This is a genomic window from Planococcus circulans, from assembly GCF_020023385.1.
Taxonomy (GTDB): Bacteria; Bacillota; Bacilli; order Bacillales_A; family Planococcaceae; genus Planococcus.
Genome location: NZ_JAIQCL010000002.1, coordinates 403,700 through 461,370, shown reverse-complemented (window position 1 = coordinate 461,370; position 57,671 = coordinate 403,700). Strand labels below are relative to the sequence as shown.

Sequence of the window (57,671 nt, the reverse complement as noted above, 5' to 3'; positions counted from 1 at the left end):
GCTCGGCAGTTTTTGTGTGACATATCCAAAATCTTCTCCACCCATGCCAAAAGGCTTTTTGGTGATCCGCAACTTTGGATAGAGTTCGTACATCGCTTTCAGGATCCTGTCATTAACGGCTGGGTCATTGACCAGTGCCGGCTCGCCTCTATGAATTTCCAAAAAATATTCGCCGTCCAGGTTTTCTACAATCGAGAACGCTTTGTTCAATTCGGTTGATAATAGCTCACGGATTTCAGTGGAATAGCTGCGGATCGTCCCCTCAATTTCCACTTCCGTCGGTATGATATTGCTTGCTGTTCCAGCATGAATTTGGCCGATGCTGATCACAGCTCCTTCTAATGCAGGCACTTTGCGTGAAACAATACCGTGCAATGCCTGTAAAACAGGGCCGAGCATCCAGGTTGGATCGGTTCCTAGTTCCGGATAAGCACCATGTCCGCCAGTGCCCATGATTTTCGCCTGAAAAACATCGACATTTGCCATGCTGTATCCATCACTGATCTGGACTTCTCCAGCAGGCAGCCATGGACACATATGAAGCGCAATCGCCACCTCTACTCCGTCGTATGCCCCTGCCTGCACCAGATAAGGAGATCCTGACAATCCTGCTTCGTCTATGCATTCTTCCGCTGGTTGAAAGATGAATTTAACAGTTCCTTTGATGTCATTTTTTTTGAACTGTTCAGCTAAAATTACAGCAGCTCCCAACAGGATTGCTGCATGCGCATCATGGCCGCAAGCATGCATCATCCCCGGATTTTGTGAACGATAATCGATTTCGTTTTCTTCTTCGATGGGAAGCGCATCAATATCCGCTCTAACGGCGATTGTCGGCCCTTCTCCGGAAGTCAAGGTGCCGATGACACTCGTTTCTAACCCGATTCCAGTTTCCACCTCGATGCCGTCAATTTCCTCTAAAGCTTGTGCAATATACTGAGAGGTTTTGAACTCCTGAAAACTGAGTTCGGGATATTGATGGAATGTGCGCCGCCATGCAATCAGTTTGTCTGCTAGGGAGTCGGCTTGATCGACAATATGATGTCCAGGCATCCACTCTGCACCTCGAATCCTGAAATTTAAACTTTAAGTGCGTTTTCCACGTGTTTGAATGCTTGTTCAAAATCAGCAATAATGTCTTCGATATTCTCGATGCCGCAAGACACTCGGATCAGCCCTTCAGGAATTCCCATTGCTGCACGTTCTTCGGGCGTACACTCTACATGGCTTGTTGTCCGTGCTGGGCCAACCGTCGTTTCCACTGCCCCCAGATTGGCTGCACGATGGGCATATTGCAATTTTGGAAGAAGGTCCCGTACCGTATCGACGCCGCCTTTCACTGCAAAACTGAGCATGCCGCCGAAATCCTTCATTTGTTTTTTCGCAATATCATGGTTTGGATGCGTTTCGAGTCCAGGGTAGAAGACATCTTCAACCAACTCTTTTGTTTGAAGGTATTTGGCAAGCTCCATTGCATTTTTGCATTGCTCACGTACGCGGAGGTGAAGTGTTTTCATGCCGCGCAAAGTCAAGTATGCCGCCATCGGATCCATTGTAGCGCCGTTGATTTCGCGGTAATGGTAAACTTGTTCAACAAGTTCATGGGAACCGACTAATACCCCACCCAAAGCATCTGCATGGCCGCCGAGAAATTTTGTTGCGCTGTGTATGACCAAATCCACACCAAGCTCAAGAGGGTTTTGGTTGATCGGCGTTCCGAATGTATTATCGATGATCACGAGAGCCCCAACTTCATGTCCCGCTTTTGCCATTCGTTCAATATCGGTGATTTTAACTGTTGGGTTTGTCGGCGTTTCCAAATAAAGGATTTTACACCCTTTTGAAACTTCCGCTTCAATTGATTCATGATTGCCGGTTTCGGCCAAAGCGACTTCAATATTTTGTCGTGGTAGAAATTCCGTGAAGATTTTATTGGTGCCGCCGTATGTGTCTTTAACCGAAACAATACGATCGCCCGGCAACAGGAATGTCGCTAACGTATTGCTGATTGCCGCCATTCCGGTGGAAAAGCTGGTTGCCGCTTCGGCTCCTTCCAGAATCTTCACTTTATCTTCAAACGCCTGTACTGTCGGATTTGTGTTGCGCCCATAGATATGGCCTTTTTTCTTGCCGATCGCGACGTCATACCATTCATCCATATCGTCATACGTATAAGCTACGCTCAATACTACGGGTACTTGAGTTGCCCCGTGAACCAAATATTCTTTTTCTCCTGCCCATACTGCTTTTGTCCCTGCATGAATATCTTTTTGTGTCATATGACCACTCCTCTTAGTTTTTTTGGAACTCATGATGATTGTCGATTTCCACCCCTGTTTGGTGCTTTTGCAATTCTTGATAAGCAAACAGGGCAATGGCCGTATCCTGTACGCCGGTACCGGTTAAATCGCAAACTGTAATCTGGTTATCATTGTCACGGCCCTTCAACTCTTTGGAAGTCAATTGGCCAAGTTCGATAACCTGGGATACATCCTTTAGTTCGCCGCTGTCCAAAGCATGGTGCAATTCCCCGAGCTTAGCGCATTGCGCTTTGGCATCACAGACAACTTTATCCGCCGCTGCCAGGACCCGCGTCTCGAGTTCCTGCTTTTGTTCAGCGTCTGAGCCCATTGCTGTAATGTGAAGACCGGCATGCAGCCATTCTGCTTTTACGAGCGGCTCAGTGGCCGGAGTCGTTGTCACGACCAGACCGCTGCTGCGGACCACTTGTTCGGCACTTTCTGCTGCTTTGACTTCTTTGCCGAGAATTCCACTCATTTCTTCTGCGTATTGCCTGGCCCGTTCGTCAGATCTTGCATATACAAGAACCCTTTTGAAATCCCTGACCAATGCCAATGCTTTCAGCTGGAATCTCGCCTGGCTTCCTGCTCCGATCACTCCGACAGTGTGGATGTCTTTTCGCGCCAGGTAATCGGCGGCAATCGCTCCAGCCGCTGCAGTTCGGATTTCGGTCAAATAGCCATTATCCAGGAAAAGTGCCTGCGGAATACCGGTTTGTGCACTCAGCAACATCATGAATCCATTGCCGCTCGGCAAGCCGATTTGGGGATTATCAAAAAAACCGGAAGACACTTTGATGGCAAACATCTCTTTGCCTTTCACATAAGCTGTCTTGACGTCCACTTCACCGTTATGGTCATGGATGTCTATCCGCATGATGGGCGGCATCTCCACATGGCCCTGCACCAATTTGTTGAACCCGTCTTCGATCACCATCTTCGCTTCCAGATTCAAGGTGATATATTGCTTCACTTCCTGCTCGGTGTAGATCAACAAGTTTTAGCACCTCCTTAAATGGAGTTCTCTATTTAATTAAGATTTCGCCCTTGATGTGCAGTCCTCTAGGCAGATTCGCTAAAGTTTCACAGCCATTCTCTGTCACGCGAAAAGCTTCACTTACTTCAAAACCGGATTTGTCGTACCACATTCCCGGAATTAGATGAAATGTCATATTCGGCTCAAGGATGGTTCGGTCGCCTTTGCGAATGCTTGCAGTGTGTTCACCCCAATCCGGCGGATAATTCAACCCCACCGGGTAACCGAGGCGGGACTCTTTTTCGAAACCATATCTAGCAATCGATCTGGTCCAGACTTCGCAGATCTCCTCCAAGGCAATTCCAGGTCTGATCATTGCAAGGCATTCTTCAAGCCCTTCCAACGTCACCTGAACTAGTAACTTCATTTCATTGCTTGGCGTTCCGATATGGACAGTCCGTGCCAACGGCGAATGGTATCGTTTATAGCAACCGGCCAATTCTAAAATCACTGATTCATTTTTCTTATAGCGGGCGTCCGTCCATGTCAGATGAGGGGTCGATGTTTTTTCACCTGATGGCAACAGCGGCATAATGGCCGGATAGTCCCCGCCGAATTCCTCTGTGCCTGTCACTTGCGCACGCAGGATTTGGGCGGCCACATCACATTCACGGATTCCTTCATTTATCATCTCAATTCCCACAGTCATTGCTTTTCCGGCGAATAAAGCAGCCCGTTTCATGTAAGTGATTTCCTGATCGGATTTTATAAGCCGTATCCAATTCACCAATGAAGTCGCATCTTGGAAACGGGCATTCGGCAAGCCTTTTTTCAATTGTTCGTAGCATTTTGCAGTAAAATAATAATTCTCCATTTCAACGCCTATACTGCGATTCTGCTGTCCGATTTGCTTTAGAATATCAGCTACAAAATCCATTGGATGCTTTACATCTGATTGAACATACGTGTCCGGATAAGGAATGATGTTGTCATGGTACAGCCATGTTGTAATTTTTGCTCCATTTGCATCCATTGTCCGCCCTACCCAGATCGGCTGGTCTTCGTCGTCAATGACGATCAGCATCTGATGTACATAAAACGACCAAGCATCGTAACCAGAGAGGTAGTTCATATTTGCCGGATCGGTGATCAGCAAGACTTCTATCCCCCTCGCCGACATCCGCTCTTTTGTCTTTCGTATTCTTTCTTGGTACTCCGCTGTTCCAAATGACATGGAAAATCCCTCCCCAATGTATAAGGTTTTCGAATTTTCGGAATAAGGTTTCCGTGGGTTCAGTATAGAACATTCTCCACCAAACTATCATCTGCAATATTGTATGAAGATTTACATTTATCGTAGTCATATTTTCTTGTTGGTCCACGCCTCAAGAGAAAAAAACGCCATCCGAACTCTGAGTTGCAAGTTCGGATGGCGGTTTATCCATTTGTATGTTCTGCGACGCCAATTTCCCAAGTCTTCAGGCTTAAGTCCAATAAGAACAAATCATCGGGGTCAATAAGAGATAATCCCGTCAATGATTCGATTTTTCTTAGGCGGTACAATAAAGACTGGCGATGCAAACTCAAGGCCCTCGCCGACTGACTGACGTTTCCATGATTCTGGTTATAGGATTTCAGCGTTCCGATTAAGTCCATATTCCGCAGTTTATCATATTCAACAAGTGGTTTAATGGTGCTCATAACCACTTCCTTCATTTCTTCATTTTGGGCAAGAGTCAACAGCACCCGATCTATACGTGTATCACTATAGGGCATTCGTTGCCCTTTTCCTTTTTTCCGCCGGCCGATATCCAAGGCCAAGGTGGCGTGGCGATAACTTTCAGACAAGCCTTGAAAGCCTTCACTGTAATCTCCAATTCCCCAGGAAATGACGACTTCCGGCAACAGATGCTTTAAACGGCGGTTCGCCAAGTCCAAAAAATCAACGACGTGATCATCATTTGTTCCCGCAGGCTTTTCCAGATAAATCACCAGTTGGTATCCATGATAGGTCATCATAATTTCCCTTTTCAACGACTGGGCTGCAAAATAGATTTCTTCTTCTATATAGCGAATCATGCTTTCTGTCCATTGAATGTATGAATTATAATCTTTTTTGCGTTTTTCAAATAGCTCTTTGAAGTTTTCAGGAAACCCGACGATGCATATATACGGCAATTCCAGGTTATATCCCAGAAGCTTTGCTCTCGAAAATGCTTGATTTGCAGACGTGTATTCTCCTGTGGCAATTTCCTGGACGAAATCGCTGCGCAGGCTTATTTTCGTTTCTTCAATGGCATTTTTCCTTGAAAGCCATAACGATATGGTCGTCGCGGCATGTTCAAGCACCGCTATCCTGTAATGCGTCAAATAAGAAACTACTGGTGTTTCCTTCGGCAATACGACAAAAATGTAGCCTTGGGGATCTTCAGAAACTTGGAGAACCGGAATCTGCAAGATCACTTTACCGTCCAGAAGCGCCGTCCGGAATTTTCGCAGCAGAGGGTCGTTATTCACCAGATCCGCTTCTCTCCTTATCGGAAAATCACCCTGCATTACAGCATTTTTCCATTTCTCAATAAAACTTTGTGGATAGTCGCTTTTAGCCTGGATAAACCCGTTCCGGTCAGTTATCAGAAGTTGGCAATCCAGCTGTCGTTGAATGTACTTCGAGATAAGATCCAAGTCCGTATCGCCCAAAATAAGATTCAACAATTCCCGCTGTACTTTTTCTGAGCGTTCACGGTCTTTGTAGTGGGTATCATTGATGTTTTTCATCACTTCTTCGATAATAGTGGAAAACCTTACTTCCCAAGGAAGTTCAATAATCGCGAAGTTCTGTCGTTCAGCCAATTCTTTAACTTCTGCCGGAATTTCAAAAACATGGCGGCCAATTGCAATCATCAATGCCGAAGCATTTGAATCGATGATATCTTGCACAAACTTTTTAAAACTTTCCAGATCGCCATGGCATCCTATGGCAGTCGTTAGGACAAGTTCGTTTTGACGGACAAAATTTTCGACTGGCATCTCCATTACAGATACCCACTGGACAGTGCGCTCAGCCACAAAATCTTTTGCCGTTAAAATGCGGGCATTTTCTAAAATTCCATAGTTCAATACACTCTCTACCGTCAATTGCATGGTATCCCCCCATTGCGCTCCAACAGATTTCTATTTGCCCCAGGCAAATAAAGCTTGATGCAACTCTTTAACTCCAATTATAGCATTACAGAAAATGCGGGGGGCACATTAATCTGAATCAACAGTTTTCTTCCTCCCGTAGATGAATCCTTACCGGCTAGCTGTTCATCCATGAGAAGCATATGTTTTGAGCAACTTGAGCAAAATCGTAAGATCCACGTTCCTGCCGGTGATAATGACAACAAGTGACCCATTTTGATGCGGGATTTGATTGCCTAATACGGCTGCTATTCCAGTAGCCGCTGCGCCTTCCACGATCATCCTTTCCTGATCCATCATATAGGCCATCGCATAGCCAATCTCTTCTTCAGGAATCAAAACCAGCTGATCCATATATTCTTCAACCATATCAAAAGTATAGTGATTATCGAGGCCGATCCCTCCAAGCAAACTGTCCGCAAGCGTTTCACTTTCTTCCATTTCAAGCGGTTTACCTGCTTTTAAGCTTTCGTACATGACAGCGGACCGTTCCATTGAGACGCCGGTTATGCGGACATCTGGACTGTTGGTCTTTAAAGCCAAGCCGATTCCTGAAAGCAGTCCTCCTCCCGATAAAGGAACCAGCACGTCTGATAAAGTGGGAAGGTCTTCTAAAAGTTCCAAACCTATTGTTCCTTGTCCAGCAATAACATAGGGATCGTCGAATGGCTCGATTACGGTGTAGCCTCTTTCCTTCTCCAATTCAAAGCAGCGTACACCAGCCGCATCCTGGCTTTCCCCCCCTATTTCTAACCGGGCACCAAGTCTTTTCAAGGAATCCACCTTCATTTTCGGAACACGGCTTGAAATACAGACCCTTGCCTCAATTCCTATCTTTTGCGCTACAAATGCGACCGCCATCCCATGATTTCCAGTTGAATAGGTGGTGACTCCCCGTCTCTTTTCTTCGTCACTTAAGCTTAGGATTTTATTGGCAGCGCCTCTGATTTTAAATGCGCCGATTTCATGCGTATTTTCCAGTTTCAAGTAAACCGGCCGTCCTACTCTTTCAGATAATGCCAAAGACTTTATCAGAGGCGTCTTCTTTACAAGGGAAGAAATTCGTTTTCGTGCTTCCCACACTTCCTGTATTCTCATTTGTCTGTTCAAGCCGAAAGCCCCTTTCTCTGAACAAATTCTTTAGCTAAATCTTAGCCTGTTGCATCGAATATATCTATTGCTCAACATGGCTGATTTATCAGCCGAAGTTCCATACAGTTTAGCAAGGAGCTCAGCCGGTTTTCTTGTCCACGGCAAACGAGCCGCAAAAATCTTGCGGCTCAGCTATTGGTTTTCCAGCTATTACTGGTGGAAAGGATTTTTCCATTCCATCAACAATGCGTAATTTCTAGACTCTTGGTCTTCCACATAATTGGCTACTACGGAAACCGGTGTTCTTCCACAGCGCAGCAAAAAGGAAATGACCGGGTCTTTTATCTTCCCTGCTATTACTTGTTGTGCATACAGTTCTGCTGAGAGCGTATTTGAGAATTTATGATAGCCAGGCATCCTTCCCCCGCCCAGCAGACGTTCCAATCCATCGTGCACCACACGCTCATACATCGATTGCATCAGAAGCTGGCCAAGTTTCAAAGACCGGAATTTCGGCAGGATGCAAATATCAACGACATACAATGTTGCGCCGTCGGAGTTGTGATTTCGGATATAGCCATCATCTGTTATCTCCTGCCATGTATGCACGGGATGAGCAGGATCAAAGTCCGTCAGCAATGCCGTCATCGATCCAGCCATTTCTCCTTCCACTTCTATACACAACGCCCCTTGCGGATACAAGTCCACATGATTCGCCAATTGTTCATCATTCCACCAAAGTTCTGATGGAAACGGAGGTGGAAAACTTTCCTTCTGAATGGCAATCAGTTCCGGAAAATCAGCTTTAGTGTAATTGCGGATCTCCACTGCTACAGGCGTATCGCCGTCAAACACATACTGGGTCTTCCTGTACATGTGCTTTCCCTCCTTTCTCCTTATCATACTTCACTCCGGACTATGAAAAAAGCTGCTCAATTTTGAGCAGCTTGGCCATCGGATAATTAGATTGGTGGCAATACATTTGGTCCACTGAGGGCAACGACTGCCAATAATGCGGCATATGCAACAGACTGGATGAACAATCTCTTTTTCATCATTTCAACTCACCTCCATTTTCTTCATCGTAAGTTTGATAGAAATACGCTTTTTCCCACTGCTGCTGGTTTCGGTAATGGGCGGCGAGTTCAGCAGCAACAATTTTTGTTTCCTTTATATAACCATTCTTTCTGAAAAATGGAAACATTGTTTCTTCACAATAGGCCATAAGGTCTGGTTGGGAAAAATTTCTTTTCTCGAAATAATTGGCATAAATATGAAAATATTTGTCTTTAGGTGAGTTGCTTATCGCTTTCAACTCTTCAATCTGTATAGCTGAGTTTTGGCCGCCTTCAACCATGGACTCCAAAAGACTGGTCAAAACCGCTTTATAGAAATACGTGTCGGGTTCGACTTTTTCCTTTAGCGCCTGGAGAATCTCCAGAGCTTCACCGTGCGCATTTTTCAGCCTCAGCAACTCTGTGTAATTATAGAGCGTTTGATTGTGCAATACTGACTGTTTCGTCAGATGAGTATTGCGGATCAACACTTCGTAAAGGCTTTCTGCCTGAACCAGCAGATTTCTGCGGGTATAATTGATTGCCAAAAGTATCTGCGCATGAAGCAGCCGGATATAATTATGGTGCAGTTGAAAAGAGCGGACGGCCAGTTCGGCAAAATGCGCCGATAGTTCATGGCGATCAGCCAAAACCAGCATCCGGGCCTTTTGATAATAGAACTCTCCTTCGAATTTTTGGGGAATGCTTTGGATGCCCAGATCCAAACTGTTAAGAAATTCAAGAGACTTCGTGTTGTCCCCCATCATAGACCAGTACAAGGATTGAAAAAATTGATGAACCCAATGCTCCGGAGCCAAAAAAGACGCTTTCATACGTTCCAGCATTTTTTTCTGTTCTTCTGCTTTCATGAGCTCCGTATCGTAAATATAAAAGCGGAATTTATAGAGTTCGTATTGATTGACCAACTCTGTGGATTGGATATAATCATTTTCTGTTTCCAACTGATTGTATATCTCACGCATCGTTTCAAGATCATAATGGAGGGAACAATCAATGAATTTTCCAATGATTTTCTCCAAACGCTTATGCTTTTCAACTTCTTTGTTCAATAGAACGCCCATTTTCAATAACAAGGCTTTAATGGTCGATTCATGAGGACTGTAAGCATTGGACTCGATCTTGCTTAAATGTGAAATCGAGCAGATGCCTTCAGCCAGTTGTAACTGGGTCAGTTTGTTTTTCGTCCGGTAATACTTGATGATTGAACCAGCATTCATATTTTCACCCTTTTTTTACAGAATAAATAAAATATACCATAAAAAGAAACTTCAATCAGCGGTGGACTATCTTCCATTGATCAAAGCTCAATAGGAGCACATTAAAGCGGGATAAAAAACCCCGGCATGACTGCCAGGGTTGCCTTTTTTGCTAGTTGCTTATTTCATTATTGGACTCGCGAAAAACCGAATCCTGATGCGTAATCATCACCATAGCCAGCACCTGAACCCGACAGGATGTCATATGCTTTTGCACGATTTTGAAGGTTAGCTCTCACTTGGACATTGGTTGCACTTGGGTTCGTTGCCCATACTTTTGCTGCAAGTCCTGCTGCATGCGGTGAAGCCATCGAAGTTCCACTGATTGTTGCATAACCGCCCGTATACCAAGCTGAGTAAATTGCTGCACCTGGTGCGGATAGTTCAACATCGTATTTACCGATCGAATAATCACCATCTGTAGAGCTATAACCGCGTGAAGAGAAATCCGCTACACGGTATGTGCCATTTTGGATGACGTTTTCAAGTGCTGCCACTGCCACTGCATTCTGCAATGCTCCCGGGAAACCGATCGATCCTTGATAAGGACCTGAGTTTCCAGCTGCTGCAATGATCAATACGCCTTTGTTGTAAGCATAGTTGACTGCGTTCGTGATCAAGCTGCTTTCAGCGGAAGATCCCAAAGACATATTGATGACCACTTTCGTTTTTAATGCAGTGGCTTGATCCGCAACGTGGCGGATGGCGGCTGCGATGTCATCAGAAGAACCGGAACCATTGTCCCCTAAAACTTTATATGCCCATAAATCGGATTGAGGAGCCACCCCGTATAAGCCCCCGTTCCCGTTCGCCAGCGCAGATCCTGCGACGTGCGTTCCATGCCCCTGCCGATCTGTACATGTACCATTGGTAATGCTTGCACCAAGGGTGAAGTCTTTACATTGTTCTACGTTATTCGCTAAATCCGCGTGGTTTACGTTGACGCCAGTGTCGAGTACGGCGATGTTAATGCCGGCTCCTCCTGAAGACTGAGCAAGGTTGGCGTTATTGTAGATGGCCTTGATCCCCCATGGCGTTGACTGGGAAGCCGCCATTGTCGAGTATTTTGCCAGCGGTTCAGAAGACGTTTCTTCAATGCTGTATTCAGGAACTTTTTCAACGACTATATTTTTGTTTTTCTGAAGAGCTTCGAATTGTTTCTCATTCATATTGGTGGTGAATCCTTCATTATCAAAATCCCAGTGCACGCCGTATTGGTTTTTAGCGTTTTTCAGCTCTTTTTGGTTTGCCGTATCAATCAATACACGGAACTTCTCATTGCCGTTTGCTTTTTCAGCGGAATTCCCATTTGCGCTGACTCCCATTGCCGGTACGAGCAACGCAGCTGCCAGCATTGCTGTCGTGATGAATTTTGCCGATTTCTTCATCATTCAATCCCCTTTTCCAATATGGTTTATGGCGGCCAGGATCCAGCGACGGCGTCCCGCACTTTCACACATTCCCAACTTGATGGCCCTGCCACACCTTTAAAGTTAGCAGAAGTTTCAGTTTTCCGTAATTGGGAAATTTTTTCGTTAAACTATGTAATTATTCTTGAACAGGTCTAATTGNCCTGCCACACCTTTAAAGTTAGCAGAAGTTTCAGTTTTCCGTAATTGGGAAATTTTTTCGTTAAACTATGTAATTATTCTTGAACAGGTCTAATTGCTCAATCAAATATACCTACAATAGATTTTTCCAAAAAAAAAAGCCGTAAAGCCAAACCCTCATGGCGCTACAGCATTTACACTCAATGACCGTCAGTAAATTTCTTTTTTCATGAAATATATACAAGCTTCATATGGCTGCAGGACACCTTTAACACGCTCATCATAATTGGTCAGAAGAAGCTCCGCATCGTAAGGCGTATTCCATGTGCAGGTGCTGTCAGTTAAATTCGAAGCAATAAGCATTTTTGTATAGCGGTCTTCCCGGACGTACGCGTATACATCCGGACATCCGGAATCAGTCAGATTAGTGGTTCCATACACCAGCACGTCCCAATTTTGGCGAAGATGGATCATTTTCTTATAATAGGTCCAAATAGATTTCGGATCATCTTTTTGAGCCTCGACATTCAACCATTTATAATTCGGATTTACTGCAAGCCAAGGTTCGGTCTTGGAGAACCCCGCATAGTCCTCGCTGTTCCATTGCATCGGCGTACGGGCATGGTCACGACTGATTTTTTTAATAATTTTCATCAGTTCCTCATGGGATGCACCTTCCCTGCGATTATACCGATACATATTTTTAGTTTCGATATCATTATACATTTCAATATCGTCAAACGGCGCATTGGTCATGCCGATTTCCTGTCCCTGGTAAATGAAGGGGGTACCCTGCATGAAAAAATACATGCAAGCCAATGCCGTCGCACTTTCAAACCAATAATCCTGATCATTTCCCCAAATCGAAACCGTTCTTGGGCGATCATGGTTTTCCAAGTACAGCGAATTCCAGGCGATGCCATGCGCCGCTTTTTGCCATCGGTCCAGAACTTCTCTTAGATCCTCCACATCCAATCCGGCATCAAAGCTGCTGCTTGCCGCTTCATGGGCTTCCAGGTGAAAAATCATATTGAATTTTCCTTCATGCTCACTGATCCATTGTTCCAAATCCTGCGATTTGGTACTGTTCGCTTCACCTACTGTCACAATGTCGTACCCTGAAAAAGCTTTATCCCGTAGTTCTGCCAGCATCTCCTGTAGTCCCTCCACATCGGTGAATTTTTCCCACGCTGGAAGATAGGGCAGGTTTTTAGGATTGGGCATATCACTGTAATCTTTTTTTATGTGGTTGATGGCATCTACACGAAACCCATCAATTCCTTTATCCAGCCACCAGCGGATCATTTCATATACGGCCTCACGCATGTCTTGGTTTTCCCAGTTCAGATCCACTTGGTTTTTCGTGAAGATATGCAAATAATATTGATTGGTCTTCGGATCGAATGTCCAGGCGGGACCTCCGAAAATACATTCCCAATTGGTTTGTTGGTCACGCCATACATACCAGTCACGCTTCGGATTTTCTTTGGAGGACCGAGACTCCAAAAACCATGGATGCTGATCGCTTGTGTGGTTGATGACCAGGTCGATGATAAGCCTCATTCCTCTTTTATGCACTTCTTCAAGGAGACGGTCAAAATCCTCCATGGTGCCCATTTCTTCCATGATGGCTTTATAATCGCTGACATCATAACCATTGTCTACATTCGGAGATTTATACATCGGACAAATCCAGATAATATTGATGCCCAAATCGTCCAGGTAATCCAGTTTTTCTGTCACACCATTCAAATCACCGATGCCGTCTCCGTTCGAGTCCTTAAAACTGCGCGGATAAATTTGATAGACTACTGCCTCTTTCCACCATGTTTTCTTCAAAGCACTCTCCCTCTTCCTGAAATTGGAAATAAGTAGTGTTGAATCATGTTGCTGTTTGGCTCCACTCCTTATCGATCAAATAGCTGAAACCTGCTCTTTAAGGCTGTCCGTCCATTTCCAGTCGCTGATGTCAGCAGCCTGCGACACGTGGTGCGGCTTGCTAGCGCCTACAATCGCTGAAGTGACGGCCGGCTGGTTGAGGGTCCAGGCCAGTGCAAATTGCGACAGATTATAATCTTTATCGTCCAGCAATTCCTTATAGGCTGCAACTTTTTCAAAGTTGGCATCTGTGAAATAATGCCGGATGAGTTCTTCTCCTTTTGCCGCTCGGCTGTCTTTGGGCATATCGCCTTTTTCTTTGTACTTTCCAGACAGCACGCCTCGAGCCATCGGACTGTATATCAGTAATCCCATTTTCTCAGCTGCGCAATAGGGCGTTATTTCGCTTTCCAATTCGCGGGACAATAAATTATATTGTGACTGACTCGATACAAAATGCTCGAATCCATGCAACTCACTGATTCCCCGCGCTTTTGCCATTTGCCAGGCAGCATAATTCGAACAGCCGATATAACGGACCTTCCCTTGCCTCACCAAATCAGTCAGTGCGGATAGCGTTTCTTCCAATGGTGTGCTGTTGTCGAAACGGTGCACCTGATAAAGGTCGATCCAGTCCGTCTGCAGCCTCCTCAAAGATTCTTCTGCCTGCTGCATGATATGGTGTTTGGATAGACCCTGCTGGTTGGGCCCTTTGCCCATTGGCAAGCCCACTTTTGTGGCCACTACCGCATTGTTCCTTTTTCCTTTTAGGTAACGGCCAACAATTTCTTCGCATTCCCCAGTTCCGTACTTAAAAGATTCATCCTGTCCTTTGCCATAAAAATTGGCTGTATCGATCACATTAATGCCTCTTTCCAGCGCAATATCCATTATGTCAAATGAAGCCTGCTCGTCGATCCACCGGCCGAAAGCCATCGTACCTAAACTCAAGTTTGAAATCCTTAACCCTGTTCCTCCTAAGTTCTTATATTCCATCCAATCCCCCCTATTGACCACTGCCCGAATCTCCAGCGATTCCTTACTCTTTTTATTCCATATTCCTATGGAAATTCCTGCAATTAAGCTCAAAATTTTATTAGAAACTTCATTATAAAAAGCCATCTGTAAAATTTCTCTACAGATGGCTCCTTCCATTTCCTATTCCGTTTTATGGGCTTCAAATACTTTTGCTGCAAATCCGGCAACATAATCACTGCCGCCATTGTCTTCAATTGATTCGATCATCATGGCTAAGATGAAATCCGGACTTTCAGAATCGTAGGCGACAAAAAAGCCATTTTCCTGCCCTTCTTCTCCGATGGCACCTTTCAATTCAGCCGTACCGGTTTTTCCGGCAATTTTCACAGTTGAGCTATTGGCAGACTGTGCGTAGCCATCCACTACGACATTTCGCATACCGGCGCGGAGCGTTTCAGCATTGTCTGCGCTCAATAAGCCATCTTTCCAAACCTGTCCTTTTTCCTCGTCCATGAACAGCAGAGGCTTATACATGATGCCATCTGTCAGGAACGGCTCATACATCGAGGCCAAATGAAGGATGTTCGTCAACATTTGCCCCTGCCCAAATGAAGTATCCGCCAGCTGACCTTCAGATCCGAGCGTTCCTTCATTGGAAATCTGTGAGGTCTGCAGCTCCAAAGCAAATGGAACCTCTTCTCCGAAGCCGAAGCTCTGCAAACCGGAGATAAATGCTTCATTGCCCATTTCGAGCGCTTGACGGGCAAAGTAGATATTGTCCGAGTACACCAGCGCTTTGTTCAAATCAATTGGATTGGGTGCTTCCGGATGCAGACGCGAAACCCGGTAATCTCCCCATGAATCATCTTTTTGCCACGTCGCACCGTCAATCTGAATGCCTGCGGCTGGATCAAGCGTTCCCGCTTCCATGCCGATGGCCGCCGTGACAGGCTTGATCGTTGAACCCGGTGCATAAGCTGCCCCAAATCGATTGAATAAAGGATTCAAGGGATCTTCAGTCAATTCTTTGTAGCGGCTTTCACTGATGCCCAGCATGTATTCGTTCGGATCATAGGCCGGCGAACTGGCCAATACCAAAGTTTCACCCGTGTTCGGGTCAACTGCAGCACTGGTTCCTGCTTCGCCTTCCATCGCATCAAAGGTCGATTTCTGCAATTCTGCATCAATTGTCAGGATGACGGTTTCCCCGTTTTCCGCCGGTGTTTCCGCCACCGTCAGCTCTTCTCCTTGTTTATCAATCAGGATTTTTACGCCGTTGGCACCGTGAAGCCGTTCTTCAAGTGTCTGTTCAAGCCCTCTTCTGCCGATTGAATCCGTCGACGTATAGCCCTGGTCTTTCAGCTCTTCTAGCTTTTCTGCAGTAATGGGGCCGATATAGCCGCTTAAATGTCCAAGGGCTTCTCCATACGGATATTCACGCATAGCAGTTTCCTGATAGGTCACTCCTGGAATTGCTGCCGCTTTTTCCAATAGTTCCGTGTTGGTTTTGGCTGCTTTGGCAATCGGCACAAACTGCTCTTCCTGTACCCAGCTCTGTCCCATTTTTTCATCGATGGATGCTGCTGAAATCCCGAGAATTTCCGCCAACTCTTCTTTGGCAGCGGCATCTGTGAAGCTCTTAGGCACAACCCCGATGTTAAAGCCGGTTCCATTGATGGCTATCGGCTGTTCATTGCGGTCCAGGATTTCACCGCGCTCCGCTTTTGTTGTGGACACACGTACTTCGTCCCCTTTTTCCAGCTGCTCAAAAATGAACGATGGATCCCATTCAACAAACCACGCTTCTGTTTCTTCCTGTGCTTCAAACAATAAAGTCATTGTCTTTTCAAACTCGACCGGTCCGGCCAATGTATCCATCTTCACCTGCACCGGGAAATCAGCCGGGTTTTCAGTATCCCATTCTGCATCTTCCGGCGGCTCAGTATAGCTCACTTCGACATTTTCAATTGCCAGCTCTTCATAAAGCATTTGCTGCCGCTCGATAAAATCCTCCGAAGCGTAAGCTTCTTTTGTGCCGGTATTTAAATAAGCACTATACATTTCCGAGAACTCTCCAGTGTTCCAGTGTTCTATGTATTCCTTCAACCTGTCTTCAGGCGTTGCCTGCTGCTGGCAGCCAGCCAGAAATAGCAGGATAGCCAAAGCCAGAATAACTGTTAATTTCTTGCCCATACCATAACCCCCAGTTGTTTTCTTTATTTTACCAATAAATACCCAAAAGGTGAAAGGATAAAAGCTCCGCTGGAAGATGAATCGCTGAATATCATTTCTTTTCATTCCATTAGCCAGCATGCAAGCTGTTCGGAAAAAAAACTGTCATTTTTTCGGAGTAGCCTAAGTCGTAGGAAGAAAACACTTTAGTTGCAGATGAAAACATCCGCAAATAAAGTGTTTTTATATGGTAAACTATTTAACAAAAGATAGGAGGATGAATATGGTTGAAATTACATTTTCAGAATCAATTGGTTCTGTCCTAACACTTGAAAAGAGAACGCGCTTAAAGCAAATTCACGAAGACCTTTACAACAAAAAAGGTAAAGGCTCTGATTTTCTCGGCTGGCTGGATTGGCCAAGTACGCTTGATGAGGAGTTCATGGGGAAAGTCGAAAAAACGGCTGCCCAAATCCGTGATAACGCGGACGTCTTGGTAGTCATCGGCATAGGTGGTTCATACTTGGGTGCCAAGGCCGTGTTATCGGCATTGGATCCTTATTTCAGTAAAGAATCCGGACTGGAAGTGGTCTTCGCAGGGCATCAAGTCAGCGGCGAATACTTGAAGCAATTGCTTGCCCATCTTGAAGGCAAACGCGTCATGGTCAATGTCATTTCCAAATCCGGAAAAACGACGGAGCCCGCCATCGCTTTCCGTTTCCTGAAAGATTATATGGAAAAACGCTATGGCCAGGAAGCGGCAGAACGGATTATCGTGACAACTGATGCCGAAAAAGGGGCATTGCTGACACTTGCAGAAGAAAACGGCTATGAACGCTTTGTCGTACCTGCAGATGTGGGCGGACGCTATTCCGTTTTCACTGCTGTCGGCCTGGTGCCAATTGCGGCTGCCGGCTATTCCATCCGCGACTTGATTGCGGGAGCAGTAAGTGCTGAAGAGCTTTACAACAACACGGATGCTGATGAAAATCCAGCGCTGCAATACGCGGCAGTCCGCCACCAGTTGTATGTGGAAGGCTATACGACAGAAGTGATGGCGACATTCGAACCGAAGCTTTCATTCGTCCAGGAATGGTGGAAGCAATTATTCGGCGAAAGTGAAGGGAAAGAAGGCAAAGGGATTTTCCCGGCGTCCGTTTCCTTTACTACTGACCTGCATTCGATGGGACAGTACATCCAGGACGGCAAGCGCAATTTGTTTGAAACCTTCCTGCTGGTTCAGGAAGCAAACGAAGATTTGTCGATTTTTGAAGCTGAAAACGATGACGATGAATTGAACTATATGGCGGGGCTCTCCCTGCAGGAATTCAATCATGTGGCATATAAAGGAACATCAAGCGCCCATTTGGACGGCGGTGTGCCGCAGCTCAGCCTGACAATTCCTAAAATCAACGAATACTACCTCGGCCACTTGCTGTATTTTTATATGCTGGCATGTGCATACAGTGCCTATATGCTCGACATCAACCCATTCGATCAGCCAGGGGTCGAAGATTACAAGAACAATATCTTTAAACTCTTGAACAAACCTGGATTTTAAAACATCGAAAAAAGCTGACCTTTTACAGGTCAGCTTTTTTTAATGGAATTTTTTCAATCAATTCTTTTCCAACACCAGCAAAGCCGCTCCGAGTATGCCCGCATCATTTTCAAACTGTGCAATTTCTACAGCCAGCGGATTCAGCAATTGCGGCTCCAGCTTCTGAAGGAACAACTCCCACCAGAACTCCGCCGATTCCGAAACGCCTCCACCAATGATCATCATGTCCATATCAAATGCTGCCTGCAGGCTGCTGACAATAAAGGCCAGATCAGCTGTGAATCCTTCAACGACTTGCATAAAGGCTGGATCTGTTGCTGCATTTTCAAACAGCTCCTGAGGCGTTACGTTCAAACCAGCTTCTTTGATGCGCCGCCGGATGGCTGTGCCGGAAACATATTGTTCACCGCAGCCTTTCCGGCCGCACGGGCAAAGGACGCCGCCCGGGTACAGGAGCATATGGCCAAGCTCTCCAGCTCCTCCGTGCCGGCCGCCGCTCAAAAGCTGGCCATCCCATAGGACACCACCGCCAAGGCCTGTGCCAAGCGTCAAACAAACGACACGGTCAAGCCCTTTGGCCGCTCCGAATTTCGATTCAGCCAATGCCGCGCAATTAGCGTCATTTTCCAGCTCTACCTGCTTGCCAGTTGCTTTTTCCAATTGTTTTTTTACGGCTGTCCCTGACCACCCCGGAAGAATGTCGGTCGCGTAGATGACACGCCCTTCTTTCGGATCGACAAAGCCATGGGTACCGATGCCAATCGCTGCCACTTCAGGATGCAAGGCCAGTACGCGCAGAACCTGCTGCTCCAAATAATCATATAAAGGAAAGGCCGTTGGTACCTGTTCGTCATAAAAAATCTCCCCATTCGCATCAATGACGCCCATGCGAATTTTCGTTCCACCAATATCGATTCCTAAAACCTTTGTCATAAGAGCCTCCTAATAGTTGACTGAAGTAGTTCTATCATACAGGATTCGTCTAGTGGCAAACAGTATTTTATACAATCTTCTGTCAGTGTCACTGCACCTGCCCGTTGTCATCCATTGAATTTGTGTTAACTAAAATAAAATATAAGTTGACTTAAATATTTTGTCTGATTATACTCGAATTATATTGAAAATCAGGAGGATACAGAATGACAATGACTACAACCAGATCGACCAATCATTCCCGCACGCTGCAATTGGTGCATATCGCTATGTTCTCTGCCTTGATGGCAATTGGCGCAAACATCGCTTCATTTTTGATCGTTGGAGGCGTACCAATTACGCTTCAGACATTCTTTGCAATTTTGGCAGGCCTATTACTCGGCAGCCGTATAGGAGCCGTTTCCATGATTGTCTATGCATTTATCGGCCTTGCCGGGGTTCCGGTCTTCGCAAAATTTTCAGGCGGCATGGATACCCTGATCAGTCCGACATTCGGATTTATTCTTTCTTATGTATTCGTTGCTTATATTGTCGGATTGATTGTGGAGAAATGGCCTTCCAAAAAAGGGTTTATCGTTGCAGCGCTCGCCGGAACAGCTATCAATTACTTGTTTGGCACGAATTGGATGTATGCAGCCTATAAGCTGTGGTTCGCTGCACCAGAAGGCTTCACCTATCAGATGGCTTGGGCCTGGATGGCTGTGCCTCTCCCTAAAGATCTCCTATTGGCAGTACTTGCCGGTTTGTTCGGTTACCGATTGCGGCCGATCATCCAAAAATATCTATAAAAAAACCGGATGCCTCAGGGGCATCCGGTTTTTTGATCCATTTATTTAGATGGGGCAGATTTCCACTGGTCTTCCAACCATTTTTCGAAATCCTCGCCTTTATCGCCTTTATACGTGTCGTAGATATCCACGCGCATTTTTTGGAGCTTCACTTTGAAGTCCTCATAGCTGTGGTCGGCAGGCAAACTTTTCTTGATGCGCACAAGCACCTTGGTAGTGTCTTTGATCAAGTCAAATTTCTTCCGTTCCGGCATGTGGACGTTTTCGCCAAAATCTTTTAATTTTGCATAAGCAGCTTCCTGCACTTGATAGACAGGGTCATGGTTCATGCGATGGGTCAAAAGGTCGATTGTTGGATCGCTTTTCCAGTTGCCAAGCTCCTCAACCGCAGCCAAACGCTCTTTCCAGTTTGCTGTCCGGTTCGCCGCTTTTTTCAATTCGTCATAATTCGGTGGTAAATTAGGGGTGTTTTTGTTCGGTTGTTTCAAAAATTTCATTCTCCTTTTTTCATTTCCCTTTTCGGGAAATGGCGTAATGCTCTCCGTTGACGGAACAAGTTCTTCCCAGTATACCATCAACTGAGCCAAAAAGAAAAAAGTCGACTATTCTGCATCAGACCAATATTGTTGAAGCATCATCAGTTTTAGCACATACAACTTCTTCAAATTAAACAGGACACCAGCGGATGTCTTCATCCGCTGGTGTCCTGTTTTTCATTTATAAGTTTTTGATGGCCCCGATCAAACGCTCGACTTCTTCTTCTGAACTATAAGGGGCAAGGCCGGCCCGCACCCAGCCTCCGCTGTCGTTGACCCCCAAGACCTCACCAAGCGTAGAAGCATAGAAATGGCCGGCGGCGACAAAGATGCTGTGGTCTTCTGCTAATCTCCTGCAGATTTCCCCAGGCTCCTTGCCGCTGACCTGGAAAGCGACTGTCGGTGTTTTTTGCACGTCGTTGGCGGCTTGCGTAACCGTCACACCTTCGATTGCAGCTAACCCTTCCCGAAGCCGGTCAGCCAGGCTATTTTCATAGATTTCAATTCGCTCCATACCGCTTATAATCTGTTCTCTTCGGCTTTCACCTTCACCGAATTGGGCAAAAAATTCGATGGCTGGGCGGATGCCCGCTATGCCTTCATGGTTTTGCGTACCAGTTTCCAGCTTATCCGGATAATAGCTGGGAGAAGTGGTCAGCTTATAAGGCTCGAGATTCTTAAAGACCGCTTCTTTGATTGCCGCTATTCCGATATGCGGTCCGAAGAATTTATAGGCAGAGCACAATAAAATATCAATTTGCTGCTGATCCCGGTCAATCGGCAGATGAGGCGCAGCATGGACAGCATCCGCTACCAGAAGGGCGCCGACTTTTTTCGCCCGTTCGGCGAAAGGCTGGAGGTCGACGACTGTACCGATGGCGTTGGAAGCCATTCCCACCGCGACGATTTTTGTCTTGTCATTGATCAACTTATCCAGATCTTTCAAATCCAATGTTTTTGTATCGGGTTCGACCTTGACCCAGCGGACCGTCAATCCACGATCTTTTGCCATCATGATCCAGGGATCGACGTTGGCGCGGTGGTCCATTTCAGTGACAACGATTTCGTCACCCGCTTTGAAGTTTTTGCCGAGTGCATTCGCTATCGCAATCGTCAAAGTAGTCATGTTCGCACCGAATGCCACCTCATTTGCCTGGACATTCAGAAAGTCAGCCACAGCCAATCTTGCTTCCGAAATGATTTCTTCAGTTTCCCAGCTGGACGGGAAAGTCCCGTGAAGATTGGCGCCTCCTCTTTCCATATAAGCGGTGATCGCCTGGATTGCCGAATTGACGACCTGTGAACCGCCTGGCCCATCAAAATAGGCAACAGGTCTGTCTTTATACGTTCTGGCCAAAGCCGGGAATTGCGCCCGGACTTCAGTAATGGGAAACGTTGTTTTAGTGGATTTCATTGGATGCAGCTCCTTTTCATTTAAGGTACTGTTACCGTATTCAATTTTCCGTTGAAATCTCCTTTATTTTTCAGCGTTTTTCAGAATACGATCCCTTGAAGGTGAAATACGATTCATACCGTACGAAATACATGCCGTTATGGATGAAATACAGTCCATACAAGCAGAAATACAATCCGTTGCACACCGAAGATGACTCTACACTTTTTGGCCAATAAAAAAACGCCGCAATTTGCGGCGCTTGATTTTATTCCATTAAACAGCTTTCTCGCATACGAGGATTTCACGCAGGAACAGCCCTTTTTTTGCGATGCAGCGGTCTGTAACTACAAACCCGGCTTCTTCGACCATATGATCCATCGCCTCGATGGTGACGACCAGCAGCTTTTCCGTGAAAGGATACGCGTCTTTCAGTATCGCCAACTGATCGGCAGGGGTCGCATGCGTGTACAAATTATACGGCATATCGATAATGGCCACATCGTAGCTTTCTTCGACTTCCGCAATCGGACCGAGATTGACATCCCCGGTCAAGCCGAAATGGGCGATGTTCTCCCGGGATCCTTCGACGACCAATGGGTTGATGTCGCGTCCGACAATATCAATGCCCATCGACAAGGCCTCCACCAAAACCGTACCGATGCCGCAGCATGGGTCGATGGCTTTGACGCCTTCCGGTTCCGGAACCGCAATGTTCGCTACAGCTCGGGCCACACGCGTGCTGAGTGCTGTTGAATATTCCCGCGGCTTTTTCATATGTTGAAACCAGACTGGTTCACTTTGGAGATAACGTCCGAAATACCAACGGCCTTCAAAAGGAATCAACCCGAACGTCACATCGGGATGATGAACATCCGCCTCGCCGGTAATTGCCGAGCCGATCTGCCGTTCCACATCCCTTTTTCCCGAGAAGTCCACCTGATCCTGCTCGGCCAGGCCATTGATCTTCAAAAAGATCACTTTGAATGTCGCTTCGCCCATATCTACTCCAGCAGATTGTTCAATGATTTCCTGCAAGGTCTTCCCTTCAAAAAACAATTCGATCCGCTCTTTGATGAACGGACTTCGGCTCGGCTCAACGGCTACCCCGCTCTTAACTATTTTTTCATCGGTATCTTTTCCGAAAAAAGACCGCATTTCCAATTGGCATAATGCTTTTTCATCATTCGTATAGGCGTACGTATAAATATAGTCGCCTGTTGCAGTTAATTGATTCAATTCATCCCGTCCTTATCTGCCCTTTTGTTCAGGACAATATCTCATAAGTATAGCAGAATCCATTGAAAGTTAGTCGACTTGAAGGTCATAATTCGCTTCGATGACTTTAATGAGCCTCGTAATCATTTCATTGTATGGAGTACTGAGGCCGTGATTTCTGCCAAGCTTTGCCACAGCTCCATTGATGGCATCAATTTCTGTTTTTCGCTTATGTAAAACATCCATCAGCATGGAAGATTTATTGGCACCGATATCTTCTCGGCCCATCTGTATACATTTTGCGATAACTTCTTCCTCATCCACAGAGATGCCTTCCGCCTTCGCTATTTGAACCGCTTCACTGACAACATTCCGCACTAATGCCAGTCCTTCATCGGTATTCAGGATGTCCCCATTTCTCAATCGTGACAGGGCGGTCAGTGAATTATAGGCAACATTGACGAATAGTTTATTCCAGATGACGGTTTGGACATCTTCCGCCAACTCGGTTTCCAGTCCCGAGCGATTCAGCATTTCGGTGAATTCCAGCAGTTTTTTCTGTGCATCGGCGTCCACAGCCTGGCCGATGTAATTTTTCCCCCAGCCGCGGTGAAGAATCCGCCCATCACGTTCCACACTTGCACCACAGCCCATCGTCCCAGCAACCGCCGGATTATCCGGAAAGAGTTCTTTTATCACTTCCAGATTTCCAAGCCCATTCTGCATGGTGATGATTAAAGTCTGTGAAGAAAAAGAATCCTTCATCGGTTCCAGTACGGCTCTCGTGGCATGGGCTTTCACCAGTACCAGGACCACATCATAACCATCTGTTTTTGAAATTCCCTGCACAATAGTCAAGGGAACTGTCGTCTCTTTGTTGTCACGCTCGACTATCGTCAATCCGCTGTGATTGATTTTTTCCACATGCGGGTTATTTCTATTATAGAGAAGCACTTCATCGTGCTGAGCTTTTAGGCGTCCGCCAAACAAACTGCCCATTGCCCCTGCACCGACCACCAATATTTTCATAAAACCCCTCTTTTCAAGCAGCTTCACCTGCTGCTGGCTAGCCTGAATATACCATAAAGAGAAACTTCAACCTGACTTTTTCGTTCAATGGATCCAGCTTCCGACCGTATACACAGCATAAAAAACGGCGGCCTCTACAAGGAGGCCACCGATTTTCACCACTTATTTTCTTCCGACTTTGCGTATATCTGCAACTACAAGAGATCCTACCAGCAGAAGACCGAGATAACCGACAACCGGATAAAACCAGTTGACGAGTGCGGTGAACCCAAGAAAGCTCAAGAGGAATGCGATTGCCCCCGAAACGATGACGAAAACGCGGAAACGGTTTGTCCCCATCTTCATGAAACGGGCTGAAAATGACAGGAGTAAACTGACTGCCGTATTGTAAATCATCGCAAAAATAACGATGGCCATAATGATTCCGAGTACCGGAGAAATGTTATCGGCAAGAGCCAGCATTGGAAGGTCCGAACTACCGACTACATCGACTTTTGCAAAAATCGCAAAATAGCTCAAGAGAATGAGCAGACCAAAACTAAGTCCACCAATCAACCCGCCGCGGGCTGCAACTTTTTCATCTTTCTCTGCTCCGCCCATAACGAGTGACATCGATGCACCAAGCGCGATGGCCAACGACACATAATTGATGGCCGACAACAGCCAATGAGGCGTCGAAGACAATTGTTCTCTGGCGACCGGCTCCAATTCTGCAAAACTTGAATTCATCGTCAACAAACTGTAGATCGTGATTCCTACTACTAATAAGACCAAAAACGGCGTTATACTGCTGATGATGGTAATGACTTTTTTAACATTCAACATGATGGTAAAAATGACGAGGATAACCATAAGAGTGCGGCCAAAAGCTGGAGCCAGGCCAAATTGCTGGGAGAAAATCGACCCTGCCCCAGCAATCATGACGACCAGAATTCCAAACAAAGTCAAAATCAACGTGTAATCGATTATTTTCCCAAGGACTTTGCCGCTGATGGCATACACTGCATCTTCATGTGAAATGGTCTGCATCCGGCTGCCCAGACGCATTAATACCATTCCCAAATAACCGAACAACGCCGTCGCCAACAGGACAGCTCCAAATCCCCAATAACCAAAGCTGGTGAAGTACTGGAGAATCTCCTGTCCGGAAGCAAAGCCTGCCCCTACTACTATTCCGATAAATGCACTTGCTAATTTCAAACTTCGCTTCATCATCTCTTCCTTCCGTCGTTTTTTGCTCCTTTTTATAAAAAATAAAATAAGGCACTGATTATTTATGTGACTAGATCATTTTTTTATTCCCCTTGCCACAGACCCTAAACATTAATCGCGGGAAAAACTTCATAGTTCTTGCTTTTAAAGGCTTTTTGGATTATCCTACCTTATTAGCAAACACATTTAGAGAGGTCGGAATCGTATGGAGCAATTCGATCAATCCCTCGAAGTATTCATGGACAATGTCGGCTGGCTGGCCCCATTCCTTTTTGTTTTATTGCATTTATTGCGTCCGCTATTGTTCTTGCCGGTTATTGCAGTGTGCATTGCCGGAGGATTCCTTTTTGGTTTCTTTGAAGGAGCTGTGCTGTCGTTTATCGGGTTGACTTTAATGAGCTGGGTATCTTATCTGCTGGTCAATAAATTCCCGAAATTCAGGGATAAGATGTCCCGGCTGAAAGATAAGATTTTTCCTGATCGCACCTTATCGGTTGCCCAAGTAATGATCCTTCGCATCATGCCTTTTGTCCATTTCCATCTATTGTCCCTATATTTGATGGAAATGACCAAGTCACTGAAAGAATATATGGCCATATCTGCACTGGGCCTGATTGCCCCGGCCATCCTATATACCGCTTTTGGCCAGGCCATCTCGGAATTCCCCTGGTATACAACCGTCAGTATGTTCCTGCTGCTTGCGGCCATCTTCAGCTTTATCGAAAAATGGCAAAATTCCAGAACCCAATCCAATTGACCCAGGAAAACTTCAACCAGCTGAGCATTATAGAAATCTTGGGAAGCGTTAAGCACAACTTTGTTGTGCTTCAGACTGTAGACAAAGCCTGACCAAAATGTATAGCGGTGCATAATCCCCAACCGGTCCAGCCACTTCGCTTTCCGTGGGCTCAGCTTCAGCCTCCTCGTCACTACGTTCCTGCGGGGTCTTCAGCTTTCGCTGTCCCACAGGAGTCTTCGTGGCCAGCCCGCTTGGGGGCATGTTGCTTCAATCAAAGAGTGAAGCTTGCTAGTCAATATCAGGAAATGTAGTCTCTACAAACCTGGTAAACCCTTCACTCAAGGATCCGGAGCGCAAGGCGGCGACTCCTGCGGGGACAGCGAAGTGCCGAAATCCACTCGGGCGCCAGTCCGAGTTAGTTCGGCGCGAGCCCGTGGAAAGCGTCCGCCTGAAGCGCAGGATCCGGTATAAACAGGATGAAATATGTTTTCATTCTTTAGAAGACATCAATATTCTTTTGTCTACAAGCTCAAGCACAACTTTGTTGTGCTTTTTTCTTGCCTAAAACTCATAATTTATTAATGATAGGGTATAGCAGACATGAGACCCAAGCTGTTTACTGAAAAGGAGAATGATTATGCCCGTTTTCAACCGCAATGGAATTGAATTATTTTATCAAGACACCGGAAAAGGCCATCCATTGTTGCTGCTGCACGGTTTGACAAGCAACTCTGCGATGTTTTACCGAGAAATCAAATTTTTTAAAAACCAGCGACGTGTTATCGCCTTGGATTCACGCGGCCATGGTAATTCAAGCCGCCTTGAACAGTACACATTGCAGGATCATATAGAAGACGCCATCGCCCTTCTTTCCCATTTGGCACTGGACTCCGTCGATATTCTTGGCGTGTCAATGGGCAGCTATATTGCGCAAGGGATTGCCACACAAAATCCGGAGCGGGTCAATAAGCTTATTTTGGTTGCCACAAAATCCTTTGGGGAACAATCTTCAATGGCCGAGCTATTTGCCCGCTATCCTGAAAAGTTCGATGGCTTAAATATGCTTGACAAATTCAGCGCTTCCTCAAGTTATATTTACTATAACCAAAAAAAGATCGATGAATGGCTCAGTAAAACAGCCCAAAACAGCCGCCAACTAACGATGCAGGAACAAATTACTGCTTCTGATGCGTTGAAGGAATTCGATTTTCGCCAGCAGCTTTTCAACATTACTGCTGAAACCTTGGTCATCAGCGGCAAATTCGACGGGTTGAATCCTCCTGAAAAAGGGCGTGAAACAGCAGTCTCCATCCCAGATGCCACCTTTATGGAATTCAAACGCTCTGGTCATGCACCCAATGTTGAACAAGCTGATTTGTTTCTAGGGATTGCAGAAAATTTTCTGGAGTAATCTCCCTACTCTTCCCACTAAAAAAGGAGCGATTGTCTACAGGAGATCCTGATAAGCTCCGATTGCTCAAAAGCTTCCCTTGGGAAGCTTTTTTATTGCGCGTAATGACTCGGACAGTTGGAAGACTTGTCTGCGGTTTAAAATTGAAGGAACGGGTAAAGGTTAATTAGCATTCATCATATGCAGGAGGGAAAAACATGGCGAAGGAACTGGCAATGCATGAAAAGCTTGAAGTCCATGAAGTGCTTACTTTCAAAACAGCCTGTGTGGCCAAAAACAAAGTGTTCAGCGGATTGGCAAAAGACCCGGAGCTGAAAGCGATTCTGGAAGAAGACCTTGAACTGTCGAAAAAGGCCATCAGGGATTTACGCAAATTACTGGCGGATTCACAAAAGTAGACTGCAGGCATTCGATTTGAAAGGAAGGATCTTATGGCAAAGAAAGCCGACACAAAAATAAAAAAATCAACTGCTAAAAAAAGCGATGCCAAGAAAAAAATCAAAGAAGACAATTTAGCGATTCCCGGGTCGCTGCTTGATGATATGGCCATCGCTACAGATTTCCTGGTTACTTCAAAAGCAGCTGTGCGAAATCTGGCTGTGGCCATCACCGAAACCGCGACTCCGGAAGTGAAGAATTTATTGCGCCGGGAGCTGGATCTCGCGATCGATACGCATGATAAAATTGCACAGTATATGATCAAAAACGACATGTACCATGCCTATAATATCGAGGAACAAGTCGAACATGACCTTAAAAAGGCGGATGTCGCGCTGGAACTGATCAAAAATAAGAATTTTGTTTAATGGTTAGAACCGCTCCGAGCGTCCTACAAATAACCCCGTCCGGCAACTATGCCGGACGGGGTTATTTGTTCGTCATTATTGAGCTGTATAGCCACCGTCGAGAACGACGGCTTGTCCGGTTATGCCCGATGCCTTATCACTGGCCAGGAACATCGTATAATCCGAAACTTCTTTGACGGCCAACAGCCTTTTTTGAGGAATCAATGGATACAGGACTTCCTCAAAGACTTTTTCAATCGGGACATTGCGTGTCTTCGCCAAATCGTCCATCTGATTCCGGACCAGCGGCGTATCCACATAGCCCGGGCACATAGCATTAACGGTGATTCCGTGTTCCGCGCCTTCAAGCGCTGCCACTTTAGTCAAGCCGATGACGCCGTGTTTGGCGCTATTATAGGCAGCTTTCCCTGCAAATCCGACAAGCCCATTGATGGACGCCATATTGATGATGCGTCCTGACCCTTGTTTTTTCATGATTGGAAACGCATGCTTCGTAGCAATGAACGGGGCAATCAACATGATCCGGATCAGCAACTCGTATTTTTCAGTAGGGAATTCTTCCAGCGGCGCAATGTGCTGCATTCCCGCGTTATTAATCAGCACATCAAGCGATCCATAATGGGCAACCGTCTCATGAATGGTTTTTTTGATATCTTCTTCATCCGTCACATCACATTTAATGCCGATGCAGTCCAGCCCTTTTGACTTTAAGCTTTCTGCCGCTTTCTTTACCGCTTGTTCATCGATGTCCGACAACACAATTTTCGCACCGGCTTCCGCAAAATCAGCGCTGATTTCATAACCGATTCCGCTGGCGGCACCTGTTATTAATACGACTTTATTCTCTACCAAAACTATCCCTCCCAAGCTAGAGTTAAATTCCAAGTCCAAGTGTAAACAGCACAATAGCGATAGCCAATCCCAGCAATGGCACAATGACCGTAACCGCGCCGACAGCTCCGTAAGCGGCTTTATGTGTCTCACCACAGATCCCTTGAATTGTCGTTACGACATAACCGTTATGCGGCAATGAATCAAGAGCTCCGGATGAAATCGCAATTGTCCGGTGCAGAGCTTCTGTATTGACACCCATATCGATATAGTGAGGAGCAAGCAGCGGCAAGGCGATAACCTGTCCGCCCGAAGCAGAACCGGTTAATCCTGCAATAACACTGACCGCTATGGCTCCACCGATCAATGGACTTCCTGGGATATTGGTCATGGCATCGACGGCTGTTTGAAAAGCCGGTACCGCTTTAGCCACTCCGCCGAACCCAACTACAGCAGCGGTATTGCCAATTGCAATTAATGCCCCAATTGTCCCTTCAGACAGGGCCTTGCCCAAGTTCAGGAAATATTTGCGATTCAATAAATAGGTTGTAATGACGCCCCCAAGTAAGGCAATTATCAAAGCGGATGTCATTAAGGAATCATGGAAAATATAAGAAATTGCCAGAACCACAAGCAATGGAATCAAGCCCATCAATGGATTTGGCAGATTTCGATCTTCCACGATCGGATCCGTCTTGCGCGCTTCAAAACGCTCTCCCTTATTGACTGCTTTTTGGATCATCCGCTTTAACCACCAATAGCCGAATACGGCCATAAAGACAGCTACTAGAATACTGACTTCCCATCCTGCATACGGTGTCGTATTCAAGTATTCAATTGGAATCCAGTTTTGGATTTCCGGGGATCCGGCGGAGGTCATCGTAAATGTCACCGAACCCAATGCCAAAGCGGCAGGAATAAAGCGGCGCGGCAGATCTGCCTGCTTGAAAAGGCTGAGCGCCATCGGGAAGACCGAGAACGCCACAACGAACAAGCTGACACCGCCATAAGTCAAAACAGCACACGCAATAACAATCGCCAAAACCGCTTTTGATAAGCCGAACTTGCCGACGAGCCACCTCGACACGCTGTCAGCAGCCCCACTATCTTCCATTACTTTGCCAAATATTGCCCCAAGCAGAAACATTGGAAACCACGAAGTGATAAATCCAGAAAAACTGGTCATATAATTTGTTAATAAATTCGCTTCTCCTTCGCCTACGAGTTGTGGAAATAAAGGCAACCCGCTGAAAATTGCTACAAACAATGCGGACAAAGGCCCTGCAATCAGTAAATTCATGCCTCTCATCGTTAAAACGATAAGCAAAACAAGTCCCCCAACCATCCCAAACATACTTAACATTTAAAATCCTCCTTTTATTCCCCTTTTTGTAACCGCTTACTTTAATCTCCCGAAAAGTATTGAATTATCTAAATACGTAACCCCTTTGTTGCTTTCATTAGTGTACAACTCCAAAAAGGATAGGTAAAATGAATAATAACTATAAGTTCTATAACAATTAGTTATAGGAAAGGAGGGCGTCATGGATATCCGTCAATTAACGTACTTTGTAGAAGTGGCCAAGCATCAAAGCTTTACAAAAGCTGCACTTGCTCTTCATGTGACACAGCCGACTCTGAGTAAAATGGTCAAGAATCTCGAGGAGGAAATGGAGGTGATCTTGTTTGACCGCTCCGCCCGGCAAATCAGCTTGACCGATGCTGGTGAAGTGGTCTATGCACAGGCACAGAAAATCATCCACAGCCTTGATGATTTGTCTGCCTCTCTTTATGATGTCATGAACTTGAAAAAGGGGAAAATAAATATTGGACTTCCTCCAGTCATCAGTACTTTGTTCTTTCCGACAATCATAGCTGAATTTCAGCATGCCTATCCAGACGTTACGATTATGCTTGCAGAGGATGGCGCCAAAACAGTGGAAAGAAAAGTATTTGAAGGCGAAGTCGATTTAGGCTTTGTCATGCTTCCAGTCGATAAGGAGAAATTCGATGTTGTACCATTTGTCGATCAGGAGATCAAACTGCTGGTCCACGAGTCACATCCCCTGGCTCACCATGATCTGATGGATCTCATTCAGTTTAAAGATGACCCTTTCCTGCTGCTCAGCAAAGAATTTACCTTAAACAGCCGGACAGTTGAATTCTGTATCAGCGAAGGGTTTACCCCAAAAATCGCCTATGAAAGTTCGCAATGGGATTTCATTGTCGGTATGGTGGAAAAAAACTTGGGTGTCACACTCATGCCGAAACTGATTTGTGACCGCGTCAAGGATGGCCCCTTCAAAATGATTTCGCTGACCCACACATTCCCTTGGCGACTTGGCATCATCATGGCGAAAAACCGTTATGTCCCGTATGTTTCACGTGAATTCATTACTCTAGTGAAGAGTTTGCCGCAAGTTTGACACACAAAAGGAGCCTCCTCACGGAAGCTCCTTTTGTTAGTAGCTATAGAAAAACAATAATCGCCAACACAGCTGCCAGCACCAGTCGGTAAATGGCAAATGGCATCAGTTTGATGCGTGAAATCAGCTTCAGGAAGAAGCGGATGGAAATCAAAGCGAAAATAAAAGCGGATATGAAGCCGACAATGTAAAATGATAAATAATCCATCGACAACGTATCCCAGTTTTTCATTACCGATACGAGACTTGCCCCGAACATGATGGGAACTGCCATGATAAAAGTGAAGTCAGCCGCAACCCGGTGATTCAATCCGAACAGCACGCCGCCTGAAATCGTAGCTCCTGAACGGGAAAATCCCGGCCACAATGACAGACATTGCACAAGGCCAATCTTCAATGCCTGGAAATAGGTAATTTCATCCAACGAGTTGACCGTCGGCTTTTTCGGGCCGAACTTGTCTGCAACGATCATCAGAATCGCTCCGGCAACCAATGCATAAATGACCGTTTCTACTCCGAACAAATGGTCATCGATCAAATCCTTGAAGGCAAATCCGAAAATCACTGCCGGCAGCATGCCGATGATGACATGCAACAAGTTGAAACTTGCGTTTGCCTGCTGCCCTTCAATCTTATACAAACCCACTAAACTGAACAGGCGTTTCCAAAATACCACAACAACCGCCAATATGGATCCTAGTTGAATGACGATTTTAAACGTATTTGCTGGATATTTCCCTAAAAACTCCTGAGACTTCAGCCACATATCATCGACGATGATTAAATGGCCGGTAGAAGAAACCGGAGCGAATTCTGTCATGCCTTCCACAAACCCTAAAATTAATGCCTTAAGCAAATCAAACCAATCCATGTCTGTTGTTCCTGCTTTCTTTAATAAAATAAGTCCTCGACCTACTAGAACGCTGCACCCCCTCAAAAGGTTGCAGCGTTCCCCACAGTTATTTCTGAAGCTCGAATCGTCATCTGCCCGCCTTTATTTTTACTGCTGACTCGATCGTTTCTTCTCCCCGAACCACTTCCAAAATCTGTCCAGCAGTTTTAGGATAGTTGAGCAGCACCGCTAAGGTACGGGCAACATCTTCACGTGAAATCGTGTCATACATCAAGGTGTAACCTAAATTCACTTTCCCGGTTCCTTCTTGATCCGTTAAAGTTCCCGGCCTCAAAATCGTCCAGTCCAAAGCGGATTTCACTAAATCGACTTCAGACTGCCGTTTAATCTTCATATAATGCTCGAAACTGGCAGGCATGTCTTTGCCGCGTCCAGCGTCCGGAAAGGCGGATACCAATAGAAATCGCCGAACATCTGCCAACTCGGCAGCCTTGGCGATCTTCACCAAGCCATGCCCGTCGATGGCTGTCGTCAATTCCTCACCTGCCCCGCCTGCACCTGCTGTAAAAACCACGGCGTCACAGTCTTTTAGAAGACGGGCAAATTCTTCCGTCTCCGTTTCGATCAAATCTGCTGTAACGGTTCGGATCCCCTGCGCTTCCAATTGTTCAGCCTGTTCTGCTTTGCGGATGAAACCAATAGGCTTGTCTCCTCTTTCAGCAAGGATCCTCCCCAATTTACTTCCCACTTTCCCGTTCGCTCCGATAATCGCCACTTTCATCAAACGCACATCCTTTCAGTCGATTGGTGTTCCTGGCAAATCCATCTTGTGCCGCTTCCACATCACTATAGCCTATACATTGGCATCTTAAACACATGACGCACCACTGCAACTCAGTGCACAGAAAATAAAAATAACCCGTTGCATTCTCATGCAACGGGTTAAGTGGATTCTATTGTTTAGTAAGCCGTCCATCCAGCATCAGCTGTGATGACTGTTCCGTTGACAAAGCTTGAATCATCAGTAGCCAAGAACAAGGCCACTTTTGCGATTTCTTCTGACTTGCCATTGCGCGGGTTCAAGGCCATTCCAGCCTGTATGCGTCCCATTCCCATTTCGCTGATGGACGTCATTGTGGAGCTGATGTTGGTTTCTACGCCGCCTGGTGCGATGGCGTTGCAGCGGATCCCTTCTTTTGCGTACATGAAACCGGTATTTTTCGTAAAGCCGACAACAGCATGCTTTGAAGCTGTGTACGTAGCTCCTGCACGCGCACCATATAATCCGCCTGCTGAAGCGATATTGATGATGATGCCTTTGTTTTTCTCAAGGAAGATCGGCAATGCTTTACGTGTTGCGCGCATGACACTCATGGTGTTGATGGAAAAAATCCGTTCCCATTTTGCATCTTCAATTTCTCCAGCCGGCTCGAAATTATCCATGATGCCTGCATTGTTGACAAGAATGTCCAAAGTTCCATATTCACTCACTGCCAAGTCAATCATCGCTTCAATCTCTTGAAGTTCTCCCACATTGGTTTTCACCGATATTGCCGTACCGCCATTTTCTACGATGCCAGCAACTACTGTTTTTGCGCCTTCTTCATTGATATCGGAAACGATAACTTGTGCGCCTTCTTTAGCGTAAAGTTCCGCAATGGCTTTCCCCATTCCGGATGCTGCTCCTGTTACGATAGCTACTTTTCCTTCGAGTTTCATTTTGCAGGTCTCCTTTTCCGTCCGTTATTTTGTCATGCAAGAGAACGCTTTCATCTATACACTCCCAGTATATTGGCCTATACTTTAGTTATCAATCAACAAATTACCCCTTAAACGTTGATTAACGTACATCCGAATTTGATTTTGTGCAGTTACACAAAACAAATGACGAAAGTGAGGTCCAACCGATGAAAAAAGACCGCAGAATCGATAAATCAAAAATGGCTTTAAAAGAAGCATTGATCAGACTAATGGAAGAAAAAGAATTCAAAAGTATTACCATCACAGAAATTGTCCATTCGGCCAATCTCAACCGCGGAACTTTCTATAAGCATTACCAAACTCAGGAAGAACTCTTGAATGAATTGATTGACGATGTTCTGATCGACTTGATTCATTCCTACAGGGAGCCTTATGTAAAAATAAAAGACTTCGATGTCGGCAAGCTGTCAGCTGCCTCTGTAAAAATCTTCGATCACGTTGAACGCTATTCCCGTTTCTATACGATCATTGTCAATTCGAATGTCCTTCCTGGCTTTCAGAACCGTATTTGCCAAGTATTGAAGGAACTTGTCCAAAAAGAGCTGATCAGCCCGATGCCCACCCCCGGCATTGATCCCAGTTTGCTGAGCAGCTATAACGCTTACGCTCTGTTCGGCTTGATTATTGAGTGGGTGAGCGGAGACTTCAAGTTCACCTCTCAACAAATGGCAGATCAATTGATCAACATCCTGTCTTATCAAACTCCAAGAGCTGAGGCAATTACTGTCTTTAAAGAGAAAAACCTGCGTTAAGAAAAAGATGCCGCCTTACTCCTTTTCAGGAATTAGGCGGCATCTTTTTCATTTATTCTTCGGTGAGGCTGGCATAGACGATCAGGCGTTCTTCCCGAGTCCCCCGATCAAAGTCATAGGTTCCTGAACAGGTGATCAGGACCAATTCCGGGGAAGAGGTGTATCCGAAGACCTGTGAGACATCCGCCAAATCCAATGGTACGGACTCCATCGTATGGACTTTGAACGTCAAAGTCCGCTCCTTGTCCTGCACCACGACTTCGTCCCCTAATTGCAGCTCGGAAAGATCCCAGAAAATTGCCGGTCCATCAACACCGTCGACATGTCCGGCAATAACAGCACGGCCATTTTCACCCGGCTGATATCCTGGAGAAAACCAGCTGACATCTTCGATATTATTCGGCACCGCCATTTCACCATTCTCTGTCGTCCCCAAATGCTGGACTTGTGCTTCCAGCTCAATTGAAGGAATCTTTAAAGAAGTCGGCTGTATGCCTGAACGTTTTAACTCATTGATAGGATTCTTTGCTGGTGCCGGCTGCTGAATAGTGACTGCAGCCGGTTCATCAAGCGTAAATCCCACATTTTCCGAACGAACACTTACTTCGTCTACCGGCTGCTGGCAACCGGTTAATAAGAACAGCACTAAAACCAGTAGGAGCTTGTTATTGAAACCGTTTTTTCCATACAAGAGTGCTGGCTCCAATAAGCACTAACGCGCCGCCCAACAATAACCATATAGCCTGAGATTGATCTGGTGTTCCAAGACCAGTAGTCGGCATGCCATCCGGTGATCCTGCTGCTTCGTAGTCAACCAGCGCAATCACTTCAAGCGAATCGACCGTATTTACCGCAAAGACACTATAGACAGTATCTGCAGCCAATTCAGTGCCTTCAAGTGGCAATACCTGTGTTCCATCCGGCAAACGGATCTCCAAATCATATGTGCCTGCATCCAATTCTGCATAATCCGTAATTCCTGGGAATTCCGCTCCGCTGAATAAAGCGTCTCCACCGATTACGCCAACATCAACTGCTGGTGCATCCGGCGACAAATGCCCGACGCGGACTTTTGTTTGCCCTTCTGTTACTTCCATTGAATCTTCTGCAACTACAAATTCAATCGACTCCAGAAGGTTTGCTGCAGCAACCGTATAAGCTTTTCCAGCTTCTACAGCAAGATCTGCCTGCAATACGCCTTCACCTGCAGCGTATTCTGTTCCACTTGCAAAAACTTCTACATCATGTGTTCCGGCCGGTACTTCCAAATAGCCCGAGTCCGCTTTAAAAGGTACTTCTTCAAGTGTTAAATCTCCATTGACATAGACATCGACAGCAGGTGCATCCGGTGAAGCGTGAACCACTCTGACTTTAGCGGTATGGCTGTCTGCCATTACTCCAGAGGCGAGCAGTGAGAACACAAGAGCCATTGCAACAGAGAATGAAACTAAGATTTTCTTCATTTTTCCCTCTCCTTCATGTGTGTAGTTTTTGCACAAGTATTGTACAACTTATTTATAACCCACTCCACTTAATTCCGCAAGCAATAAACCGATTATTCTGATTTTTGAATATAAAGAACTAAACTGCTTATACGTCTATTGAACTGCCTGCTGAATCTCAGCTTTACATGTGACTCTCCAAACCGGCCTCCTCCCTTATTCACCATCGCTGAAAACATCATTCCTTAGGCAATGATTTCGCTGGTGGCTGCAATCAATACACCGTTCAATGCCTGGGTTGCCAGCTTATCAGCTTCGGAATTGGCTTTGCGGGGTATTAATTCGTATTCGGGCTGTATTCCCATTTCAGTTATTTTTTCCTCAATTCGATTTGCCCAGGGAACCAGCAGCTCTTCAATTGCCGGCCATTCATTGTTCATTCCGTTAACAACTATCCGTGAGTCTCCGATAAATCGGACCGGCAGATGATGGACCTCCAAGTATTCAAGTTCCTGCAGGCAGAAATACAGTGCGGCATATTCAGCCTCATTATTGGAGGACAGCTCATCCAACTTTGTATTGGCGCGCATGCGGTAAGATTTGCCGTTTTGCTCGTAATAGATCACACAGCCAATGCCTGCATATTTCGTATTTCGATCATAACCCCCATCAAAATATACAATTACGTTGTGAGGTTCTGTTTCGATTCCTTTCAAATAAGTCTTCATTTCCTTCATTGTCCAACTGCTGTCGAACTGATCTACAAACTGAATATTTTTTGTCCGGCCCATCCGCTCTAAATCTTCTGCTACTGCCATGGCGGTCTCTGCGGGCAGATCTTCTGAAGAGAAAGCCACTTCTTCACCTTTGGGAATTTTATAGGTCCACTCTATGCGGATTTTCATCCTCAAGCCTCCTGTCACTCCAATAGTCTCGACTTTTCCCGCTCACTTTTCTTGTAGATATCATTCCCCTTTAACATGTCGATAAACGGCTAATTCAGACAAAAGAAATAGCCGGTTCCAAAAGAGGAACCGGCCCGGGTCTACCACATTATAATGCTTTATCTTCCAAGCGCTTCAAGTCGTCTTTATGACCCATGATGATCAAAACATTTCCCTGCTCGACAATATCATCTATTGCTGGGGCAATATTGACTTCTTCTTCTTTTTTTATAGCCAACACAATACAATTGAATTCTTTACGGATATTCAGATCCACTAAAGTTCGATTGGCCATTTTTCCGGAAGCCACCAGCTCGATGATGCTGTAGTCATGGGAAAGGTCGATATAGTCCACAATCTTATCCGAGTCGACATGGTGGGCCACCCTGATCCCCATTTCTTTTTCTGGCTGAATGACACGGTCCGCTCCAACTTTGTGCAGGATTTTCTCATGCTGCAGATCACGCGCTTTCACCCAGACTTTCGGCAAGCCCAGTTCCTTCAGCATCAAGGTACACAAGACACTGGCTTGAAGATTATCTCCAATCGCCACAATCGCATGTTCAAAATTCCGTACACCCAAAGATTTCAGCTGATTTTCATCTGTTGCATCTGCAATTACTGTAAAAGATGCGTACTCCCGCAAAGCATCGACTTTTTCAGGATCCGTATCTATGGCCATAATTTCATGTCCGAGACTGTGCAGCTCTTTGCAGACGCTGCTGCCGAAGCGGCCCAATCCTATGACCACAATCTGTTTTTTCACACGCTTCCCTCTTTTCTGCTTCGTTACATTTACTTTATTCGCAAAGTCGGCGGAATGCAATGAAAGGTGTTGGACTTTTTATCCGCTACCTGATACAAAGAAACTACAAAGCCTTACTATTCAAATAAAGGAGGGGTATTATGAAAACCTTGAAGTATACTTTAGTCGATGTCTTCACCAATCAATCTTTCGGTGGTAACCCTTTGGCGGTTTTCCACGACGGCTCAGGACTGGATTCGAAAACCATGCAGCAGATCGCCAATGAACTCAATTTATCAGAGACAGCGTTTATCTGTCCTCCCAAAAACCAGCAAAATCAGATCAGTCTCCGAATTTTCACACCTCAAGTGGAATTGCCGATAGCAGGCCATCCCACAATCGGAACAGCTTTTGTTATGGCTTACTTGAAGATGTTGCCTTCGCAGGACGGCTTAACTGAATGGACCATCGAAGAAGGTCAAGGAGATATCGCTGTATCTGTCCGGAAAGAAGCAGAGAAAATCGTCAAAGTTGAAATGATCCAGCCCCTTCCGGTTTTCGGTGAAATTTTGACGAGACAAGCTCTGGTTGCAGACTTGCTGTCGCTGCCGAAAAGCGAGCTGGATACACGCTTTCCGATTCAAACCGTTTCTTCGGGACTGCCATTCCTATTTGTCCCCCTCCGCTCATTGGCTTCGATACGGGAAATCAATTTCCGCACGGATGTCTGGGAACGCCATTTCAGCAATGACCCTGCCCGCCAGCACATCTTCACTTTTACCACTGAAACCGAACATGACGATTCCACTGTCCATTGCCGAATGTTCGCCCCGGCCATGGGTATTTCGGAAGATCCGGCAACCGGCGCTGCCTGCGGTCCTCTTGGAGCATTTCTTGTCGAGCATAATGTTATTGAAAGCTCTGAAGAAATCTGCTCTATCCGAAGTGAACAGGGCATTGAAATGGGAAGACCCAGTTTCATCGACATTACCGTCACAAGAAAAAAACAGCAATTCGAGGAAGTTAAAATCGGCGGCACTGCAATTGTGGTGGGACAAGGCGAACTTTATGTCCCGTAATATCCGTTGAACGAAAAGTCGATTCATGATTGGACTATCTGACTTTTTTAGAACAATGGATAAACGGTGGCCGTGCGCAGCGAAATGGAAATCCGGTTTCCTTTCCACTTCGCTGCCAATGGCTGCGACAGAAGGATAATTGCAAGCAAGACGGGCGACCGGAAGCGCTTTCTCCCGTATTTTCACTTCGTTCTTCATTAGTCTAAACAATCTTCAATTCAACTCATACCGGAGTAAACTGATTATCCGCCTGCATAACAAGTTTCTTTCCGGTTCTCAAGGATTCATAGCAAGCGTCGATAACCCGCATATTTTTAATGGTGGAATCACCTGTAATGACCGGGTCTGAATCCGTTAAAATCGCATTGGAAAAATGTTCGATTTCCAGTTTGTAAATATCCCCTTCAATCTTTTCTTCCCGTGTGACTCCTTCTTTTTGGATAACCACTGTACCTAGATGGCCATTGTTATCCGGACGAAAGGCAAATGGCACTTTAATGCTGCCCGCTGTCCCCACCACTTCGTATTCATTTCTGCCCGTCATGTCGAAGCTGCAATCGAATAGGGCGTGGACACCGCTATCCATAGTCATATGTACGATGCCGGTCAAATCGACCCCTTTTTCAGGATCCATTTCCCCTTGAGCCAGAACTGTCGCCGGCTCAGAATCGGTGATGTGGCGAATGGCTTGAATGGAGTAGCAACCAAGATCATAGATGCTGCCTCCTCCCATCGTTGCATCCATCCGTATATCCGTCGAACGATTTTGCAGATAAAACGAGTGGCTGGATTTCATCAATTTGATTTCCCCGATTTCTCCTGAGGCGATAATCTCCTTTACACGGGCGTGTTGAGGATGCAGCTGATACATGAATGCTTCCATCAACTTCACGCCGTGTTCCCGGCATACCGCAATCATTTCTTCCGATTCCGCTCTATTCAATGCAATCGGCTTTTCACAAAGGATATGCTTGCCTTTTCGTGCCGAACGAATCACCCACTCTTTATGCAGATGATTAGGCAGCGGGATATAGACAGCATCAACGTCGGGATCATCCAACAGCTCCTCATAACTTTCGTAGGCTTTCGGTATCTCCAATTCTAAAGCTGCCGCATGCACTTTGTCGGTTCGGCTCGCTATCGCGATGATTTCGGCATTACCAGCTCTGCCGATTGCAGGAATCACTTGTGTTCTGCCGATATTAGCTGTACTCAATACACCCCAACGAATTTTCTCCATCCAAATCTCTCCTTTTTTTATAGCTCTCGATTCTTTAGACAAAACCGCCAAGAAGGCATTTCTGCTTCTTAGCGGTAAGTTTTTTTAATATACGCCTCTTATTTCCGGGTGTACATGCTCTTCGTAGAATTTCGCCAACCGCTTCATTTCTTGAGGTGAGAAATTCTTGGCATCCAGCGCTTTCAGATTATCTTCTGCTTGGTCGACATTTCTGAATCCCGGAATAACCGAAGTGATTGCCTCCTGCTGTAGAATCCATTTTAATGCAGCCTGTGTTCGATTGCCTCTGCCGTATGCAATCCACGCAAGCTGATCACTCAATTCCACGCCTTTTGAAAATTCTACCCCTGCAAACGTTTCTCCGACATTGAACGCTTCCCCGTCGCGGTTAAAGTTTCGGTGATCGTCTGATTCAAACTGTGAATCCACTTTGAATTTCCCGGTCAATAAACCACTGGCAAGCGGGACGCGTGCAAGGATTCCCACATTCTTCTCCATCGCTTTCGGAAACAGTTCTTCCAATGGCTTCTGGCGGAACAAATTGAAAATCACCTGTAAACTGCTGACATTCGGGTTTTCAAGACACAGGAGTCCTTCTTCCACTGTTTCCACACTGACGCCGTAAGAACGAATTTTCCCTTGCTCTTTTAATTTGTCCAGCACTTCGAACACACTGCCGTCTTTTAAAATCTCCATCGGCGGACAATGGATCTGATACAAGTCAATTTGCTCACGTCCCAGACGCTTCAGGCTCGCTTCGGCGTATTTGGAAACCTGTTCCATCGAATACGTCTGTGGGTCATGGATATCCCCTGCCCGGCAAAACTTGGTAGCGATATGAATTTCGTCGTGTTTCCCTTTTGTCGCCTTGCCCAGCAGTTCCTCACTATGCCCATCTCCATAAACATCTGCTGTATCAAAAAAGTTTACGCCTTTTTCCATCGCGTATTCCAACGCCTTTAATGATTGCTCGTCATTGGTGTTTCCCCAAGAACCTCCGATTGCCCATGTCCCAAAGCTCAATTCACTGATTTCCATTCCTGTCTTGCCCAGTTGACGATAATTCATCCCATTCACCTCTTCGTAAGATTTGGTTTTCTTTACAGAAAAAACCTCAACTGATGAGTTGAGGTTCTATTTGGCAACTACTTGCGGAATTCCAAAAGTTTACTATTCAAATCACGCGTTTTTTCGTAAACTTCCTGATAGATAGAGAACAACTTTCTGTAAGTCTGTACGTTTTCTTCTATCGGGAAATAACTCTTATCTTCATGCAAAAATACATCTGCACATTGCTGCAAGGATTCAAACCACGAACAACCGAAAGCGGCGAGCATCGCTGCACCCATTCCAGGTCCCTGTTCGCTGGTTAGGCGAACGATTTTGGCGTCAAAAACATCTGCCTGCATTTGAAGCCAGTCTTCGTTTTTGGCACCGCCGCCGATCGAAACGATCGTATCGATCGTTTTGCCGCTTTCCCTGAAAATCGCAATCGATTCATTCAAAGAAAACGTGATCCCTTCCAGAACTGCACGTGCAAAATCTGTTCGGCGATGTGAGCCGTCCATGCCGATAAAACTGCCTCGGATCGAAGCGTCTGCATGTGGAGTCCTTTCCCCTACAAGATAAGGCGTAAACAACAAGCCGTTCGATCCGGCAGGCACATCATGGACACCGGACAATAGTTCATCAAATGAAGCTTCCGGAGCAAATGTCTCTTTGAACCACGATAAACTATAGCCAGCAGCCAAAGTCACACCCATTGTGTAGAACGCACCAGGTGCTGCATGGTTAAAATAATGGACTTTTCCGTCAAAGTCTTTATCGCCCTTGGCTTCATAGGACAGCACGACACCTGAAGTTCCGATGCTGCACATGGTTTTGCCTTCTTCTAAAATCCCAGCACCAATGGCTCCACAGGCATTGTCCGCACCACCCGCAAAAACACGGGTCGAGAGAGCAAGCCCGGATGCTTCAGCAAAACCCTTTGTAACAGTACCTACTTCTTCATGCGAATCCACTAGCGGAGGACACATGGTAACATCAAGTTCAAACAAGTCGCAGATTTCGCTGCTCCATCGCCTTTCTGTAACATCCAACAACAAGGTTCCTGCTGCATCCGAAAACTCCATTTGCAGCTTATCTGTCAGTTTGTAGCGCAAATAATCTTTCGGAAGCACAAAGGATTTCACCTTTGCAAAAAGTTCCGGCTCGTTTTGTTGAACCCAAAGGATTTTCGGCAACGTAAAACCTTCCAACGCCGGATTTTTCGTAATCTCCAATAATCGCTCCCGCCCGACCACATCATAAATCCGTTGGCACTCGGAAGTTGTCCGGGTATCATTCCATAGAATGGCCGGACGCAGCACGTCCTTGTTGTCGTCCAGTAACACCAGCCCGTGCATCTGACCTGAAAAACTGATGCCTTCAATATCTTCTGCATTCCCAGTAAAGGTCTTTAACAAGTCTTTCAATCCTGCAGCGGTCTCATCCACCCAATGCTGCGGATCCTGTTCACTGTATCCATTTTTTGCATGGATCAGCGGATAGGACTTTGATACGGTCTCTACCACCGTTCCCTGCTGATCCACCAATAAAATCTTCACAGCGCTTGTTCCCAAATCGACGCCAATAACATATTTCATAAAGTCAGCTCTCCCAGCCTGAAAAATTTCTTATTTTGCGAAAGCCTGCAATAAATATTGATTGATTGTGGCTTTGATCTGCTCGAGGCGCCCTGAAGTTTGTTTAATATCCGTAATGCCGAACGCATAGTCTTCAAGTTTATGGAAGTCCGTATTGCCATTGACGATATCCAGTCCGATGCCATTTGTATAAGTTTCGTATCGGTTGCTCACAACGTTTTCAAGTACCTTGTCATCAATCAGTTGCTGAGCCACTTTTAGACCAACAGCGAAAGCGTCCATTCCGGCAATATGTGCATGGAACAGATCGTCCTGCTCGAATGATCCTCTTCTTACTTTAGCATCGAAGTTCAAGCCGCCGCGGCCAAGCCCGCCGTTTTGGAGGATTTCGTACATCGCCAAAGTCGTTGACCATAGATCAGTCGGGAACTCGTCGGTATCCCAGCCCAATAGCGGATCTCCTTGGTTGGCGTCCACTGAACCGAGCATATTGTTGATGCGTGCATAGTGAAGTTCATGTTCAAACGTATGGCCAGCCAGTGTAGCATGGTTGGCTTCGATATTGAATTTGAATGTATCGTCCAATTTATAGCTCTGCAAAAATGCATGGGCTGTCGCTACATCATAATCATATTGGTGTGTAGACGGCTCTTTTGGCTTCGGTTCGATCAGGAATTGTGCATCAAAACCGATTTCCTTCGCGTAGTCGGCAGCCATATGATAGAAGCGTCCTAAGTTATCCAGCTCCAGTTTCATGTCGGTGTTCAGAAGCGTTTCGTAGCCTTCACGGCCGCCCCAGAACACATAGTTCTCAGCCCCAAGTTCTTTACCGATTTCAAGCCCTTTTTTTACTTTAGCAGCAGAATAGGCAAAGACATCTGCATGGCTTGACGTTGCGGCTCCATGGACAAAGCGTGGATGCGTGAAGTTATTGGCTGTATTCCACAGCAATTTCGCTTTGCTGTCTTTCATGTATGCTTTGATCATTCCAACGATTTCATCCAGGTTCTTGTTGGATTCGCGCAAATTGCTGCCTTCAGGGGCGATATCAACATCATGGAAACAAAAGAATGGCACATCCATTTTTTCGTAAAATTCGAAGGACGCTTCAACCCGTGCTTTAGCCAAGTCCATTCCTTTTAAGCGGTCCCAAGAACGGACCATGGATCCAGCACCGAATGGATCTGAACCATCCATCGTAAATGTATGCCAGTAAGATACTGCATAACGAAGGGTTTCTTCCATTGTTTTCCCCCCGATTTTTTCTTCAGGGTTATAGAATTTAAAAGCGAATGGATTTTCTGAAGATGCTCCTTCAAATTTTATCTTTTCAATTTCCGGGAAATGTACCATTTTCCATACCTCCAATATAATTTTGTTTCTGTGAATATGTATCAATTGTTAGACTTATTAGTGAAAAGGCTTTCATTAAGGATTATATCAAGTTATAATTAGTTTGTCTATTGATTAAACAAAGTATTTGATTCCCGTGTAATGATTTTTTCTGATGAGTAGGATATGATTTTATCAATTACGAAAATCTGCGATAAAGGCGGTCACCAATGAATAACACAAGCAGCTATATTTATCTTGGTTTGGAATGGATCACCCGCTTTGCTTACTTGAATCTCCTATGGGTGTTGTTTTCCCTGCTGGGAGGCGTCCTGTTCGGTTTTTATCCTGCCACCACTTCCATGTTTGCCATATGCCGTGAATGGCTGAAGGGAAATACCGATCTGCCTCTCTTTAATTCTTTTTGGGAATTTTATAAGAAAGATTTTTTAAAAAGTAATTTCCTTGGATTCTTCGTATCTGTGATCCTATTGTTTATCGCTTTGGATATTTTCTATATCCAAGCAAGTCCGAACGAACAAGTGGATTGGACATACATTCCTTTGTTTGCATTTATGCTGATATTCACGTTCTTCCTTTTTTATCTATTCCCGGCCTTCGTCCACTACGACATTAAGGTGCCTTCGGTCATTAAAAACGCATTTCTGCTAATGCTTGTCAATCCACCCGCTACTGCTGTCATTGTGCTCTGTCTAGTTCCGTTGTTCTTCATCATGAGACTGTTTCCAGCTCTGGCATTTATATTCGGCGGCAGTTTATATGCTTTTCTTACGACCTGGATGGCTATGCACGCAATCGGGAAAACCCATAAAAAAGCTTCACACCCAGAGGAATCTCTTCCTTAAGGTGTGAAGCTTTTTTGAATTTACCCTTTTACGGCACTTGATGAAATGCCTTCGACTACTTTATTGCTGAAAAAGATGAAAGCCACGATGATCGGCAAGACACTGATGACTAAAGTTGCGCCGATTGCTCCCCAATCCGTCATGTATTGGCCAATGAAATTTTGGATACCCACTGTCAGCGTCTTGTATTTTTCGGAGCTGATGAAGGTATTGACGAATACGAATTCGTTCCAGTTATAGATCATGTTGATGACGACAGTCGTTGCTAAAATCGGTGTTGTCATCGGCAGGATAATCCGGAAAAACATGCGGTGGATCGAGCAGCCGTCAATCACGGCCGCTTCTTCAATTTCATGCGGCAGCGTATAGTAGAAGCCGAGCAGAATCATCAATGTGATGGGCAGATTATATGCCGTGTAGGTGATGACAATGGAAAACGGATTGTCGATCATGTCGACACTTAAGAACATGCTGTACAGCGGAATCAGGGCGGAATGAATCGGAATCATTAATCCAACCATGAACAACCCAAGCACCAGTCCACTCAATTTCCACTTTAACCTTGTAATCGCGAAAGCCGCCATGCTTGCAAAAAGGACGGTTAAAATGATGGCAAGGATCGTAATCCAGACACTGTTGAAGAAATAAGTACCGATGCCGCCATCCCAGACTTTCGCGTAATTCTCCCATCTGAATTCCGAAGGCAGCGCAAACGGCGAACCCGCGAAGATCTCATTATTATCTTTTAAGGAGAATAGGAACAGCCAGATCAACGGCAAGATTTGAAATAGCCCTACGATGATCAATGCCAGGTACAGAAAGAAATAACCAATGCGGCCCATTTTCATGCCTCCTCTAATATTCGAGTTTATCTTTAGTTTCTGTCAGTTTCCGTACAATAAGTGTAACGATCAAAGTAATGATCAATAACAGGAAGCCGATGGCACTCCCGTAACCGAAGTTATAATTCGAAAAAGCAAGTTTGTACATATAAGAAGCCATAACTTCACTGGCTCCGTTTGGCCCCCCGGCAGTCATTACGTAGATCAAATCGAAATATTTAAGAGATCCGACGATTGCCAGGACAATCGTTACGCTGACCACTTCTTTGATCAACGGCAGCTTGATGCGTGTGGCAATCTGGAAAGCGGATGCTCCATCAATCCTTGCAGCTTCTATCAGTGATTCAGGAATATTCTTCAGAGCTGCATAATAGATCAATATGTAGAAACCTGCATACTGCCATAAAATCGGAACGAATATGGCAAACAACACAATCGAAGGATTTGCTAACCATAATGGTGGATTTTCCACGCCGATGCTCATCAGGAAGACATTCAGAATACCATTTGATGGATTGTAGATTTTAACCCATAGCTGGGCAATGGCAACTGAAGACAACAACATGGGAATCAGGTAAATTTTGCGCAGTAAATCTGCTCCTTTAATCTTTGAAGCCAATATAAAAGAGACCGTCAAGTAAATGACTAAACTTAAGGTAGAAAAAATCGCCAATAAAAATGAATGGAACGCGCTGTTCCAGAACAGCTTATCCTGAATTCCAGTGATGTAATTTTCTAAACCGATAAAGGTTTTCTCTCCTATGCCGTCCCAATCCATCAAGCCATAATACCCTGATAAGACTAAGGGGATGAAAACGAGGATCAGCAGTAGAAGAAGTGCTGGCGCAATATAAAAAGCGATATAGAACTTATTCGACATTACTTTATTCATACCATTCAACCCCATATCCTAGAAAATACAAGGGGACAATCCACAGTGTTGGATATGCCCCCTCTTTTTAATTAGATTTTTCTTTTGGAAGTATCACTTATTCTTTTGAAAGGGCTTCTTCGTGATTCTTAGCAAACTCTTCCGGAGTTATTTGATTGCCGAAAAGGGCTTGAATAGAGTCCAAATGTACTTGAGCCACGTCCGGGCTCATTTGAACATCTGCGAACAACGTGATGTTTGTAGCACCATTCAATTCATTCAGAATATCTACATACATTTCAGGCAGGTCCAATGACGCGGCGTCTACTTTAGTGGCAGGAATTACTCCCGCTTTAGTCACAGCTTCTTCTCCCCATGCCTTAACAAAATAAGATGCGAAATCTTTCGCTTCTTCTTTTACTTCGGATTCTTCCGCAACGAATAATCCAACTCCAGGACCACCGACAAAACTGCTCATATCCCCTTGTCCTTCGACAGTCGGGAAGTTAAGGTAGCCGATTGAATCTCTGAATTCTTGCGGTACGCTTTCGTTTGTCGTGAAGTTTGGAAGATCCCAAGTCGCGATCAAGTACATCGGCGCCTGTCCACTCATGAACATGGATTTTGCCTCTTCGTCAGCAAGTCCGTTAAAACCATTGACGAAAGCACCCATGTCGACCAATTCCTGCGTTTTCGCAGCCGCTTCGACCAAAGCCGGATCTTCAAAAGAACCCGAGCGGTCAATCGCTTTGTTCAATACATCCGCGCCGCCGATACGGTCAGCCAGATACATATACCACATAGATCCTGTCCAAGAATCCCGGTTTCCTAAAGCGATCGGTTGGATACCGGCGTCATTGAATTCTTTTACAGCCGTCTCAAGTTCTTCATAAGTCTCGGGCGGTGTGATTCCCTGCTCTTCAAACATCGCTTTGTTATAGTATAAAGAAACGATATTCAATTCTAAAGGCAAACCATAAGTCGAACCATCCATGGCATAGGCTTCCGTAGTCCCCGATACAAATGCATCGCTCAAGTCTTCTTCGATTACATCATCCAGTGGCGCAAACATATTGCCGCCCACATAAGGCTCCAAAAATCCTGCTGCCCATGTCAACCCGACATCCGGAAGATCCCCGGACGTGGAGAGTACTCTCAACTTATCTTTATATTGTTCATTGCTCAATACTTCAAGGTCAACGGAAACCCCTTCATTCTCTGCTTCGTATTCAGCGATAATTTCATTTACCACATCAAAATGTTTTTTAGAACTGCCCTCAGGCCATAAATGCATGAACTTTATTTCTTTTTCTGCTGCCCCTGATGCTTCCCCTGCTTCCTCGGAATCTGAGCAACCTGTTAATAACATTGTTAAAGCCAAAGCGGACGATAGAAGTGTAAGCGTTTTCTTCTTCCCCATATTGTTCTCCCCCTTGCAAATTTTATTATTACAACAATTTTCAGATTGTTGTATGCGGTTTCATTGTAGCAAAATAAATATTGTTAGTCTAGTGGCTAAACAAAGTTTTATTTTCGTGATAAAATTCCAAACGAATGAGGTTTTTTTACCCAAATCTTAAAAATGGCGTTACACTATTAACTAGAGGGTTTTGAAAATTACCGTACGAGAAGTCCCCAGATAAATGTCTCTTCCACTTCTCCTCCACAGCTTGGACGTTTGTACAGAAAATTTTCAAAGGTCGATTTTGAAAGTTGATAGAAAGCAAGATTTCAGTAGAAGGAGTTGCTTGTCATGAACATTGGAGAAAACAAGACCTGGAACCATCACGTAGTAAAAGAGGGCAATAAATCCCTGGTACTGAAAAAAATTATAAACCATTCCCCTATCTCAAGAGCAGCAGTGGCTCAGGAAGTCGGTTTAAATAAAGGCACGGTCTCTTCCCTGGTGAATGACTTATTGGATGATCAGTTGATCTATGAATCGGGTCCAGGAAAATCCAGTGGCGGAAGGCGCCCGGTCATGCTGCTTTTCAATGAAAAAGCCGGTTACTCTATCGGAATTGATATTGGAGTGAATTACCTCCTGGGTGTGCTGACGGATTTGAACGGCAATATCTGCATAGAAAAAGAAGTTACTTTTAAGAATTTGTCCTATGAAGAAATTGAAAAACAGTTATTCAATACCATCGATCATTTGACGGAGTCTGCTCCGCCTAGCCCTCACGGCATCATCGGCATCGGTGTGGGTGTGCCGGGCATCGTTGACAATAATGGCGAAATCCTGCTTGCCCCCAACTTAAAATGGAAGAACTTAAACTTGAAGCTGGTTCTCGAAAACCGCTACCAGTTGCCGATCATCATTGAAAACGAAGCGAATGCGGGTGCATATGGAGAAAAGAGGTTCGGTGCCGGAAAAGATTCCGAGCATATCATCTACGTCAGTGCCGGAATCGGTATCGGTGTTGGGTTGATATTGAATGGCGCTTTGTATAAAGGCTCAAATGGCTTTTCGGGTGAACTCGGCCATATGACGATTCAAGTGAATGGCCCTACTTGCCGTTGCGGCAATAAGGGCTGTTGGGAACTATTTGCTTCTGAACAGGCTTTGCTGACAGCCGCAGAAAAAATGAACATTTTCTCCCATTCAGGAAAAGAATTGGAGCTGAGCGATCTTATGGTGCTTGCCGAGCAGGGCGACCCAAAAGTGATAGCTCTATTCGAACAAGCCGGTGATTACCTGGGTGTCGGCATCAATAACATCATCAACAGCTTTAATCCCCAGCAAGTGATAATCGGCAACCGAATGGCGTCTTCTTCTAAGTGGCTAACTAAAACCTTAACGGATCGGGTATCGAATCAGGCTTTATGGTTCCAGCAAAATGATTTGACCATCTGCTTCTCTGAACTGAGCACTTTCTCAAGCGCTTTGGGGGCAGCCGCCTTTTCCATTGAAAACTTCCTCAGTGTCAGTATGCAACAGAAAACAAGCTTGAAGGCTTAGAAAATAGACGCTTCCAGCTAGTAGGTCTCGCTGATATCCCATTTGCGGATACCAGCTTTTTCTAATTATATTTTAAGCTATTTCAAAAAACTTAGTTTACTCAATAGACTAAGTGCGGTATGATCGATTGGAAGTTGAAAAAACGAAATTTGTAAGCACTTACATATCTGAATGGAGGATGAAGAACAATGACGATGATCCAAAATCCGATTTTGCCAGGTTTTAATCCCGACCCATCTATTTGCCGTGTAGGAGAAGATTACTACATTGCTGTTTCTACCTTCGAATGGTTTCCAGGAGTAGGAATCTATCACTCCAAAGACTTGAAGAACTGGCGGTTGATCTCACGTCCCTTGAATCGGTTGAGTCAATTGAATATGTCCGGAAACCCGAATTCCGGAGGCGTTTGGGCTCCTGCCCTGTCATACAGTGATGGGCAGTTTTGGCTGATTTTTACGGACGTGAAAGTGACAGAAGGCCAATGGAAAGACTGCCACAATTATTTAGTGACCTGTGAAACCATCGACGGGGAATGGTCAGAGCCGTCTTACCTGAACAGCTCTGGATTCGACCCTTCCCTCTTTCATGATGAATCCGGCAAAAAATACTTTGTCAATATGTACTGGGACCACCGTGTCGGGCATCATCCTTTTTACGGCATCGTCCTGCAGGAATTCGATCCGGCCACACGCAAACTCATCGGCGACTCCAAAATCATCTTTAAAGGCACTGACATCAAACTGACCGAAGCGCCGCATCTTTACAAGATCGGCGAGTATTACTACCTGCTGACAGCAGAAGGCGGAACCAAATACGATCATCAGGCAACAATCGCCCGCTCTCGCCAGATCGACGGACCGTATGAAGTCCATCCTGAAAATCCATTGATTACCTCATGGCCCTATCCAAGAATTCCACTTCAGAAAGCCGGACATGCTTCGATGGTCCAAACTCATACAGATGAATGGTTCCTGGTGCATTTAACTGGACGTCCCTTGCCTCAGGAAGACCAAGCTTTATTGGATCCGCGAGGTTTTTGTCCGCTTGGCAGGGAAACTGCCATCCAACGTCTGGAATGGAAAGATGATTGGCCTTATGTTATCGGAGGCAACCAGCCTTCTTCAAAAATTGAAGGTCCGGCGATTGAAGAAGTCCAATGGCCAGCAGATTTCCCTGAAAAAGATGAGTTTGATTCTGTAGAATTGAACAGCCATTTTCAGACACTCCGCATTCCGCTTGGCGAAGAAATCGCGTCTTTAACAGACAGCCCTGGACATCTCCGTCTATACGGGCGTGAATCGCTGACGTCCAAGTTCACGCAGGCGTTCGTTGCAAGACGCTGGCAGCATTTTAATTTTATCGCCGAAACAAAAGTTGCTTTCCAGCCCACTACTTTCCAGCAGGGAGCCGGACTCGTAAATTATTACAACACCGAAAACTGGACAGCTCTCCAGATTTCCTGGCATGAAGAAAAGGGACGCATTCTTGAACTTACAGTGTGCGATAACTTCTCCTTCGCACAGCCGCTCCAAGGAGAGGAAATCAGCATTCCTGAGCATGTGGAATCTGTTTGGATGCGTGTGGAAGTACAAACGACAACTTACCTGTACTCTTACTCCTTTGACGGAGAGAACTGGCACACGCTTCCGATCAAGTTTGAATCCCATAAACTTTCGGATGACTATATCCAAGGCGGCGGTTTCTTCACTGGTGCATTTGTCGGCATGCAATGCCAGGATCTGTCAGGACAACAGCAGCCAGCTGATTTCGACTATTTCATCTATAAGGAAACAACCGAATAATGCTACAGCAAAAAAGCAGCCAGGGACAAAAGAGTCCCTGGTTGCTTTTTGCCCTATCTTATATTTTCCTCAACTACTTTTTTCCTTTGCTCACTGCGGCCCACCACTAGTTTAACAAATGGCACAACCAACACCGATAAAAACAAAATCCGGAACAATTGAAAAGCAGTTACGACGGTGACGTCTGCATGAACCGAGGCTGCAATGAGTCCCATCTGATCAAGCCCCCCTGGCACCAAACTCAGGAAGCTGGTTGAAAAACTAAGGCCGTAGAGGTCCTGAAGAACAAAGCTGAGCCCATAGGCAAAGGCGATCAACACTGCGCTTGAAAAGAACGAATAGAAAATCATTCGCTTCGTCAATTTCAAATCTTCTTTTTTCAGCAACAGCCCGATGTAAATGCCGATGAATAATTGCGCGATGTGCAGAAAAGAACCTGGCATGATCGGCATAGGTACACCAACGAGATTAAAGGCCATAATCAGAAAGACTGGTCCCAGCAAAAAAGCCGTCGGCACCTTCATTTTCTGCGCCAGCATCCCAGCTCCGTAACACAGCCCCAACAATCCGATTAATTGCAGGGAGTAATCTCCCTGCCCCAGTTCTTCCACATGGGCTGATCCTCCATTTGCCACAATAAATGGCACGATGGCAACAATTAGCAGCACGCGAAGAACATGGTAAAAAGTGACTGCCGTCAAATCGATGGTTTTCTGTTCTTCCGCAAACGTGATGATTTGAGACAACCCCCCCGGAACGCAGCAGGTCATCGCGGTTGCCTGATCAACTTTTGTCCGTGAAGCCATCAATGAACTGATGAACATGAAAAGGATAAAAAATGCGATATTGATCAGTACCATCGCCCAAAAATATTGTTTCATCCCCTGCAAAGCTTCAAGAGTGAAGGCATATCCGATGACATACCCTGCCACAACCAATCCGCCATTGCGGTAACCGGAATGCCATTTCAGTGAAACCGGTGTAAACAATTGCACCAGCAAAACCGCAAACAAAGGACCCAACAGCCAAGGCATCGGCGCTCCTGCTGCAACAAACAGCCCAGCACCTGCCAAACCGACTGCAAAAGCTTTTGCCATCGGGTGATTCCTCATATCGTCATCTTCTTTCTGGAAATTCGCTAAGTGATTTCCTTATTATAATCTCTTCTGCCGATAAAATAAAATCTTTATGCACTTAACAGCATCCAAGCTGCATTTTTCATACAGCTTCCAGCCTTCTAGCCAAGAACTTTTCCCTCCCACTTTTCGCTAGAGCTTATCAACTATCTCATGTAAAATGAAGCAAAGTTCAGCTCGTCAATAACTTCCCTTCCATTAATGAAATCCAAAATCCCTTTAAAGGAGCCTGAATAACAATGACTAAAGCACAATTAAAAAACCGGATAGATGTCGCCAATAAACAAAGAAAAGCCGATTTGGTGATCCGCAATGCGTCAATCGTCAATGTATTCACAAAGACCCTCACTACTGGCGATGTAGCTATCAGCGATGGGATAATTGTCGGCATCGGTGATTATCAAGGCCTCAAGGAAATCGATGCCACTGGAAAGTTTATGGCTCCGGGTTTAATCGATGCCCATGTCCATATCGAATCTTCGATGGTGACACCGCAGCAGTTCTCACAAGTGGTCCTGCCGCATGGCGTCACAACAGTCATTGCCGATCCACATGAAATTGCAAATGTCAGTGGAACTCATGGACTGGAATTTATGCTGAAGGATGCTGAAGCAACATTGCTCGATATCCAACTTATGCTGCCTTCCTGTGTGCCGGCGACTTCCTTTGAAAATGCAGGTGCCTGCCTGGCCGCTGAAGACCTGACGCCTTTCCTGCTCCGCGATGGGGTTTTGGGGCTCGCTGAAGTCATGGACTTCCCAGCTGTTCTGCGCGGAGATGATGCCATGCTTGATAAACTGCTGCTGAACCGGCAAATTGACGGGCATGCGGCCGGCCTCACTGAAAACGACATCAATGTCTATGGAACTGCCGGCATCTTGACGGATCATGAATGTGTCACAAAAGAAGAAATGATGATGCGTTTGGAACGGGGCATGTACGTGATGCTTCGCGAGGGGTCCGTCGCAAAAAACCTCCTGGCTCTGCTCGAAGGTGTAACAGACCAGAACGCCCACCGCTGCTTGTTCTGTACAGATGACAAACATTTGGATGATTTGATCGAAGAAGGCAGTGTCGATTATAATGTGCGGACTGCCATTAAGCAGGGCGTCCATCCGATAACCGCTATTTCCATGGCCAGCATCAATGCCGCACAATGCTTCGGACTGCACCAAAAAGGCGCCATCGCACCAGGTTATGTTGCGGATTTCCTGCTGCTCGACAATTTAGAGGAATTGACAATCGCAGAAGTTTATAAAAGTGGGCAGTTGGCGGCGCAAAACGGCCAATACGTGGGACCCCTCCAGCAAAAAAGTGACATAGCAACAGTCCAGGATACCGTAAGTATCGCAAAGCTTTCCAAGGACAGCTTTCAAATCCCCGCGAACGGCAGCACAAAAGCGCACATCATCGGCATCAACCCAAATAATCTCATCACGGAACATTTGATTGAAGAAGCTCCTGTAGTCGATGGTTTGTTTGAATCGGATACAGAAAAGGATCTATTGAAGATTGCGGTGATTGAGCGCCACCGCGCAACCGGCAATATCGGCCTTGGCATCGTTCATGGCCTTGACCTGAAAAACGGCGCCATCGCGACTACCGTTGCCCATGATTCACATAATATTATCGCTGTTGGAACAACAGACAGCGACATTCAAACGGCAGCGGAAGCTTTGCAAAGCCTGAAAGGCGGATTGGTGATTGTCCAGGATGGGAAAGTTTTAGCCAGCCTTCCTCTTGCCATTGCAGGCCTGATGTCGGAAGAACCGTTCGACGTCGTATTTGAACAGCTCAAGGAGCTCGATGAAAGTCTTGAGCTGATCGGAGCTCCCTCCCATTTCAACGCCTTTTTAACGCTTTCTTTTTTATCGTTGCCGGTTATCCCAAAATTGAAGTTAACCGATTGCGGCTTGTTCGATGTAGCAAGCTTCCAGCACATCCCAGTGGCAGCTGTCGAAGAATAAGGAAGATTCGTCCACGGAAAGCATCCGCTTAGAGCACTTTTTTCGTTTCTTCACTAATAATGAGTTTAAAAAGCAATTCATTGGTTCAACTTGTATAGATCTTACTATCCATAAATGCCCATTATATCGGTAAACGATAAAAGACCGCATCGCCTTTTAGAGGCAATGCGGTCTTTTGGTCATTCTCCTGTCACCAGCGGGCAGGATGGGTCGCTCGCCCATTCGTTCATCGAACCGTCGTAGACAGCGACGTTTTTCTGTCCGAGTTTATTGAGCAGCAATGCGTTCCAGGTAGCGGCAATTCCACCGCCACAGTAAGTGATGACTTTCTTGTCCGGATCCAGTGCCCCAATCTTCTCAAAAGGTTCACGAAGCTCAGCATCGTCATGTATTTTCTTGGTTTGCTGATCGGCGTGGAGGCCGAAAAAGACATTGACGCTGCTTGGGATATGGCCTTTTCTTGGGTAAGTATCAGACTCCCCTCTGAAATCCTCCGGTGACAGGCTATTGATCAGGATGACATTGTCGTCATTCATTGCCTGACGTACGTCTTCTTTGGTGGCAAGCAGTTCCGGCCGGCGGTGCCCAGTGAAAGTGGCAGGCGAATAGTTGCCCGGAACAGCTGTCAACGGCCGGTTCTCCTCTTTCCACTTCGGCAAGCCACCGTCTAGAATCGCTACATTTTCATAGCCCTCATAATGCATCTGCCAAGCCAAGCGTGAAGCCCAGTAGGCAGCAACCACCGGGTTTTCCACTAAAGCGCCCTGGTCGTAGATCACTGTATAATGGCCGTCCCCTATACCCAGTTCCGTCATTTTTTTAATGAAATGATCTCGTGGTGGTGCCATAAACGGCAATGGCGACTCCGGGTCTGACAGTTCGTTCAACAGATCCGCATAGACAGCTCCGGGAATATGCCCCTCTTCATAAGAATCTTTTCCAGACTGAACGGAAGGCGGTCCGCCATCCGCTGGAATATCCATAAACGTCGTGGCATCAATAATCCGCAAATCCGAGTCTCCCAAACGTTGTTCCAACCAATTTGTACTGACGATTAAAGGTATTTTTTCCATCGTATACGCTCCTCACTTTTAAGCCTACAAATCCAATATGATTAACAAAGATGCGTTATACTAGTACAATAAGGTTTGAATTTCCTATCGTCAACTGAAAGACTCCAGTTCGAAAACGCTCCGAAATTCAGCTGAGAGAAAAAAGAAGCTGTAAATTCCATAACTTGAGAAAGGTTGTCTCCTACATGAAACCATATAATAATATCATCGAATTGATCGGCGATACGCCGGTTGTAAAACTGAACCGCATCCTTCCAGAAGGTGCAGCTGATGTCTTCGTCAAATTGGAAATGTTCAACCCATCCAAAAGTGTCAAAGATCGTGCTGCCTTCAACATGATCGAAGTAGCAGAAAAAGAAGGACTGATCCAAAAAGGCGCTACCATCATTGAACCGACAAGCGGCAATACAGGCATCGGCCTCGCAATGGTCGCTGCTGCAAAAGGCTACCGGTCTATCCTGGTATTGCCGGATAACGCCACGAAAGAACGCATCAATTTATTGAAGGCATTCGGCTCTGAAGTGGTGCTGACACCAAGCGATGCCAAGATGCCCGGTGCAATCAGCAAAGCGCTGGAGCTGCAGAAAGAAATTCCGAACAGCTTCATCCCTCAACAATTCGAAAATAAAGCGAATCCAGATATCCACCGCACCACCACTGCAATGGAAATTCTCGAGCAAATGGACGGCAAACTGGATGCATTCGTGGCGTCTGCCGGAACCGGGGGCACCATCACAGGCACTGGGGAAACCTTAAAAGAACATCTTCCGGAACTTTACGTTGCGGTCGTGGAGCCGAAAGGATCTCCTGTACTATCCGGCGGAAAACCCGGCAAGCATAAATTAGTCGGTACCAGCCCAGGATTCATTCCTGATATTCTCAATACTGAAGTATACGATGAAATTATGGCAATCAATGATGACGATGCAATCGACATCTTTAAAAGAGTTGCACGGGAAGAAGGAATTTTCGTCGGACCATCTGCCGGCGCCACCATCTACGCAGCAATCGAACTGGCTAAACGCCTGGGGACAGGCAAGAAAGTCTTATGCATCGCTCCTGATACGGGTGAACGGTATTTAAGCATGAACCTATTCGACGAATAGAAGTGTGAAATTTCTTCCTTATCATAAAGGCAGACCCTGAAATTTAAGGGTCTGCCTTTATTTTACTTTTGCTAGAACCATCTCCAGACACTTGGAATATAGCTTAGCCTATAGTAGAACAAAAATCCTTCACCATGCTGGCATATTGGTGCGCCGAGCAAAAAACTGTTTTTTCAGCATCTTCATCTTGACAATCCTTATCATTCTACTATACTTTAATAATATTATCCGATAGGAAAGGTAGGTTTTATTACCGGTGGCCAACTATGTTCATTGAAGCCAAGAAAATCAACAAAGTGTACTTCGATAAAAATGATAAGCCAAATACTGTATTAAAAGACATCGACCTATCAATCCAAAAAGGAGAATTTGTTTCCATCCTCGGACCTTCCGGTTGTGGGAAATCCACCTTGTTGTCGATGATTGCCGGACTTGTCAGTTCAACTTCAGGCGTCATCATCGTCGACGGCAAGAAAGTCGTAAAGCCTGGAAAAGATCGGGGCATGGTGTTTCAACAGGCCGCCCTGTTTCCGTGGATGAATGTCACGGAAAACGTCATGTTTCCTTTACGAAAAGAAATGTCCAAAAAAGATGGCCTGGAGCGCGCTCATCATTTCTTGAAAATGGTGCAGCTCAGCAATTATCCTTCCCATTATCCCCATGAATTATCCGGAGGCATGCAGCAGCGTGTATCGATTGCCCGGTCATTGGCGATGGATCCTGCCGTCTTGTTGATGGACGAACCGTTTGGGGCATTGGACGAACAGACGAGAAGCCGCCTTCACGGCCAGCTTGAGGAAATCTGGATCGATACCAAAAAGACCATCGTCTTTGTGACCCATAGCATTTCGGAATCCATCAAACTGTCTGACCGCATCATCGTCATGGGGACGCGGCCAGGAACCATCT

Annotated in this window: 51 protein-coding genes (2 of these 51 running past the window's edge); 15 read left to right on the top strand and 36 right to left on the bottom strand. The window is 45.7% G+C overall.

Features of this window, described 5'->3' with window-relative positions:
- From K8U60_RS06365 to K8U60_RS06310, 12 genes are all read right to left on the bottom strand, one after another.
- Positions 1 to 1,053 carry the 5' portion of a M20 metallopeptidase family protein gene (locus K8U60_RS06365; RefSeq protein ID WP_223635948.1) on the bottom strand. It extends 162 nt beyond the left edge of the window, so 1,053 of the gene's 1,215 nt are visible here — the first part of the coding sequence; it begins with the start codon at positions 1,051 to 1,053; its stop codon lies beyond the left edge, outside the window.
- A gap of 26 nt (positions 1,054 to 1,079) precedes the next feature.
- Positions 1,080 to 2,279 (bottom strand): cystathionine gamma-synthase family protein, encoded by a 1,200-nt coding sequence (locus tag K8U60_RS06360; protein WP_223635946.1) that lies wholly within the window; start codon positions 2,277 to 2,279, stop codon positions 1,080 to 1,082.
- A 13-nt stretch (positions 2,280 to 2,292) separates the two neighbouring features.
- Positions 2,293 to 3,297 carry a cyclodeaminase gene (locus K8U60_RS06355; protein ID WP_223635943.1) on the bottom strand — a complete coding sequence of 335 codons (1,005 nt, stop codon included), beginning with the start codon at positions 3,295 to 3,297 and terminating at the stop codon, positions 2,293 to 2,295.
- Between the two features lie 28 nt (positions 3,298 to 3,325).
- Positions 3,326 to 4,510, bottom strand: coding sequence for a M24 family metallopeptidase (locus K8U60_RS06350; RefSeq protein ID WP_223635939.1), 1,185 nt, complete (start codon positions 4,508 to 4,510; stop codon positions 3,326 to 3,328).
- A 203-nt stretch (positions 4,511 to 4,713) separates the two neighbouring features.
- Positions 4,714 to 6,420 (bottom strand): PucR family transcriptional regulator, encoded by a 1,707-nt coding sequence (locus K8U60_RS06345; protein ID WP_223635936.1) that lies wholly within the window; start codon positions 6,418 to 6,420, stop codon positions 4,714 to 4,716.
- 165 nt (positions 6,421 to 6,585) lie between these two features.
- Positions 6,586 to 7,557: a hydroxyectoine utilization dehydratase EutB gene (eutB, locus tag K8U60_RS06340; RefSeq protein ID WP_411730348.1), complete on the bottom strand. Its 972-nt coding sequence runs from the start codon at positions 7,555 to 7,557 to the stop codon at positions 6,586 to 6,588.
- A 204-nt stretch (positions 7,558 to 7,761) separates the two neighbouring features.
- Complete coding sequence (locus K8U60_RS06335; RefSeq protein WP_223635930.1) at positions 7,762 to 8,427, bottom strand: GNAT family N-acetyltransferase; 666 nt, start codon at positions 8,425 to 8,427, stop codon at positions 7,762 to 7,764.
- 178 nt (positions 8,428 to 8,605) lie between these two features.
- Positions 8,606 to 9,844, bottom strand: a complete 1,239-nt coding sequence (locus K8U60_RS06330) for a helix-turn-helix domain-containing protein (RefSeq protein WP_223635927.1) — start codon at positions 9,842 to 9,844, stop codon at positions 8,606 to 8,608.
- A gap of 167 nt (positions 9,845 to 10,011) precedes the next feature.
- Positions 10,012 to 11,271 (bottom strand): S8 family peptidase, encoded by a 1,260-nt coding sequence (locus K8U60_RS06325; protein WP_223636044.1) that lies wholly within the window; start codon positions 11,269 to 11,271, stop codon positions 10,012 to 10,014.
- Between the two features lie 372 nt (positions 11,272 to 11,643).
- On the bottom strand, positions 11,644 to 13,272 hold the full coding sequence (locus K8U60_RS06320; RefSeq protein WP_223635925.1) for an alpha-glucosidase: 1,629 nt from the start codon (positions 13,270 to 13,272) through the stop codon (positions 11,644 to 11,646).
- 75 nt (positions 13,273 to 13,347) lie between these two features.
- Positions 13,348 to 14,307, bottom strand: coding sequence for an aldo/keto reductase (locus tag K8U60_RS06315; RefSeq protein WP_223635922.1), 960 nt, complete (start codon positions 14,305 to 14,307; stop codon positions 13,348 to 13,350).
- Between the two features lie 162 nt (positions 14,308 to 14,469).
- Positions 14,470 to 16,482, bottom strand: a complete 2,013-nt coding sequence (locus tag K8U60_RS06310; protein ID WP_223635920.1) for a penicillin-binding transpeptidase domain-containing protein — start codon at positions 16,480 to 16,482, stop codon at positions 14,470 to 14,472.
- Between the two features lie 256 nt (positions 16,483 to 16,738).
- Between K8U60_RS06310 and K8U60_RS06305 the strand changes: the two genes are divergently transcribed.
- Positions 16,739 to 18,022, top strand: a complete 1,284-nt coding sequence (locus tag K8U60_RS06305; RefSeq protein WP_317851911.1) for a glucose-6-phosphate isomerase — start codon at positions 16,739 to 16,741, stop codon at positions 18,020 to 18,022.
- Between the two features lie 57 nt (positions 18,023 to 18,079).
- On the opposite strand, the gene K8U60_RS06300 is transcribed toward K8U60_RS06305, so the two are convergent.
- A complete protein-coding gene (locus K8U60_RS06300) occupies positions 18,080 to 18,955 on the bottom strand; it encodes an ROK family protein (RefSeq protein WP_223635916.1) in 876 nt (291 codons plus the stop codon).
- 206 nt (positions 18,956 to 19,161) lie between these two features.
- Here K8U60_RS06300 and K8U60_RS06295 point away from each other — a divergent pair, with 206 nt between their 5' ends.
- Positions 19,162 to 19,743, top strand: coding sequence for a biotin transporter BioY (locus tag K8U60_RS06295; protein ID WP_223635914.1), 582 nt, complete (start codon positions 19,162 to 19,164; stop codon positions 19,741 to 19,743).
- 41 nt (positions 19,744 to 19,784) lie between these two features.
- Here K8U60_RS06295 and K8U60_RS06290 read toward each other — a convergent pair whose 3' ends face one another.
- The 5 genes from K8U60_RS06290 to K8U60_RS06270 form a co-directional block, all read right to left on the bottom strand.
- A complete protein-coding gene (locus K8U60_RS06290; protein ID WP_223635912.1) occupies positions 19,785 to 20,231 on the bottom strand; it encodes a HEAT repeat domain-containing protein in 447 nt (148 codons plus the stop codon).
- Positions 20,232 to 20,460: 229 nt separating this feature from the next.
- Entirely contained in the window at positions 20,461 to 21,693 is a 1,233-nt protein-coding gene (locus K8U60_RS06285) for a cysteine desulfurase-like protein (protein WP_223635909.1), read from the bottom strand.
- Between the two features lie 255 nt (positions 21,694 to 21,948).
- The gene (locus tag K8U60_RS06280; protein WP_223635906.1) at positions 21,949 to 22,911 is read right to left on the bottom strand and encodes a TRM11 family SAM-dependent methyltransferase; all 963 of its coding nucleotides are present in this window, start codon (positions 22,909 to 22,911) and stop codon (positions 21,949 to 21,951) included.
- A 69-nt stretch (positions 22,912 to 22,980) separates the two neighbouring features.
- Complete coding sequence (locus K8U60_RS06275) at positions 22,981 to 23,919, bottom strand: ketopantoate reductase family protein (RefSeq protein ID WP_223635903.1); 939 nt, start codon at positions 23,917 to 23,919, stop codon at positions 22,981 to 22,983.
- A 162-nt stretch (positions 23,920 to 24,081) separates the two neighbouring features.
- Positions 24,082 to 25,131, bottom strand: a complete 1,050-nt coding sequence (locus tag K8U60_RS06270) for a YkvI family membrane protein (RefSeq protein ID WP_223636041.1) — start codon at positions 25,129 to 25,131, stop codon at positions 24,082 to 24,084.
- Positions 25,132 to 25,336: 205 nt separating this feature from the next.
- Here K8U60_RS06270 and K8U60_RS06265 point away from each other — a divergent pair, with 205 nt between their 5' ends.
- From K8U60_RS06265 to K8U60_RS06250, 4 genes are all read left to right on the top strand, one after another.
- Positions 25,337 to 25,888 carry a TVP38/TMEM64 family protein gene (locus tag K8U60_RS06265; protein WP_223635900.1) on the top strand — a complete coding sequence of 184 codons (552 nt, stop codon included), beginning with the start codon at positions 25,337 to 25,339 and terminating at the stop codon, positions 25,886 to 25,888.
- A gap of 619 nt (positions 25,889 to 26,507) precedes the next feature.
- Entirely contained in the window at positions 26,508 to 27,281 is a 774-nt protein-coding gene (locus K8U60_RS06260; RefSeq protein WP_223635897.1) for an alpha/beta fold hydrolase, read from the top strand.
- 197 nt (positions 27,282 to 27,478) lie between these two features.
- The gene (locus K8U60_RS06255; RefSeq protein ID WP_223635895.1) at positions 27,479 to 27,679 is read left to right on the top strand and encodes a DUF3231 family protein; all 201 of its coding nucleotides are present in this window, start codon (positions 27,479 to 27,481) and stop codon (positions 27,677 to 27,679) included.
- 33 nt (positions 27,680 to 27,712) lie between these two features.
- Positions 27,713 to 28,087, top strand: coding sequence for a spore coat protein (locus tag K8U60_RS06250; RefSeq protein WP_411730345.1), 375 nt, complete (start codon positions 27,713 to 27,715; stop codon positions 28,085 to 28,087).
- Between the two features lie 75 nt (positions 28,088 to 28,162).
- On the opposite strand, the gene K8U60_RS06245 is transcribed toward K8U60_RS06250, so the two are convergent.
- The gene (locus tag K8U60_RS06245; protein ID WP_223635893.1) at positions 28,163 to 28,939 is read right to left on the bottom strand and encodes a 3-hydroxybutyrate dehydrogenase; all 777 of its coding nucleotides are present in this window, start codon (positions 28,937 to 28,939) and stop codon (positions 28,163 to 28,165) included.
- A gap of 22 nt (positions 28,940 to 28,961) precedes the next feature.
- The gene (locus tag K8U60_RS06240) at positions 28,962 to 30,281 is read right to left on the bottom strand and encodes a GntP family permease (RefSeq protein ID WP_223635889.1); all 1,320 of its coding nucleotides are present in this window, start codon (positions 30,279 to 30,281) and stop codon (positions 28,962 to 28,964) included.
- 181 nt (positions 30,282 to 30,462) lie between these two features.
- On the opposite strand from K8U60_RS06240, the gene K8U60_RS06235 reads away from it, so the two are divergent.
- Positions 30,463 to 31,344, top strand: a complete 882-nt coding sequence (locus K8U60_RS06235; protein WP_223635886.1) for a LysR substrate-binding domain-containing protein — start codon at positions 30,463 to 30,465, stop codon at positions 31,342 to 31,344.
- Positions 31,345 to 31,387: 43 nt separating this feature from the next.
- On the opposite strand, the gene K8U60_RS06230 is transcribed toward K8U60_RS06235, so the two are convergent.
- The 3 genes from K8U60_RS06230 to K8U60_RS06220 form a co-directional block, all read right to left on the bottom strand.
- Positions 31,388 to 32,215, bottom strand: coding sequence for an undecaprenyl-diphosphate phosphatase (locus K8U60_RS06230; RefSeq protein ID WP_223635882.1), 828 nt, complete (start codon positions 32,213 to 32,215; stop codon positions 31,388 to 31,390).
- A 109-nt stretch (positions 32,216 to 32,324) separates the two neighbouring features.
- Positions 32,325 to 32,978 carry an SDR family oxidoreductase gene (locus K8U60_RS06225; RefSeq protein WP_223635879.1) on the bottom strand — a complete coding sequence of 218 codons (654 nt, stop codon included), beginning with the start codon at positions 32,976 to 32,978 and terminating at the stop codon, positions 32,325 to 32,327.
- Positions 32,979 to 33,157: 179 nt separating this feature from the next.
- Complete coding sequence (locus tag K8U60_RS06220; protein WP_223635876.1) at positions 33,158 to 33,916, bottom strand: SDR family oxidoreductase; 759 nt, start codon at positions 33,914 to 33,916, stop codon at positions 33,158 to 33,160.
- Between the two features lie 188 nt (positions 33,917 to 34,104).
- On the opposite strand from K8U60_RS06220, the gene K8U60_RS06215 reads away from it, so the two are divergent.
- The gene (locus tag K8U60_RS06215) at positions 34,105 to 34,710 is read left to right on the top strand and encodes a TetR/AcrR family transcriptional regulator (protein WP_223635873.1); all 606 of its coding nucleotides are present in this window, start codon (positions 34,105 to 34,107) and stop codon (positions 34,708 to 34,710) included.
- Positions 34,711 to 34,762: 52 nt separating this feature from the next.
- Here K8U60_RS06215 and K8U60_RS06210 read toward each other — a convergent pair whose 3' ends face one another.
- The 4 genes from K8U60_RS06210 to K8U60_RS06195 form a co-directional block, all read right to left on the bottom strand.
- Complete coding sequence (locus K8U60_RS06210; protein WP_223635871.1) at positions 34,763 to 35,401, bottom strand: class F sortase; 639 nt, start codon at positions 35,399 to 35,401, stop codon at positions 34,763 to 34,765.
- The gene (locus K8U60_RS06205; RefSeq protein WP_223635868.1) at positions 35,376 to 36,173 is read right to left on the bottom strand and encodes a DUF4397 domain-containing protein; all 798 of its coding nucleotides are present in this window, start codon (positions 36,171 to 36,173) and stop codon (positions 35,376 to 35,378) included. Before K8U60_RS06205 ends, K8U60_RS06210 begins: the two co-directional genes overlap by 26 nt.
- A gap of 224 nt (positions 36,174 to 36,397) precedes the next feature.
- The gene (locus K8U60_RS06200) at positions 36,398 to 37,057 is read right to left on the bottom strand and encodes a reverse transcriptase-like protein (RefSeq protein ID WP_223635865.1); all 660 of its coding nucleotides are present in this window, start codon (positions 37,055 to 37,057) and stop codon (positions 36,398 to 36,400) included.
- Positions 37,058 to 37,205: 148 nt separating this feature from the next.
- Positions 37,206 to 37,862 (bottom strand): potassium channel family protein, encoded by a 657-nt coding sequence (locus K8U60_RS06195; protein WP_223635863.1) that lies wholly within the window; start codon positions 37,860 to 37,862, stop codon positions 37,206 to 37,208.
- Positions 37,863 to 38,002: 140 nt separating this feature from the next.
- Here K8U60_RS06195 and K8U60_RS06190 point away from each other — a divergent pair, with 140 nt between their 5' ends.
- Positions 38,003 to 38,920 carry a PhzF family phenazine biosynthesis protein gene (locus tag K8U60_RS06190; protein WP_223635860.1) on the top strand — a complete coding sequence of 306 codons (918 nt, stop codon included), beginning with the start codon at positions 38,003 to 38,005 and terminating at the stop codon, positions 38,918 to 38,920.
- A 223-nt stretch (positions 38,921 to 39,143) separates the two neighbouring features.
- Here K8U60_RS06190 and K8U60_RS06185 read toward each other — a convergent pair whose 3' ends face one another.
- The 4 genes from K8U60_RS06185 to xylA all read right to left on the bottom strand — a co-directional run bounded on the left by K8U60_RS06185 (position 39,144) and on the right by xylA (position 44,158).
- Positions 39,144 to 40,160, bottom strand: a complete 1,017-nt coding sequence (locus tag K8U60_RS06185; protein WP_223635857.1) for a Gfo/Idh/MocA family protein — start codon at positions 40,158 to 40,160, stop codon at positions 39,144 to 39,146.
- Between the two features lie 84 nt (positions 40,161 to 40,244).
- Positions 40,245 to 41,228: an aldo/keto reductase gene (locus K8U60_RS06180; protein ID WP_223635854.1), complete on the bottom strand. Its 984-nt coding sequence runs from the start codon at positions 41,226 to 41,228 to the stop codon at positions 40,245 to 40,247.
- A 77-nt stretch (positions 41,229 to 41,305) separates the two neighbouring features.
- On the bottom strand, positions 41,306 to 42,805 hold the full coding sequence (xylB, locus tag K8U60_RS06175) for a xylulokinase (protein WP_223635851.1): 1,500 nt from the start codon (positions 42,803 to 42,805) through the stop codon (positions 41,306 to 41,308).
- Positions 42,806 to 42,835: 30 nt separating this feature from the next.
- Positions 42,836 to 44,158, bottom strand: a complete 1,323-nt coding sequence (gene xylA, locus K8U60_RS06170; RefSeq protein ID WP_223635848.1) for a xylose isomerase — start codon at positions 44,156 to 44,158, stop codon at positions 42,836 to 42,838.
- 209 nt (positions 44,159 to 44,367) lie between these two features.
- Between xylA and K8U60_RS06165 the strand changes: the two genes are divergently transcribed.
- Positions 44,368 to 45,003, top strand: coding sequence for a YesL family protein (locus K8U60_RS06165; RefSeq protein WP_223635845.1), 636 nt, complete (start codon positions 44,368 to 44,370; stop codon positions 45,001 to 45,003).
- 20 nt (positions 45,004 to 45,023) lie between these two features.
- On the opposite strand, the gene K8U60_RS06160 is transcribed toward K8U60_RS06165, so the two are convergent.
- The 3 genes from K8U60_RS06160 to K8U60_RS06150 form a co-directional block, all read right to left on the bottom strand.
- Complete coding sequence (locus tag K8U60_RS06160; RefSeq protein ID WP_223635842.1) at positions 45,024 to 45,845, bottom strand: carbohydrate ABC transporter permease; 822 nt, start codon at positions 45,843 to 45,845, stop codon at positions 45,024 to 45,026.
- A 13-nt stretch (positions 45,846 to 45,858) separates the two neighbouring features.
- The gene (locus tag K8U60_RS06155; protein WP_223635840.1) at positions 45,859 to 46,737 is read right to left on the bottom strand and encodes a carbohydrate ABC transporter permease; all 879 of its coding nucleotides are present in this window, start codon (positions 46,735 to 46,737) and stop codon (positions 45,859 to 45,861) included.
- Between the two features lie 97 nt (positions 46,738 to 46,834).
- On the bottom strand, positions 46,835 to 48,136 hold the full coding sequence (locus tag K8U60_RS06150) for an extracellular solute-binding protein (RefSeq protein ID WP_223635837.1): 1,302 nt from the start codon (positions 48,134 to 48,136) through the stop codon (positions 46,835 to 46,837).
- 333 nt (positions 48,137 to 48,469) lie between these two features.
- Between K8U60_RS06150 and K8U60_RS06145 the strand changes: the two genes are divergently transcribed.
- The gene (locus K8U60_RS06145) at positions 48,470 to 49,678 is read left to right on the top strand and encodes an ROK family transcriptional regulator (protein ID WP_223635834.1); all 1,209 of its coding nucleotides are present in this window, start codon (positions 48,470 to 48,472) and stop codon (positions 49,676 to 49,678) included.
- Positions 49,679 to 49,866: 188 nt separating this feature from the next.
- A complete protein-coding gene (locus K8U60_RS06140; protein WP_223635831.1) occupies positions 49,867 to 51,480 on the top strand; it encodes a glycoside hydrolase family 43 protein in 1,614 nt (537 codons plus the stop codon).
- Positions 51,481 to 51,533: 53 nt separating this feature from the next.
- On the opposite strand, the gene K8U60_RS06135 is transcribed toward K8U60_RS06140, so the two are convergent.
- Positions 51,534 to 52,577 (bottom strand): AbrB family transcriptional regulator, encoded by a 1,044-nt coding sequence (locus K8U60_RS06135; protein WP_223635828.1) that lies wholly within the window; start codon positions 52,575 to 52,577, stop codon positions 51,534 to 51,536.
- A 278-nt stretch (positions 52,578 to 52,855) separates the two neighbouring features.
- Here K8U60_RS06135 and ade point away from each other — a divergent pair, with 278 nt between their 5' ends.
- Positions 52,856 to 54,583, top strand: a complete 1,728-nt coding sequence (gene ade, locus K8U60_RS06130; RefSeq protein WP_223635824.1) for an adenine deaminase — start codon at positions 52,856 to 52,858, stop codon at positions 54,581 to 54,583.
- A gap of 179 nt (positions 54,584 to 54,762) precedes the next feature.
- Here the strand turns inward: ade and K8U60_RS06125 are convergent, their stop codons facing one another.
- Positions 54,763 to 55,656, bottom strand: coding sequence for a sulfurtransferase (locus K8U60_RS06125; protein ID WP_223635821.1), 894 nt, complete (start codon positions 55,654 to 55,656; stop codon positions 54,763 to 54,765).
- 185 nt (positions 55,657 to 55,841) lie between these two features.
- Between K8U60_RS06125 and cysK the strand changes: the two genes are divergently transcribed.
- Together cysK and K8U60_RS06115 are read left to right on the top strand one after the other, a co-directional pair.
- The gene (gene cysK / locus K8U60_RS06120) at positions 55,842 to 56,762 is read left to right on the top strand and encodes a cysteine synthase A (protein ID WP_223635818.1); all 921 of its coding nucleotides are present in this window, start codon (positions 55,842 to 55,844) and stop codon (positions 56,760 to 56,762) included.
- 266 nt (positions 56,763 to 57,028) lie between these two features.
- Positions 57,029 to 57,671, top strand: partial view of an ABC transporter ATP-binding protein gene (locus K8U60_RS06115; RefSeq protein ID WP_223635815.1) — the 5' portion only. Its footprint extends 146 nt past the window's final position; the window shows 643 of its 789 coding nt (coding positions 1-643); the start codon lies at positions 57,029 to 57,031; its stop codon lies beyond the right edge, outside the window.

Excerpts from the sequence above, each read along its gene's own strand:
- K8U60_RS06360 (WP_223635946.1), bottom strand. The coding sequence starts at position 2,279 with ATGACACAAAAAGATATTCATGCAGGGACAAAAGCAGTATGGGCAGGA.
- K8U60_RS06350 (WP_223635939.1), bottom strand. The coding sequence starts at position 4,510 with ATGTCATTTGGAACAGCGGAGTACCAAGAAAGAATACGAAAGACAAAA.
- K8U60_RS06345 (WP_223635936.1), bottom strand. The coding sequence starts at position 6,420 with ATGCAATTGACGGTAGAGAGTGTATTGAACTATGGAATTTTAGAAAAT.
- eutB (WP_411730348.1), bottom strand. The coding sequence starts at position 7,557 with ATGAGAATACAGGAAGTGTGGGAAGCACGAAAACGAATTTCTTCCCTT.
- K8U60_RS06335 (WP_223635930.1), bottom strand. The coding sequence starts at position 8,427 with ATGTACAGGAAGACCCAGTATGTGTTTGACGGCGATACGCCTGTAGCA.
- K8U60_RS06330 (WP_223635927.1), bottom strand. The coding sequence starts at position 9,844 with ATGAATGCTGGTTCAATCATCAAGTATTACCGGACGAAAAACAAACTG.
- K8U60_RS06325 (WP_223636044.1), bottom strand. The coding sequence starts at position 11,271 with ATGAAGAAATCGGCAAAATTCATCACGACAGCAATGCTGGCAGCTGCG.
- K8U60_RS06315 (WP_223635922.1), bottom strand. The coding sequence starts at position 14,307 with ATGGAATATAAGAACTTAGGAGGAACAGGGTTAAGGATTTCAAACTTG.
- K8U60_RS06310 (WP_223635920.1), bottom strand. The coding sequence starts at position 16,482 with ATGGGCAAGAAATTAACAGTTATTCTGGCTTTGGCTATCCTGCTATTT.
- K8U60_RS06305 (WP_317851911.1), top strand. The coding sequence starts at position 16,739 with ATGAATATGGTTGAAATTACATTTTCAGAATCAATTGGTTCTGTCCTA.
- K8U60_RS06300 (WP_223635916.1), bottom strand. The coding sequence starts at position 18,955 with ATGACAAAGGTTTTAGGAATCGATATTGGTGGAACGAAAATTCGCATG.
- K8U60_RS06295 (WP_223635914.1), top strand. The coding sequence starts at position 19,162 with ATGACAATGACTACAACCAGATCGACCAATCATTCCCGCACGCTGCAA.
- K8U60_RS06285 (WP_223635909.1), bottom strand. The coding sequence starts at position 21,693 with ATGAAATCCACTAAAACAACGTTTCCCATTACTGAAGTCCGGGCGCAA.
- K8U60_RS06275 (WP_223635903.1), bottom strand. The coding sequence starts at position 23,919 with ATGAAAATATTGGTGGTCGGTGCAGGGGCAATGGGCAGTTTGTTTGGC.
- K8U60_RS06270 (WP_223636041.1), bottom strand. The coding sequence starts at position 25,131 with ATGAAGCGAAGTTTGAAATTAGCAAGTGCATTTATCGGAATAGTAGTA.
- K8U60_RS06265 (WP_223635900.1), top strand. The coding sequence starts at position 25,337 with ATGGAGCAATTCGATCAATCCCTCGAAGTATTCATGGACAATGTCGGC.
- K8U60_RS06260 (WP_223635897.1), top strand. The coding sequence starts at position 26,508 with ATGCCCGTTTTCAACCGCAATGGAATTGAATTATTTTATCAAGACACC.
- K8U60_RS06255 (WP_223635895.1), top strand. The coding sequence starts at position 27,479 with ATGGCGAAGGAACTGGCAATGCATGAAAAGCTTGAAGTCCATGAAGTG.
- K8U60_RS06250 (WP_411730345.1), top strand. The coding sequence starts at position 27,713 with ATGGCAAAGAAAGCCGACACAAAAATAAAAAAATCAACTGCTAAAAAA.
- K8U60_RS06240 (WP_223635889.1), bottom strand. The coding sequence starts at position 30,281 with ATGTTAAGTATGTTTGGGATGGTTGGGGGACTTGTTTTGCTTATCGTT.
- K8U60_RS06235 (WP_223635886.1), top strand. The coding sequence starts at position 30,463 with ATGGATATCCGTCAATTAACGTACTTTGTAGAAGTGGCCAAGCATCAA.
- K8U60_RS06230 (WP_223635882.1), bottom strand. The coding sequence starts at position 32,215 with ATGGATTGGTTTGATTTGCTTAAGGCATTAATTTTAGGGTTTGTGGAA.
- K8U60_RS06225 (WP_223635879.1), bottom strand. The coding sequence starts at position 32,978 with ATGAAAGTGGCGATTATCGGAGCGAACGGGAAAGTGGGAAGTAAATTG.
- K8U60_RS06220 (WP_223635876.1), bottom strand. The coding sequence starts at position 33,916 with ATGAAACTCGAAGGAAAAGTAGCTATCGTAACAGGAGCAGCATCCGGA.
- K8U60_RS06215 (WP_223635873.1), top strand. The coding sequence starts at position 34,105 with ATGAAAAAAGACCGCAGAATCGATAAATCAAAAATGGCTTTAAAAGAA.
- K8U60_RS06205 (WP_223635868.1), bottom strand. The coding sequence starts at position 36,173 with ATGAAGAAAATCTTAGTTTCATTCTCTGTTGCAATGGCTCTTGTGTTC.
- K8U60_RS06200 (WP_223635865.1), bottom strand. The coding sequence starts at position 37,057 with ATGAAAATCCGCATAGAGTGGACCTATAAAATTCCCAAAGGTGAAGAA.
- K8U60_RS06190 (WP_223635860.1), top strand. The coding sequence starts at position 38,003 with ATGAAAACCTTGAAGTATACTTTAGTCGATGTCTTCACCAATCAATCT.
- K8U60_RS06185 (WP_223635857.1), bottom strand. The coding sequence starts at position 40,160 with ATGGAGAAAATTCGTTGGGGTGTATTGAGTACAGCTAATATCGGCAGA.
- K8U60_RS06180 (WP_223635854.1), bottom strand. The coding sequence starts at position 41,228 with ATGAATTATCGTCAACTGGGCAAGACAGGAATGGAAATCAGTGAATTG.
- xylB (WP_223635851.1), bottom strand. The coding sequence starts at position 42,805 with ATGAAATATGTTATTGGCGTCGATTTGGGAACAAGCGCTGTGAAGATT.
- xylA (WP_223635848.1), bottom strand. The coding sequence starts at position 44,158 with ATGGTACATTTCCCGGAAATTGAAAAGATAAAATTTGAAGGAGCATCT.
- K8U60_RS06165 (WP_223635845.1), top strand. The coding sequence starts at position 44,368 with ATGAATAACACAAGCAGCTATATTTATCTTGGTTTGGAATGGATCACC.
- K8U60_RS06160 (WP_223635842.1), bottom strand. The coding sequence starts at position 45,845 with ATGGGCCGCATTGGTTATTTCTTTCTGTACCTGGCATTGATCATCGTA.
- K8U60_RS06155 (WP_223635840.1), bottom strand. The coding sequence starts at position 46,737 with ATGAATAAAGTAATGTCGAATAAGTTCTATATCGCTTTTTATATTGCG.
- K8U60_RS06150 (WP_223635837.1), bottom strand. The coding sequence starts at position 48,136 with ATGGGGAAGAAGAAAACGCTTACACTTCTATCGTCCGCTTTGGCTTTA.
- K8U60_RS06145 (WP_223635834.1), top strand. The coding sequence starts at position 48,470 with ATGAACATTGGAGAAAACAAGACCTGGAACCATCACGTAGTAAAAGAG.
- K8U60_RS06140 (WP_223635831.1), top strand. The coding sequence starts at position 49,867 with ATGACGATGATCCAAAATCCGATTTTGCCAGGTTTTAATCCCGACCCA.
- K8U60_RS06135 (WP_223635828.1), bottom strand. The coding sequence starts at position 52,577 with ATGGCAAAAGCTTTTGCAGTCGGTTTGGCAGGTGCTGGGCTGTTTGTT.
- ade (WP_223635824.1), top strand. The coding sequence starts at position 52,856 with ATGACTAAAGCACAATTAAAAAACCGGATAGATGTCGCCAATAAACAA.
- K8U60_RS06125 (WP_223635821.1), bottom strand. The coding sequence starts at position 55,656 with ATGGAAAAAATACCTTTAATCGTCAGTACAAATTGGTTGGAACAACGT.
- cysK (WP_223635818.1), top strand. The coding sequence starts at position 55,842 with ATGAAACCATATAATAATATCATCGAATTGATCGGCGATACGCCGGTT.